The sequence below is a fragment of the Streptomyces sp. NPDC042100 genome (assembly GCF_055582325.1).
In genome coordinates, this window is the sequence record NZ_JBVJDK010000012.1 from 114,470 (window position 1) to 172,140 (window position 57,671).

General features: G+C 73.6%; 45 protein-coding genes (2 of these 45 running past the window's edge). 25 read left to right on the forward strand and 20 right to left on the reverse strand.

Going from position 1 to position 57,671, the window contains the following annotated elements:
- The 4 genes from ACZ6J5_RS26135 to ACZ6J5_RS26150 form a co-directional block, all read left to right on the forward strand.
- Positions 1 to 1,154 carry the 3' portion of an MFS transporter gene (locus tag ACZ6J5_RS26135; RefSeq protein ID WP_469395420.1) on the forward strand. The gene continues 163 nt to the left of window position 1, outside the view, so 1,154 of the gene's 1,317 nt are visible here — the last part of the coding sequence; its start codon lies off the left edge, out of view; it ends in the stop codon at positions 1,152 to 1,154.
- A 9-nt stretch (positions 1,155 to 1,163) separates the two neighbouring features.
- Positions 1,164 to 1,673 carry a MarR family winged helix-turn-helix transcriptional regulator gene (locus ACZ6J5_RS26140; RefSeq protein WP_469395423.1) on the forward strand — a complete coding sequence of 170 codons (510 nt, stop codon included), beginning with the start codon at positions 1,164 to 1,166 and terminating at the stop codon, positions 1,671 to 1,673.
- 76 nt (positions 1,674 to 1,749) lie between these two features.
- Positions 1,750 to 2,079, forward strand: coding sequence for a DUF3817 domain-containing protein (locus ACZ6J5_RS26145; protein WP_469395425.1), 330 nt, complete (start codon positions 1,750 to 1,752; stop codon positions 2,077 to 2,079).
- 81 nt (positions 2,080 to 2,160) lie between these two features.
- Entirely contained in the window at positions 2,161 to 3,861 is a 1,701-nt protein-coding gene (locus ACZ6J5_RS26150) for an acyl-CoA mutase large subunit family protein (RefSeq protein ID WP_469395426.1), read from the forward strand.
- 80 nt (positions 3,862 to 3,941) lie between these two features.
- Here ACZ6J5_RS26150 and ACZ6J5_RS26155 read toward each other — a convergent pair whose 3' ends face one another.
- Positions 3,942 to 4,568, reverse strand: coding sequence for a TetR/AcrR family transcriptional regulator (locus ACZ6J5_RS26155; protein ID WP_469395428.1), 627 nt, complete (start codon positions 4,566 to 4,568; stop codon positions 3,942 to 3,944).
- A gap of 263 nt (positions 4,569 to 4,831) precedes the next feature.
- Here ACZ6J5_RS26155 and ACZ6J5_RS26160 point away from each other — a divergent pair, with 263 nt between their 5' ends.
- The 4 genes from ACZ6J5_RS26160 (at position 4,832) to ACZ6J5_RS26175 (ending at position 9,043) form a co-directional block, all read left to right on the forward strand.
- Complete coding sequence (locus ACZ6J5_RS26160) at positions 4,832 to 5,797, forward strand: tetratricopeptide repeat protein (protein WP_469395430.1); 966 nt, start codon at positions 4,832 to 4,834, stop codon at positions 5,795 to 5,797.
- Between the two features lie 578 nt (positions 5,798 to 6,375).
- Positions 6,376 to 7,029 (forward strand): DUF6230 family protein, encoded by a 654-nt coding sequence (locus ACZ6J5_RS26165; protein ID WP_469395432.1) that lies wholly within the window; start codon positions 6,376 to 6,378, stop codon positions 7,027 to 7,029.
- Between the two features lie 132 nt (positions 7,030 to 7,161).
- Positions 7,162 to 7,746 carry a DUF6114 domain-containing protein gene (locus ACZ6J5_RS26170; protein ID WP_469395434.1) on the forward strand — a complete coding sequence of 195 codons (585 nt, stop codon included), beginning with the start codon at positions 7,162 to 7,164 and terminating at the stop codon, positions 7,744 to 7,746.
- Positions 7,736 to 9,043 (forward strand): hypothetical protein, encoded by a 1,308-nt coding sequence (locus ACZ6J5_RS26175; RefSeq protein WP_469395705.1) that lies wholly within the window; start codon positions 7,736 to 7,738, stop codon positions 9,041 to 9,043. Before ACZ6J5_RS26170 ends, ACZ6J5_RS26175 begins: the two co-directional genes overlap by 11 nt.
- Before the next feature lie 63 nt (positions 9,044 to 9,106).
- Here ACZ6J5_RS26175 and pyk read toward each other — a convergent pair whose 3' ends face one another.
- From pyk to pta, 3 genes are all read right to left on the reverse strand, one after another.
- On the reverse strand, positions 9,107 to 10,537 hold the full coding sequence (pyk, locus tag ACZ6J5_RS26180; protein ID WP_469395436.1) for a pyruvate kinase: 1,431 nt from the start codon (positions 10,535 to 10,537) through the stop codon (positions 9,107 to 9,109).
- Positions 10,538 to 10,611: 74 nt separating this feature from the next.
- The gene (locus tag ACZ6J5_RS26185; protein ID WP_469395438.1) at positions 10,612 to 11,859 is read right to left on the reverse strand and encodes an acetate kinase; all 1,248 of its coding nucleotides are present in this window, start codon (positions 11,857 to 11,859) and stop codon (positions 10,612 to 10,614) included.
- Positions 11,856 to 13,949: a phosphate acetyltransferase gene (gene pta, locus ACZ6J5_RS26190; RefSeq protein ID WP_469395440.1), complete on the reverse strand. Its 2,094-nt coding sequence runs from the start codon at positions 13,947 to 13,949 to the stop codon at positions 11,856 to 11,858. The genes ACZ6J5_RS26185 and pta overlap by 4 nt, the downstream gene beginning before the upstream one ends.
- Before the next feature lie 335 nt (positions 13,950 to 14,284).
- On the opposite strand from pta, the gene ACZ6J5_RS26195 reads away from it, so the two are divergent.
- Together ACZ6J5_RS26195 and ACZ6J5_RS26200 are read left to right on the forward strand one after the other, a co-directional pair.
- Complete coding sequence (locus ACZ6J5_RS26195) at positions 14,285 to 15,310, forward strand: ATP-dependent 6-phosphofructokinase (protein ID WP_469395441.1); 1,026 nt, start codon at positions 14,285 to 14,287, stop codon at positions 15,308 to 15,310.
- Positions 15,311 to 15,519: 209 nt separating this feature from the next.
- Complete coding sequence (locus ACZ6J5_RS26200) at positions 15,520 to 16,710, forward strand: helix-turn-helix domain-containing protein (protein WP_469395443.1); 1,191 nt, start codon at positions 15,520 to 15,522, stop codon at positions 16,708 to 16,710.
- Positions 16,711 to 16,808: 98 nt separating this feature from the next.
- Here ACZ6J5_RS26200 and ACZ6J5_RS26205 read toward each other — a convergent pair whose 3' ends face one another.
- The 4 genes from ACZ6J5_RS26205 to ACZ6J5_RS26220 form a co-directional block, all read right to left on the reverse strand.
- Positions 16,809 to 17,561 carry a tyrosine-protein phosphatase gene (locus ACZ6J5_RS26205; RefSeq protein ID WP_469395445.1) on the reverse strand — a complete coding sequence of 251 codons (753 nt, stop codon included), beginning with the start codon at positions 17,559 to 17,561 and terminating at the stop codon, positions 16,809 to 16,811.
- A 44-nt stretch (positions 17,562 to 17,605) separates the two neighbouring features.
- Positions 17,606 to 18,301, reverse strand: coding sequence for a helix-turn-helix domain-containing protein (locus ACZ6J5_RS26210; protein ID WP_469395707.1), 696 nt, complete (start codon positions 18,299 to 18,301; stop codon positions 17,606 to 17,608).
- Between the two features lie 195 nt (positions 18,302 to 18,496).
- Complete coding sequence (locus ACZ6J5_RS26215) at positions 18,497 to 19,207, reverse strand: response regulator (RefSeq protein ID WP_469395447.1); 711 nt, start codon at positions 19,205 to 19,207, stop codon at positions 18,497 to 18,499.
- Positions 19,204 to 20,820: a sensor histidine kinase gene (locus tag ACZ6J5_RS26220; protein ID WP_469395449.1), complete on the reverse strand. Its 1,617-nt coding sequence runs from the start codon at positions 20,818 to 20,820 to the stop codon at positions 19,204 to 19,206. The genes ACZ6J5_RS26215 and ACZ6J5_RS26220 overlap by 4 nt, the downstream gene beginning before the upstream one ends.
- 184 nt (positions 20,821 to 21,004) lie before the next feature.
- On the opposite strand from ACZ6J5_RS26220, the gene ACZ6J5_RS26225 reads away from it, so the two are divergent.
- On the forward strand, positions 21,005 to 22,366 hold the full coding sequence (locus tag ACZ6J5_RS26225) for a cation:dicarboxylate symporter family transporter (protein ID WP_469395451.1): 1,362 nt from the start codon (positions 21,005 to 21,007) through the stop codon (positions 22,364 to 22,366).
- 157 nt (positions 22,367 to 22,523) lie between these two features.
- Here the strand turns inward: ACZ6J5_RS26225 and ACZ6J5_RS26230 are convergent, their stop codons facing one another.
- The 3 genes from ACZ6J5_RS26230 to ACZ6J5_RS26240 form a co-directional block, all read right to left on the reverse strand.
- The gene (locus tag ACZ6J5_RS26230; protein WP_469395453.1) at positions 22,524 to 23,996 is read right to left on the reverse strand and encodes a glycoside hydrolase family 16 protein; all 1,473 of its coding nucleotides are present in this window, start codon (positions 23,994 to 23,996) and stop codon (positions 22,524 to 22,526) included.
- Positions 23,997 to 24,108: 112 nt separating this feature from the next.
- Positions 24,109 to 24,990 carry an aldo/keto reductase gene (locus tag ACZ6J5_RS26235; RefSeq protein ID WP_469395455.1) on the reverse strand — a complete coding sequence of 294 codons (882 nt, stop codon included), beginning with the start codon at positions 24,988 to 24,990 and terminating at the stop codon, positions 24,109 to 24,111.
- Entirely contained in the window at positions 24,987 to 25,961 is a 975-nt protein-coding gene (locus ACZ6J5_RS26240) for an NAD-dependent epimerase/dehydratase family protein (RefSeq protein ID WP_469395462.1), read from the reverse strand. The genes ACZ6J5_RS26235 and ACZ6J5_RS26240 overlap by 4 nt, the downstream gene beginning before the upstream one ends.
- A gap of 44 nt (positions 25,962 to 26,005) precedes the next feature.
- On the opposite strand from ACZ6J5_RS26240, the gene ACZ6J5_RS26245 reads away from it, so the two are divergent.
- The 4 genes from ACZ6J5_RS26245 (at position 26,006) to ACZ6J5_RS26260 (ending at position 29,742) form a co-directional block, all read left to right on the forward strand.
- A complete protein-coding gene (locus ACZ6J5_RS26245; protein WP_469395464.1) occupies positions 26,006 to 26,527 on the forward strand; it encodes an Lrp/AsnC family transcriptional regulator in 522 nt (173 codons plus the stop codon).
- 47 nt (positions 26,528 to 26,574) lie between these two features.
- Complete coding sequence (locus ACZ6J5_RS26250; RefSeq protein WP_469395466.1) at positions 26,575 to 26,976, forward strand: MerR family transcriptional regulator; 402 nt, start codon at positions 26,575 to 26,577, stop codon at positions 26,974 to 26,976.
- Positions 26,973 to 27,320 carry a thioredoxin family protein gene (locus tag ACZ6J5_RS26255; protein ID WP_469395468.1) on the forward strand — a complete coding sequence of 116 codons (348 nt, stop codon included), beginning with the start codon at positions 26,973 to 26,975 and terminating at the stop codon, positions 27,318 to 27,320. The genes ACZ6J5_RS26250 and ACZ6J5_RS26255 overlap by 4 nt, the downstream gene beginning before the upstream one ends.
- 172 nt (positions 27,321 to 27,492) lie before the next feature.
- Positions 27,493 to 29,742: a HelD family protein gene (locus ACZ6J5_RS26260; protein ID WP_469395470.1), complete on the forward strand. Its 2,250-nt coding sequence runs from the start codon at positions 27,493 to 27,495 to the stop codon at positions 29,740 to 29,742.
- Here ACZ6J5_RS26260 and glgB read toward each other — a convergent pair.
- From glgB to ACZ6J5_RS26280, 4 genes are all read right to left on the reverse strand, one after another.
- Positions 29,729 to 32,002 carry a 1,4-alpha-glucan branching enzyme gene (gene glgB / locus ACZ6J5_RS26265; protein WP_469395472.1) on the reverse strand — a complete coding sequence of 758 codons (2,274 nt, stop codon included), beginning with the start codon at positions 32,000 to 32,002 and terminating at the stop codon, positions 29,729 to 29,731. The two genes, ACZ6J5_RS26260 and glgB, sit on opposite strands and share 14 nt — an antisense overlap.
- 136 nt (positions 32,003 to 32,138) lie before the next feature.
- Complete coding sequence (locus ACZ6J5_RS26270; protein ID WP_469395474.1) at positions 32,139 to 33,491, reverse strand: maltokinase N-terminal cap-like domain-containing protein; 1,353 nt, start codon at positions 33,489 to 33,491, stop codon at positions 32,139 to 32,141.
- A gap of 233 nt (positions 33,492 to 33,724) precedes the next feature.
- The gene (treS, locus tag ACZ6J5_RS26275; RefSeq protein WP_469395476.1) at positions 33,725 to 35,437 is read right to left on the reverse strand and encodes a maltose alpha-D-glucosyltransferase; all 1,713 of its coding nucleotides are present in this window, start codon (positions 35,435 to 35,437) and stop codon (positions 33,725 to 33,727) included.
- A complete protein-coding gene (locus tag ACZ6J5_RS26280) occupies positions 35,434 to 37,428 on the reverse strand; it encodes an alpha-1,4-glucan--maltose-1-phosphate maltosyltransferase (RefSeq protein ID WP_469395478.1) in 1,995 nt (664 codons plus the stop codon). Before ACZ6J5_RS26280 ends, treS begins: the two co-directional genes overlap by 4 nt.
- 380 nt (positions 37,429 to 37,808) lie before the next feature.
- Between ACZ6J5_RS26280 and glgP the strand changes: the two genes are divergently transcribed.
- Positions 37,809 to 40,352, forward strand: coding sequence for an alpha-glucan family phosphorylase (glgP, locus tag ACZ6J5_RS26285; protein ID WP_469395480.1), 2,544 nt, complete (start codon positions 37,809 to 37,811; stop codon positions 40,350 to 40,352).
- Positions 40,353 to 40,426: 74 nt separating this feature from the next.
- Here glgP and ACZ6J5_RS26290 read toward each other — a convergent pair whose 3' ends face one another.
- From ACZ6J5_RS26290 to ACZ6J5_RS26305, 4 genes are all read right to left on the reverse strand, one after another.
- Entirely contained in the window at positions 40,427 to 41,980 is a 1,554-nt protein-coding gene (locus ACZ6J5_RS26290) for a sensor histidine kinase (RefSeq protein WP_469395482.1), read from the reverse strand.
- Positions 41,973 to 42,629 (reverse strand): response regulator, encoded by a 657-nt coding sequence (locus ACZ6J5_RS26295; RefSeq protein ID WP_469395484.1) that lies wholly within the window; start codon positions 42,627 to 42,629, stop codon positions 41,973 to 41,975. Before ACZ6J5_RS26295 ends, ACZ6J5_RS26290 begins: the two co-directional genes overlap by 8 nt.
- A gap of 105 nt (positions 42,630 to 42,734) precedes the next feature.
- Entirely contained in the window at positions 42,735 to 44,756 is a 2,022-nt protein-coding gene (locus ACZ6J5_RS26300; protein ID WP_469395485.1) for a M4 family metallopeptidase, read from the reverse strand.
- Positions 44,757 to 44,961: 205 nt separating this feature from the next.
- Complete coding sequence (locus tag ACZ6J5_RS26305; protein ID WP_469395487.1) at positions 44,962 to 45,870, reverse strand: TetR/AcrR family transcriptional regulator C-terminal domain-containing protein; 909 nt, start codon at positions 45,868 to 45,870, stop codon at positions 44,962 to 44,964.
- A gap of 126 nt (positions 45,871 to 45,996) precedes the next feature.
- Here ACZ6J5_RS26305 and ACZ6J5_RS26310 point away from each other — a divergent pair, with 126 nt between their 5' ends.
- The 9 genes from ACZ6J5_RS26310 to ACZ6J5_RS26350 all read left to right on the forward strand — a co-directional run bounded on the left by ACZ6J5_RS26310 (position 45,997) and on the right by ACZ6J5_RS26350 (position 56,263).
- Complete coding sequence (locus tag ACZ6J5_RS26310; protein ID WP_469395489.1) at positions 45,997 to 47,547, forward strand: MFS transporter; 1,551 nt, start codon at positions 45,997 to 45,999, stop codon at positions 47,545 to 47,547.
- Positions 47,548 to 47,619: 72 nt separating this feature from the next.
- Positions 47,620 to 48,297: a response regulator transcription factor gene (locus tag ACZ6J5_RS26315; protein ID WP_469395491.1), complete on the forward strand. Its 678-nt coding sequence runs from the start codon at positions 47,620 to 47,622 to the stop codon at positions 48,295 to 48,297.
- Entirely contained in the window at positions 48,290 to 49,711 is a 1,422-nt protein-coding gene (locus ACZ6J5_RS26320; RefSeq protein WP_469395493.1) for a sensor histidine kinase, read from the forward strand. Before ACZ6J5_RS26315 ends, ACZ6J5_RS26320 begins: the two co-directional genes overlap by 8 nt.
- Positions 49,712 to 49,768: 57 nt before the next feature.
- Entirely contained in the window at positions 49,769 to 51,082 is a 1,314-nt protein-coding gene (locus ACZ6J5_RS26325) for an LCP family protein (protein WP_469395495.1), read from the forward strand.
- Complete coding sequence (locus tag ACZ6J5_RS26330; protein ID WP_469395498.1) at positions 51,070 to 52,482, forward strand: FtsW/RodA/SpoVE family cell cycle protein; 1,413 nt, start codon at positions 51,070 to 51,072, stop codon at positions 52,480 to 52,482. Before ACZ6J5_RS26325 ends, ACZ6J5_RS26330 begins: the two co-directional genes overlap by 13 nt.
- A 194-nt stretch (positions 52,483 to 52,676) precedes the next feature.
- On the forward strand, positions 52,677 to 53,579 hold the full coding sequence (locus ACZ6J5_RS26335) for an ABC transporter ATP-binding protein (RefSeq protein ID WP_469395500.1): 903 nt from the start codon (positions 52,677 to 52,679) through the stop codon (positions 53,577 to 53,579).
- A complete protein-coding gene (locus ACZ6J5_RS26340) occupies positions 53,576 to 54,322 on the forward strand; it encodes an ABC transporter permease (RefSeq protein WP_469395501.1) in 747 nt (248 codons plus the stop codon). The genes ACZ6J5_RS26335 and ACZ6J5_RS26340 overlap by 4 nt, the downstream gene beginning before the upstream one ends.
- On the forward strand, positions 54,319 to 55,635 hold the full coding sequence (locus ACZ6J5_RS26345; protein ID WP_469395504.1) for a sensor histidine kinase: 1,317 nt from the start codon (positions 54,319 to 54,321) through the stop codon (positions 55,633 to 55,635). The genes ACZ6J5_RS26340 and ACZ6J5_RS26345 overlap by 4 nt, the downstream gene beginning before the upstream one ends.
- Positions 55,628 to 56,263, forward strand: coding sequence for a response regulator (locus ACZ6J5_RS26350; protein WP_469395506.1), 636 nt, complete (start codon positions 55,628 to 55,630; stop codon positions 56,261 to 56,263). Before ACZ6J5_RS26345 ends, ACZ6J5_RS26350 begins: the two co-directional genes overlap by 8 nt.
- Before the next feature lie 61 nt (positions 56,264 to 56,324).
- On the opposite strand, the gene glgX is transcribed toward ACZ6J5_RS26350, so the two are convergent.
- On the reverse strand, positions 56,325 to 57,671 hold the 3' portion of the coding sequence (gene glgX, locus ACZ6J5_RS26355) for a glycogen debranching protein GlgX (RefSeq protein WP_469395507.1). 861 nt of this gene lie beyond the right edge of the window; only the last 1,347 of its 2,208 coding nucleotides appear in the window; its start codon lies beyond the right edge, outside the window; it ends in the stop codon at positions 56,325 to 56,327.

The following is a 57,671-nucleotide window of genomic DNA, read 5'->3' on the forward strand; positions in this document are numbered from 1 at the left end:
CCCACCTCTTCTCCCTCCTCGGCGTCGTCGTCAGCGAGCTCGCCCTCACCGTCCTCGTCTACGACCTCACCCGCTCCCCGCTCCTCTCCTCCCTCACCTTCGCCCTCGGCTTCCTGCCCTACCTCCTCGGCGGCACCCTCCTCGCGGGCGTCGCCGACCGCTTTCCGCCCCGCCGCGTCCTCGTCGTCTGCGACCTCGTCTGCGCCGGCTGCGTCGCCCTGATGGTGCTGCCCACCACCCCCGTCGCCGCCCTGCTCGCCCTGCGCTGCGCCGTCGCCGCCGTCGCCCCCGTCTTCAACGGCACCCGGATCGCCACCCTCGCCGACATCCTCGGCGAGGGCGACCTCTTCGTCCTCGGCCGCTCGCTGCTGCGGATCGTCTCCCAGAGCGCCCTCCTCGCCGGCTTCGGCGTCGGCGGACTGCTGCTCACCGTGCTCACCCCGCGCGGCGCCATCGCCGTCACCGCCGCCACCTTCCTCGCCTCCGCGCTGCTGCTCCGCGTCGGCACCGCCCGCCGTCCCGCCCGCGCCCCCGGACGCCGCGAGGGCATCGGCGCCACCTGGGGCATCCTCCGCGACCGCCGGATCCGCGCCCTCATGCTGCTCTTCTGGGTCCCGCCGGTCTTCTTCGTCGTGCCCGAGGCCCTCGCCGCCCCGTACGTCGACGAGATCGGCGTCTCCACCGCCGGACTCGGCCTCCTCATGTGCGCCGTCCCCGCCGGGACCATCGCGGGCGAGCTCCTCGCCGGCTCCGCGCTCAGCGCCGCCGCCCGCGCCCGGATCGTCCACCCGCTGCTGCTCACCGGCTTCCTCCCGTTCCTCGTGTACGCGCTGCGCCCGGGGCTCGCCCTCGCCGTCGCCGCGCTCTTCGTGGCCGGGGCGGCGGGCGCGTACAGCCTCGGTCTGGACGCCTGGTTCGTGGCCGCCGTGCCGGAGGAGCTGCGGGGCCGGGCGATGACCCTGATGACCGCCGGGATGATGACGGTCCAGGGGCTGGGCATGGCGGGCGCCGGGCTCGCCGCCGAGTTCGTCCCGGTGCACACGGTGGTCGCGGGCACCGGCGTGCTGGCGACGCTGTGCGTGCTCGGACTGGTCCTGGAGGTGAAGGCGACCGAAGGGCGAGACGCGGCTGAGCCCCATGTGACGGGTGGGTAAGGTCGTCGCGTGCCGAAGCCGCTCAGTCTCCCCTTCGACCCCATCGCCCGCGCCGACGAACTCTGGCAGCGCCGCTGGGGGCCGGTCCCCTCGATGGCCGCGATCACCTCGATCATGCGCGCCCACCAGATCCTGCTGGGCGAGGTGGACGCGGTGGTCAAGCCGTACGGGCTGACCTTCGCCCGCTACGAGGCGCTGGTGCTGCTGACCTTCTCCAAGGCGGGCGAGCTGCCGATGTCGAAGATCGGCGAGCGGCTGATGGTGCACCCCACCTCGGTCACCAACACGGTGGACCGCCTGGTGAAGTCCGGCCTGGTGGCCAAGCGCCCCAACCCGAACGACGGCCGAGGCACCCTGGCCACCATCACCGACAAGGGCCGCGAGGTGGTCGAGGCGGCCACCCGGGACCTGATGGAGATGGAGTTCGGCCTGGGCGCGTACGACGCGGAGGAGTGCGCCGAGATCTTCGCGATGCTGCGCCCGCTGCGGGTCGCGGCGGAGGACTTCGACGAGGGCTGAGCGGCGGGGGGCCCGGACGGGAGCGGGCGGGGACCCGGCGCAAGATCGCCCGGAACGTGCCGATACGCTCGGGGCCATGAAAGAGAATGTGCTGACCCGCTACCGGGTGATGGCCTACGCCACCGCGGTCTGGCTCCTCGTCTTCACGGGCGCGATCATCGCCAAGTACGTGTTCAAGGTCGGCGACACCATGCTGATCTCGCAGATCCACGGCGTGCTCTTCATCATCTACGTCCTCTTCGCCTTCGACCTGGGCTCCAAGGCGAAGTGGCCGATCGGCAAGCTGGTGTGGGTGCTGGCCGCCGGCTGCATCCCCTTCGCCTCCTTCTTCGTCGAGCCGAAGGTCACCCGCGAGGCGCGCGCGCGGATGGCCGACGCGGCGGGCGCCCCGGCCGTCAAGGTCTGATCCGGGCCCGCTTCCACCCCCGCACGGATGTGCGGGGGTTTCCCATCGACATTTACTAGGACGTCCTAGTAAATTTGAAGCATGGACGCTGACGCCATCGAGGAAGGCCGCCGTCGCTGGCAGGCCCGTTACGACAAGGCCCGCAAGCGCGACGCCGACTTCACCACGCTCTCCGGCGACACCGTGGAGCCGGTCTACGGCCCGCGCCCCGGGGACAGCTACGAGGGGTTCGAGCGCATCGGCTGGCCCGGTGAGTACCCCTTCACCCGGGGACTGCACCCCACCGGCTACCGGGGCCGGACCTGGACCATCCGCCAGTTCGCCGGCTTCGGCAACGCCGAGCAGACCAACGAGCGCTACAAGATGATCCTGGCCGCCGGCGGCGGCGGGCTCTCGGTCGCCTTCGACATGCCGACCCTGATGGGCCGCGACTCCGACGACCCGCGCTCGCTGGGCGAGGTCGGCCACTGCGGCGTGGCCATCGACTCCGCCGCCGACATGGAGGTCCTCTTCAAGGACATCCCGCTCGGCGACGTCACCACCTCCATGACGATCTCGGGCCCCGCCGTCCCGGTCTTCTGCATGTACCTGGTCGCCGCCGAGCGCCAGGGCATCGACCCGGCCGTGCTCAACGGCACGCTCCAGACCGACATCTTCAAGGAGTACATCGCGCAGAAGGAGTGGCTCTTCCAGCCCGAGCCGCACCTGCGCCTGATCGGCGACCTCATGGAGCACTGCGCGGCCGGCATCCCCGCGTACAAGCCGCTCTCGGTCTCCGGCTACCACATCCGCGAGGCCGGGGCCACGGCCGCGCAGGAGCTCGCGTACACCCTCGCCGACGGCTTCGGCTACGTGGAGCTCGGCCTCTCCCGCGGTCTCGACGTGGACGTCTTCGCGCCCGGCCTGTCCTTCTTCTTCGACGCGCACCTCGACTTCTTCGAGGAGATCGCCAAGTTCCGCGCCGCCCGCCGGATCTGGGCCCGCTGGATGAAGGAGGTGTACGGGGCGAAGACCGACAAGGCGCAGTGGCTCCGCTTCCACACCCAGACCGCCGGCGTCTCGCTCACCGCCCAGCAGCCGTACAACAACGTGGTGCGCACCGCCGTCGAGGCGCTGTCCGCCGTGCTCGGCGGCACCAACTCGCTGCACACCAACGCCCTCGACGAGACCCTCGCCCTCCCCAGCGAGCAGGCCGCCGAGATCGCCCTGCGCACCCAGCAGGTGCTCATGGAGGAGACCGGCGTGGCCAACGTGGCCGACCCGCTGGGCGGTTCCTGGTACGTCGAGCAGCTCACCGACCGGATCGAGGCCGACGCCGAGAAGATCTTCGACCAGATCAAGGAGCGCGGGCTGCGCGCCCACCCCGACGGCAGGCACCCGATCGGCCCGATCACCTCCGGCATCCTGCGGGGCATCGAGGACGGCTGGTTCACCGGCGAGATCGCCGAGTCCGCCTTCCGCTACCAGCAGTCCCTGGAGAAGGGCGAGAAGCGGGTCGTCGGCGTCAACGTGCACCACGGCTCGGTCACCGGCGACCTGGAGATCCTGCGGGTCAGCCACGAGGTCGAGTGGGAGCAGGTCCGGGTGCTCGGCGAGCGCAAGGGCCGCCGCGACGACGCGAAGGTCACCGCCTGCCTGGACGCGATGCTGGCCGCCGCCCGGGACGGCTCCAACATGATCGTCCCGATGCTGGACGCGGTACGGGCCGAGGCCACGCTCGGCGAGATCTGCGGCGTGCTGCGCGAGGAGTGGGGCGTCTACACGGAGCCGGCCGGCTTCTAGGGCCTGTCGTCACACTCCCGTCCGGCTCGCGCCGGAGCGCCCCCGCACCACGGTGTGCGGGGGCGCTCCGGCGCGTCCGGCTACCGTTCCGCCGCCGCCGTGAGGCCGCCGAGCAGCAGGGCGGTCAGGCGGCTGACCCAGGGCTCGTCCACCGGCTCCGCGCTGACCAGCGCCCGGTGCACCACCGCCCCCGCGACCACGTCGAAGATCAGGTCGTCGATCGCCTCCACCGCCAGCGGGTCGCGCTCGCCGGGGAGTTCGCCCCGCTCCTGCGCGCGCTGGCGGCCCTCCAGGACCAGCCGCTTCTGCCGGTCCACGATCGAGGCGCGGATGCGCTCGCGCAGCGGCTCGTCGCGGGTGGACTCGGCGACCACCGCCATCAGGGCCGTCTGGGTCTCGGGGCGCTCCAGGAGCGCCGCGAACTGGAGCACCACATGGGCGATGTCGGCCTGGAGGGAACCCAGGTCGGGGAGTTCGAGTTCGTCGAAGAGGACGGCGACGGCGTCCACGACGAGTTCGTTCTTGTTGGCCCAGCGCCGGTAGAGGGTGGTCTTGGCCACCCCGGCCCGGGTCGCGACGTCGCCCATCGTCAGCTTGGACCAGCCCAGCTCCACCAGGGCCGCCCGGGTCGCCTCCAGGATGGCCGTGTCGGCCTCGGCGGAACGGGGGCGTCCGGATCGAGCGCGGGAGTGGGGGCGGCTGCACATGGGGCCCGACCATACCCGCCGGTAGGTATTGCGCCAGGGGCCCGCGATGTGAGGCAGTTCACCCCCCGCCCCTCCCCGTGCCCAGGGCCCTGGGATTACGCTACGACCCGTAGCGAAAGGCTTTTCAGGGGCCGGCTCGCGACAACCACGGCGCCGGGTGGGGACCCGGCGTGAACGGACAGCGATCCGTGCCGCCCCGCCCAGGACGGCACGGATCAGCCACGGCTTACCGGTTACGCGCGCGGAGGGGGGAGGATGTACTCATGCAGCCCCGAAACATGTCCATGAGCGGCGTCGTCGACCTCGCCGCGGTGAAGGCGGCCGGAGAGGCCAAGGCGAAGGCGGAGCAGGCGCGCGCCGAGGCCGCCCGGCAGGGCGGGACGCCCGCCGTGGCGCCCTCCGCCCTGGTGATCGACGTCGACGAGGCGGGCTTCGAGCGCGATGTGCTCCAGCGCTCCGCCGAGGTCCCGGTCGTCATCGACTTCTGGGCCGAGTGGTGCGAGCCCTGCAAGCAGCTCGGCCCCCTCCTGGAGCGTCTGGCCGTCGAGTACAACGGGCGCTTCCTGCTCGCCAAGGTCGACGTCGACGCCAACCAGATGCTGATGCAGCAGTTCGGCATCCAGGGAATTCCGGCCGTTTTCGCGGTGGTCGCCGGTCAGGCGCTGCCGCTCTTCCAGGGCACCGCCCCCGAGGCCCAGATCCGCGAGACCCTCGACCAGCTCGTCCTGGTCGCCGAGGAGCGCTTCGGTCTGACGGGCATCCCGGTGGACCCGGCCGCCGAGGGCGCCGAGCCCGCCGCCGCGCCGGTCGGCCCGTACGACGCCCTGCTCGAAGCCGCCATGTCCGCGCTGGACGCGGGGGACATGGCCGGTGCCGTCCAGGCGTACAAGAACGTGCTGGCGGACGACCCCGAGCACCCGGAGGCGCGCCTCGGCCTCGCGCAGGCCGAACTGCTCGCCCGGGTGCAGTCGATGGACCCGCAGGCGGTGCGCAAGGCCGCGGCGGACGCCCCCGGCGACGTCGCCGCGCAGATCGCCGCCGCCGACCTGGACCTGGTGGGCGGTCACGTCGAGGACGCCTTCGGCCGGCTGGTCGACGCGGTGCGCCGGACGGCGGGCGAGGACCGGACCGCGGCGCGGCTGCGGCTCCTTGAGCTCTTCGAGGTCATCGGCGCCGACGACCCGCGGGTGACGGCGGCCCGGCAGGCCCTGGCGAGGGCCCTGTACTAACCCAGGACTCCAAGTCGCCCCGTGCGGAAGGGGACGATTTGGCGACACGGTGACAATCGGCGGCCGCGTTTTACCAAATCTTGGTAATCGCGGCCGCTGTTACTTGCAGTAAATCGAACCCGGATTTCTGTCCGGGTTTCTTCCTTCTCCTCCCCTTTCGTCTCGTCACATGACCGCACCCTGCGTGCCGGTCCGGCGGCTGCCCGTCGTGCTCCGGTTATCTGGCCGTTACTAGCGAGTAACGAACCCCCTTGTGCGGGCGCCCCGAATGGACCACGATCGGCCACGCTCGGTCCGATGCCGCACCAGTGGCAGCGGGTCCCCACCGGGTGGGCCGGCGGCGGTGCCGTCGGCCGTGGACAGGGGGGTTCCTGCTCTGACCGGCAGGGCCTGTCCAATCCGGCCGCGCGCACGGCGTGGCCAGTGGTTGTCGCTCGGGGGTGACCGCCGGTGATTCGGACGCGCGTCGTGCCGCCTGAGCCCTCGGCGCTCCCCTTCCCGAGGACGTAACGCTTCTCCCATCCCAGGACGGGCCCGGGGCCCATCCGGAGATGTACGTCCGAGAAGGAGGAATTCTCATGAAGTCCCAGGTTCGTGGCGGGACCAGATGGAAGCGGTTCGCCGTCGTCATGGTGCCGAGCGTGGCCGCGACGGCCGCGATCGGTGTCGGCCTGGCCCAGGGCGCGCTCGCCGCGTCCTTCAGCATCTCCGGCCAGGAGTTCAAGGTGAAGGCCGACACCCTCGTCGGCAAGGACTTCGTCCAGTACGGCAGCGTGGACGCCGGCAAGGACCTCGAGGGCAAGGACTTCGCGGCCCCGGTCGCCGTGTCCGGCTTCTCCGAGGCCTGGATCAGCAACATGTGCCAGTCCGTCGTGACGCCGAACGTCCCGTTCGTCGGTGACGTGACGCTGGTGCTGAAGGCCGGCACCGAGGACAAGAAGCCGGTCTACGCGAAGGACATCTACCTCGATGTCTCGGAGCTGAAGGCCGACGCCGAGTTCGGCAACATCGACATCGGCGTCGCCGCCGGCAAGCTCGCCAAGGCGGACGGCAAGCCGGGCATCCAGCCGGGCACCAAGGCCAACCCGTACGGCTTCGGCCAGCGCGCGGAGGACGCCAAGCTCAGCGACGTCCACCAGAAGGCGTGGGCCACCACGGCCGCCACCTTCAAGCTGCCGAACCTCGACCTTTCCCTCAAGCGGGGCAAGGGCGCCGGGGTCGAGTGCTACTGATGCCGACGTCCGTCCAGGACTGACGTGTCGAGGGTGCGGGGCCGTCCCGTACGGCCACGGCCCCCACCCGCTTGGCAGCGCGCCCCCTTCACCACCTTCTTTCAGCACCACCGCTTCCAGGGAGCTGTTTCCATGAGCGCCGAGTCCACTGCTTCCAGCGGAGTCCCCCACGACAACCGGTTCAAGGTCTGGCGACAGACCCGGCCCTTCTGGGCGGGCCTGTTCACCATGATCGGCGGCGTACCGATCGCCTACCTCCCGTACGGGGACATGCGGCTCGGCAACGTCACGCTCGCGATGAAGACGACAGCCGGCGCCGGCGCCCTGATCATCGGCGTCCTGCTCATCACGCTCGGCCTGACCATGTGGTTCCAGCCCCTCGTCCGGGTCTTCGCCGGTGTCGCGGCGATCGTGCTCGCCCTGGTCTCCATCCCGGTGTCGAACTTCGGCGGACTCGTCATCGGCTTCTTCTTCGCCCTCGTCGGCGGCGGGATGTCGGTGGCCTGGGCCCCCGCGCCCCCGCCCCGGGAACCCGAGGCGGACGCCGCACAGCAGGAGCCCGCGGACCGGTACGAGGCCGCCACGCCGGCCCCGGCCCCGTACACGCACACGCACACGCACGACGGCACGACGCCCGTGATCCCGCAGCAGGGTCCCGGGGCGCCCGCGGCCGAGACGACGATCGAAGCCGATGGCGGGAGGAACAGTGCGGGGTGACGAGACACAGTCGGCGGCACCGGCGCCGGGAGGACCGCGCCACGCGGCCCCGCGCAAGTCGCTGCTGAACAAGATCCATGTCCCCGCGGGCAAGGCGATGGCCCTCGCGGCCATGCCCACCGCGGTGCTCGTCGGCATGGGCCTCACGCCCCGGCTGGCCCTCGCCGACGACAAGGACATCCCCTTCGCGCCCGGCCCGTGCGTGACCCGCTCGGACGAGCCGACCACGGAGCCGAGCGCCACGCCGGACGCGAGCGAGAGCCCCGACCCGACGGCGAGCGCGAGCGCCGACGGCACGGCGAAGCCCGGCCCCGACGCCACCACCCCGGCGCCGACCGCCACCGGCGGCACCGGCGGCACCGGGGCGCCGAAGCCGGACCCCACCCGGACGCCCGCCGCCAGGACGACGACGGCCCCGCCGCCCGCTCCCACGCCCACCGCGACCAAGTCGGTCAACCCGCTCGACCCGCTGGGCCTCGGCGACGCGCTCAAGGACCTGTTCGGCGGCGCGGGCAAGACCACCGCGCCCGCCCCCGGCCCCGCCGCCACCACGGCACCGGCCGCGCCCGCGCCGACGGCGACCGCCACGGACGCCCCGAAGCAGACGCCCCCGCCCAAGACCGGGACCGGGACCGGCGGGAGCGGGTCCGGCACCGGCGGCACGGCGGCCGACAAGGCGGCCGACAAGACCAAGGCCGCCATCAAGTCCGCCGCCGAGAAGGCCGGCGCGAAGACCGAGGAGCTGCCCGAGTCCGCCAAGGGCCTCGACGCCAAGAAGGACGAGGACATACCCGAGGGCGCCAAGCCGCGCTTCCCGTGCCCCGAGCCGGACCCGCAGGCCCTCGCCGACGCGCGTCTGGAGCCGGGCATCCCGCTGCTCCCGGACGACCCGTGGCTCCTGGAGACCTCGCTGCTCACGCTGCGCGGCCTGGACTACAAGGGCATCGTCGAGGTGCGGACGGGAAGCGGGAAGACCAAGAAGGTCCTCAAGTTCACCGCGGACGCGGTCGACATCAAGGACCTGCACCAGCTCACCGTGCACTCCGACGGCTACACCGGTCACGTCCGCTCCGACAAGGGCTCGACCTCGACCATCCGCAACGGCACCGTGACCATGTACACCGAGCAGCTGAAGGGCAACCTCTTCGGCATCATCCCGGTCACCTTCAGCCCCGAGACCCCGCCCCCGCTCAACGTCCCCTTCGCCTTCTTCTCCCACGCCAAGGTGACCCAGGCGGGCCAGTTCGGCGGCACCCTCAAGGTGCCGGGCCTGCGCAACACCATCGAGCGCGGCTGAACACGAGAACACGACGGAGCCCCCGTCCCTCCGGAGAGGAGGGACGGGGGCTCCGTCGTGACGTCAGTCGCGCTGGCCGCCACCGAGGTGGTGCACCCGGACCATGTTGGTGCTGCCGGGGACGCCGGGGGGCGAACCGGCGGTGATGATCATCGTGTCGCCGGCGTTGAAGCGCTGGAGCTTCAGCAGCTCGGCGTCGACCAGTTCGACCATGGCGTCGGTGGTCTCCACGAGCGGCGTCAGGTGCGCCTCCACGCCCCAGCTCAGGGTGAGCTGGTTGCGGGTCGACTCGTCCGTCGTGAACGCGAGGATCGGCTGGGCCGCGCGGTAGCGGGACAGCCGGCGGGCGGTGTCGCCGGACTGGGTGAACGCGATCAGCGCCCGGCCGTTCAGGAAGTCCGCGATCTCACAGGCCGCGCGGGCGACCGAACCGCCCTGCGTGCGCGGCTTCTTGCCCGGGACCAGCGGCTGCAGGCCCTTGGACAGCAGCTCCTCCTCGGCCGCGGTGACGATCTTCGACATCGTCTTCACGGTCTCGATCGGGTAGGCGCCGACCGAGGACTCGGCCGACAGCATGACCGCGTCCGCGCCGTCCAGGATCGCGTTGGCGACGTCGCTCGCCTCGGCGCGGGTCGGACGGGAGTTGGTGATCATCGACTCCATCATCTGGGTCGCGACGATGACCGGCTTCGCGTTGCGGCGGCACATCTCCACGAGGCGCTTCTGCACCATCGGGACCTTCTCCAGCGGGTACTCCACCGCGAGGTCGCCGCGCGCGACCATGACCGCGTCGAAGGCGTCGACGACGGCGGCCATGTTCTGGACCGCCTGCGGCTTCTCCACCTTGGCGATGACGGGGACCCGGCGGCCCTCCTCGTCCATCACCTTGTGGACGTCCTTGACGTCGTTGGCGTCGCGGACGAAGGAGAGCGCGACCATGTCGCAGCCCATCCGCAGCGCGAAGCGCAGGTCCTCGACGTCCTTCTCGGACAGGGCCGGGACGTTCACCGCCGCGCCGGGCAGGTTGATGCCCTTGTGGTCGGAGATGACACCGCCCTCGATGACGACGGTCTTGACCCGCGGGCCCACGACCTCGACGACGCGGAGCTCGACGTTGCCGTCGTTGATGAGGACCTGGTCGCCCTTGGACACGTCGCCGGGCAGGCCCTTGTACGTGGTGCCGCAGATGGACTTGTCGCCCGGGACGTCCTCGGTGGTGATGGTGAACTCGTCACCGCGCACCAGCTCGACGGGGCCCTCGGCGAAGGTCTCCAGACGGATCTTGGGGCCCTGGAGGTCGGCGAGCACGCCGACCGGGCGGCCGGTGTCCGCCGCGGCACGGCGGAGGCGGTCGTACCGCTCCTGGTGCTCTGCCTGGGACCCGTGGCTCATGTTGAAACGGGCCACGTTCATGCCGGCCTCGATGAGAGCCTTCAGCTGCTCATAGGAGTCGACGGCGGGGCCCAGCGTGCAGACGATTTTGGAACGGCGCATGGAGCTGATCCTATCGGTTTGTTTCACGGCGGAATATTCCGTCTGGTGGAAAGTACAAATGGGCGGGGGGTCGCTCAGGCGTTCACTTCGCCGAGCGAGGTCCCGCGCACGAGCGCGTAGCTCTGCTGGGCGATCTCCAGCTCCTCGTCGGTGGGCACCACGGCGACCGCCACCCGGGCGTAGACCGGCGAGATGATCCGGGGTTCGTCGGAACGTACGGCGTTGAGCTCGGCGTCCACCGCCAGGCCCAGCTCCTCCAGGCCGGCGATCGCGGCCTCGCGCACCGGGGCCGCGTTCTCGCCGACCCCGGCCGTGAACACGACCGCGTCGACCCGGCCGAGCACCGCGTAGTACGCCCCGATGTACTTCTTCAGCCGGTGCACGTAGATGTCGAAGGCGAGCGCGGCCCGCTCGTCGCCCTCGTCGACCCGGCGCCGGATCTCGCGCATGTCGTTGTCGCCGCAGAGCCCCACGAGCCCGGACTTCTTGTTGAGCAGGACGTCGATCTCGTCCGCCGACATGCCCGCCACCCGCTTGAGGTGGAAGGTGACCGCCGGGTCGATGTCGCCCGAGCGGGTGCCCATGACCAGGCCCTCCAGCGGGGTCAGCCCCATGGAGGTGTCCACGCAGCGCCCGCCGGCCACCGCCGAGGCGGAGGCCCCGTTGCCGAGGTGCAGGACGATCACGTTCACCTCCTCGGGCGCCTTGCCGAGGAGCTTCGCCGTCTCGCGCGAGACGTACGCGTGGGAGGTGCCGTGGAAGCCGTAGCGGCGGATGCGGTGCGCGTCCGCGGTCTCGACGTCGATCGCGTAGCGGGCCGCCGACTCCGGCATCGTGGTGTGGAAGGCCGTGTCGAAGACCGCCACCTGCGGCAGGTCCGGGCGCAGCGCCTGGGCCGTGCGGATGCCGGTCAGGTTGGCCGGGTTGTGCAGCGGGGCCACCGGCACCAGCCGCTCGATCTCGTCGAGCACCTCGTCGTCGACGATCGTCGGCTCGGTGAAGCGGAGCCCGCCGTGCACCACCCGGTGGCCGATCGCGGCCAGTTCGGGAGAGTCCAGGCCGAGGCCGTCCGCCGCCAGCTCCTCGGCCACCGCCTTGAGCGCCGCCGCGTGGTCGGCGATCGGGCCGTTCTTCTCGCGCTTGGCGCCGCCGCCCAGCAGCGGCGTGTGCGCGAGCCGCGAGGTCTCCTCGCCGATCCGCTCGACCAGGCCGACGGCCAGCCGGCCGCCGTCCTTCATGTCGAGCAGCTGGTACTTCACCGACGAGGAGCCGGAGTTGAGGACGAGGACCCGGGTCGGGGCCGGGCTGGGGGTGGTGGTCATGCGGGGTGCTCCTGACCCTGGGCGGGGTTCTGGGACTGGATCGCCGTGATGGCGACGGTGTTGACGATGTCGCTGACGAGGGCGCCGCGCGAGAGGTCGTTGACCGGCTTGCGCAGGCCCTGGAGGACCGGTCCGACGGCGACGGCGCCGGCCGAACGCTGGACGGCCTTGTAGGTGTTGTTGCCGGTGTTGAGGTCCGGGAAGATCAGCACGCTGGCCTGGCCGGCCACCGTGGAGCCGGGAAGCTTGGTCGCGGCCACGGAGGGCTCGACGGCGGCGTCGTACTGGATCGGGCCCTCGATCCGCAGCTCCGGGTGGCTCTCGCGGACCAGCTTGGTGGCCTCGCGGACCTTGTCGACGTCGGCGCCGGAGCCGGAGGTGCCGGTGGAGTACGAGAGCATCGCGATCCGCGGGTCGACGCCGAAGCGGGCGGCGGTGGCCGCGGACTGCACGGCGATGTCGGCGAGCTGCTCGGCGTCGGGGTCCGGGTTGACGGCGCAGTCGCCGTAGACGAGGACCTTGTCGGCCAGGCACATGAAGAAGACCGAGGAGACGATCGAGGCGTCCGGCTTGGTCTTGATGATCTCGAAGGCGGGCCGGATGGTGGCGGCGGTGGAGTGCACCGAGCCGGAGACCATGCCGTCGGCGAGGCCCTCCTGGACCATCAGGGTGCCGAAGTAGTTCACGTCCGACACCACGTCGTACGCCAGCTCCACCGTGACGCCCTTGTGGGCGCGCAGCGCCGCGTACTTCTCGGCGAAGGTGTCGCGCAGCTCGGAGGTCTGCGGGTCGATCAGCTGGGTGTCGCCGAGGTCCACGCTGAGGTCGGCGGCCTTCTTGCGGATCGTCTCGACGTCGCCCAGCAGGGTGAGGTCGCAGACGTCGCGGCGCAGCAGCACGTCTGCGGCGCGCAGCACGCGCTCCTCGGTGCCCTCGGGCAGCACCACCCGGCGCCGGTCGGCGCGGGCCTGTTCGAGCAGCTCGTGCTCGAACATCATCGGGGTGACCCGGCCGCTGCGGGCGACGGAGATCCGGCGCAGCAGGTCGGCGGTGTCGACGTGGCGCTCGAACAGGCCCAGCGCGGTCTCCGCCTTGCGGGGCGTGGTCGCGTTCAACTTGCCTTCGAGGGCGAAGAGTTCGGCGGCGGTGGGGAAGCTGTTGCCCGGTACGGAGATGACCGGGGTGCCGGGCGCGAGGCGGGCGGCGAGGGTGAGGATCTCGTCGCTGGGGCGCTCGTCGAGGGTGAGCAGCACGCCGGCGATCGGCGGGGTGCCGGCCGAGTGCGCGGCGAGCGCGCCGACGACCAGGTCGGCGCGGTCGCCGGGGGTGACGACCAGACAGCCGGGGGTCAGCGCGTTGAGGAAGTTCGGCAGCATGGCGCCGCCGAAGACGAAGTCGAGGGCGTCGCGGGCGAGTCCGGCGTCGTCGCCGAGGACCACGGAGGCGCCGAGCGCGTGGGTGATCTGGGCGACGGTGGGCGCGGCGAGGGCCGGCTCGTCGGGCAGCACGTAGCAGGGCACCGGCAGGCGGGCGGCGAGCCGTTCGGCGATGACCGCGCGGTCGTCGCCGGCCACCCGGTTGACGATCATCGCGAGGACGTCGCAGCCGAGCCCGTCGTAGGCGCGGAAGGCGTTGCGGGTCTCGGCCCGTACGGACTCGGCCGTCTGGCCCTGGCCGCCGACGACCGGGATCACCGAGGCGCCGAACTCGTTGGCGAGCCGGGCGTTGAGCGCCAGTTCGTCGGGGAGCTGGGTGCCGGCGAAGTCGGTGCCGAGGACCAGCACGACCTCGTAGTCGCGGGCGACGGCGTGGAAGCGGTCGACGAGCCGGGAGACCAGCTCGTCGGTGCCCCGCTCGGCCTGGAGGTCGCTGGCCTCGTGGTAGTCCATGCCGTAGACGCTGGAGGGGTCCTGGCTGAGCCGGTAGCGGCTCCGCAGCAGGTCGAAGAGGCGGTCGGGTCCGTCGTGCACCAGCGGACGGAACACCCCCACCCGGTCCACCTGGCGGGTGAGGAGCTCCATGACTCCCAGCTCGACGACCTGACGGCCGTCCCCGCGGTCGATCCCGGTCACGTACACGCTGCGCGTCACGCCGTCGTCTCCTGATGTCGGTCGAGGTCCGGTGGGGGCCACCGAGGTTCCGTCGAGTGTCGATCGAGTGCCACTTACGCGAGTGCCCTCGCGGCCATCGAGTCAATCGAGTGTGTTCAAAAAGCACCGTTAGGGTGGCATTGCCCCCTTGACAATACCTCTGTGGCTGGATAGGCCGCCCGCCGGACAGAGGGCCCGAAGGGGAGGGACCAAAGGCCCCGGAAGGCCCGCCGACACCGGGCGCGCGGAGTAGCAGCGAGCGCGCCGGCGAGCCCCGTCGTGTGAGAATCGACAAGGCTCACACGTACCACTCACCGAGCAGGAGACACAGCACGATGCGCATCGGAGTTCTCACCGCAGGCGGCGACTGTCCCGGCCTGAACGCAGTGATCCGGTCGGTCGTGCACCGCGCGCTGACCGGGCACGACGACGAGGTCATCGGCTTCGAGGACGGCTTCAAGGGCCTCCTCGACGGTCACTACCGCCCCCTCGACCTCAACGCGGTCAGCGGCATCCTCGCCCGTGGCGGCACCATTCTCGGCTCGGCCCGGCTGGAGCGGAACCGGCTCCGCGAAGCCGCCGAGTCCGCCCCCGAGCTGGCCAGGAAGTACGGCATCGACGTCCTCATCCCGATCGGCGGCGAGGGCACCCTGACCGCCGCCCGGATGCTCTCGGACGCCGGGATGCCCGTCGTCGGCGTCCCGAAGACGATCGACAACGACATCTCCTCCACCGACCGCACCTTCGGCTTCGACACCGCCGTCGGCGTGGCCACCGAGGCCATGGACCGCCTCAAGACCACCGCCGAGTCCCACCAGCGGGTGATGGTCGTCGAGGTGATGGGCCGGCACGCCGGCTGGATCGCCCTGGAGTCCGGCATGGCCGGCGGCGCCCACGGCATCTGCCTGCCCGAGCGCCCCTTCCAGGTCGACGACCTGGTCAAGATGGTCGAGGAGCGCTTCGCGCGCGGCAAGAAGTTCGCCGTCATCTGCGTCGCCGAGGGCGCCCACCCGGCCCAGGGCTCCATGGAGTACGGCAAGGGCGAGATCGACCAGTTCGGCCACGAGCGCTTCCAGGGCATCGGCAACCAGCTCGCCGTCGAGCTGGAGCGCCGCCTGGGCAAGGAGGCCCGCCCGGTCATCCTCGGCCACGTCCAGCGCGGCGGCACCCCGACCGCGTACGACCGGGTGCTCGCCACCCGCTTCGGCTGGCACGCGGTGGAGGCCGCCCACCGGGGCGACCTCGGCCGGATGACCGCCCTGCGCGGCACGAACATCGAGATGGTCCCGCTCGCCGAGGCCGTCACCCAGCTCAAGACGGTCCCCGAGGACCGGATCCGCGAGGCCGAGTCCGTCTTCTGACGGCCCCCGGCGCGGGCCCTCGGGCCCCGGCCTTCCGCCCCCCTCGGACGGGACCAAGGTCCCGAGTTGTCCCGGACGTCCCCGGCCCCGATCATCCCCCCGTGGAAGATCGGGGCCGAATCCATGCTTGAGCCCTGTGGCGCGATCAACAAGGCTTGAGCCTGTCCGGGACATGTCCCGTCACGGACCGACGAGGGGAGAGCCGCGCCATGACGACGGGGGAGAGGGCGCCGGACCCTCGCGGGGCGCGGAATCCGGCCGAGTTCATCGCCCGGCTCCAGGAGCTCAAGGACCGCTCCGGCCTCACCTACCGCGAGCTCTCGGCCCGCGCGGAGGCCAACGGCGACGTGCTGCCCCGCTCGACCGTCGCCAACATGCTGAGCCGCGGCACCGTCCCCCGCGCCGAACTCCTCGCCGCCTTCACCCGCGCCTGCGGGCTGAGCCCCGCCGGGTCGGAGCGATGGGAGGCGGTACGGGCGGAGCTCGCCCTGCGGGCCAGATCCGGCGGCCCCTCGGCCACCTGGCCCGAGGGGCCCGACGGGGAGCCGGACGGGTCCGGACCGGACCCGGAGGACCGCGTGGACCGGGCGGACCGCGTGGACCGGGCGGATCCCACAGGCCCGGCGGATCCCTTGGGCCCGGCGGACCCCGTGGACCGCACGGCCCCCGGGGGCCTCATGGACCGCGCGGGACCCGCGGACCCCGCGGACCCCGCCGATCCCGCAGGTCCCCTGGACCCCGCCGACGACGGGGAGCCGCCCCGCTGGCCCGTCGTAGAGGAGGCGCCTCCGGAGCCCGCCGAGCCGCCGGACGGGGGGCCGGCCCGGCTGCGGCAGGCCGTCGTCGTGGGCGTGGCCGTCGCCGGACTCGTGCTCGCCACCATCAGCGTCGTCGCCTTCGTGCGGGACGAGCCCCGCGCCCGCCCGCACCGCCCGGCGCTCACCGCCCCCGCCGAGGGCCCCGTGCACATCCGGGTGATCGGCTCCGGACTCTGCCTCAACGAGCGGCGCGGCAGCCGCGACGGCCAGATCTACCAGCGCCCCTGCGCCGGCGCGGACGTCCCCCGCTACGAGCTGAAGCGGCTCGACGGCGGCCACTGGCGGATCGTGTCGGTCCACCCCGACTTCCCCGTCGGCTGCGCCGGCATCCCGTCCGGCGGCCGGATACCGTACGCCGCCTTGGAGGACTCCGAGTGCGGCGACCCCACCCGTGTCGAGCGCTTCGCCCTGGAGCCGTACGGCACCCCCGTCACCGGCTACCGCGTCGTCCCGGCCGGCTCCGCGACCCCCGGCAGCTGCGTCACCGTCGCCGGCGACCGCACGGCCGCCTGGTCCCGGCTCACCCAGGCGCCCTGCGCGGCGGACGCCGGCGGCCAGCTCTTCAGCTTCGACCGCCGCTAGGGCTGTCGTCAAAGTCCCGTCTGCCTCGCGACGCCTGGCACGCGCTCCGGGCGACGACGGGACTTTGACGAGACCTCCTAAGGCCTCCGAGGACCGGCTCAGCCCGTCGGCGCCGGTTCCACCAACCGGGTGCGCAGGGCCGCCGGGACGGCCGGATCCAGGCCCAGGTGCCCGGTCGCGTACGCCTCCACCGAGCCGTACCGGGTCCGCAGGTCCGCGAGGACCAGCCGCATGACCTCCTCGGGCGCCCGCCCGTACGCCGGCCAGCGCGGCTCCCGCCCCGGGTGCGTCGCCCGCCAGTCCCCGATCAGCCGCTCGGTGGCCAGCTCGGTCAGCGCGAAGTCCGCCAGGATCTGGGCGTCGTCCACGTCGAGCAGCGCCAGGACGAGCGCCGCGAGCAGCCCCGTACGGTCCTTCCCGGACGCGCAGTGGAAGACCAGCGGCCCCGGTGCCCCCGCGATCAGCTCCAGCGCCTCCCGCAGCTCGGCCGCCCCGTCCTCGGCGACCTCGGCGAACCGGTCGGCGAGATAGCGCCAGGGGTCGAGCGCCGGGTCGATCGCCTCCTGGTCGTACGGCCGGTGCTCGATGCTCAGGTTGTGCCACGCCTGCGGCTCGCCCTCGGGGTGGCGCCCCTTGGCCGCGATCTCCCACGGGTAGCGCAGGTCGATCACGGTGGCCACGCCCAGCGCGCGGAAGCGCTCCAGGTCGGCCTCCGCGCCGGGGCCCGCCAGCTTGGCGAGCGAGTCGGAGCGGTAGAGGGCCCGCCACCGCACGGTCCCGCCGTCGGCGGTCCGATAGCCGCCCAGGTCACGGAAGTTGTGCAGCCGGTCGAAGATCACGTGTCGTCTCACGGCGCCAATCTACGGGCCGGGCCCGGCCGGACACCGCCCGAGGTCTACGGTCCGACGAAGGCCCAGAAGTGCTCGGCGATCCCGTCCAGGTACGCGCGCCCCTCCTGGCCCGTCGAACCCGACGCGCCCCAGCTGCTGCTGGCCGTCATCCGGGCGTGGTAGTCGCCGTGCAGCCGCTGGAGCGCGCCCTCGACGTCCTTCTTGGCCAGCGGCACCAGCTTCACCACCGGCTTGACGTACGCCTGCCAGCGGGTGGTCGCCGCGTCCCGCAGCAGCCCCGCCAGCTTCTCGTCGGCGCCCGTCGCGGTGATCAGCGCGCGGGGGCCCAGGCCGAGTTGGAGGGCGAGCGCGGCGGTCTGGCGGTCGTTGCCCCGCCACTGCCCCGACTCCTCCATGCGCAGATACGCGGCCGGGTCCAGGCCCACCCGCCGGGCCAGGTCCTCCGGGGCGAGGCCGCGGGCCATCCGGTGCTCGCGCAAGGTGCCCGCGGCGGCGAGCAGTTCGGCCGGGGAGCACCACAGGACGCCCGCGAGCGCGGTCAGCTCCTGCGGGCTCGGGGTGCTCCGGCCCCGCTCCCAGGCGACGACGGTGTCCGGGGCGACGACGAGGCCGTACTGGGCCCGCAGGCCGTAGGAGACATGTCCGGGGGCCATGCCGAGGCCTTCGCGCAGACGGCGCGCGGCGAGGGCGTTGAAGGGCGGGGAGGGGGGCTGGTGCACGCAGCCACGGTAGAAGCGCAGGGTGAGCGCTGGCTACGGTGTGTTCGCCCAAATCCTCACGATCGTAGGAACATGGGAACCGATCGGTAATCGGTGACCCACCCACCGATATACCGATATCCGGACACCGGCACCCCGGGGCCGCGCGCGCCCGCTCACCGCCCCCGCCCGGCTCACCGCTCGCGCCCGGTCACCGCGCCCGGTCACGCGTCCGGCTCACCGCCCCCGCCCGGCGCCGCCCGAGCCGCCCGGCCCGCTCAGCCAGCGGTACTGCAGCTCCGGCCGTCCGATCTGACCGTACTGCGGAGCACGGGCCGCCCGCCCCTCGGTCACCAGATGTTCCAGGTAACGGCGGGCGGTGATCCGCGAGATGCCCACCGCCGCGCCCGCCTCCGCCGCCGTCAGCCCCGCCTCGGCCCCGCGCAGGCTCCGCGTCACCGCCTCCAGCGTCGGCGCGCTCAGCCCCTTCGGCAGGGTGGCCGGCTGCGGGGCGCGCAGGGTCGCCAGCGCCCGGTCCACCTCGTCCTGCCCCGACGCCTCCCCGGCCGTCGCCCGGAACTCGGCGTACCGGGTCAGCCGGTCCCGCAGGGTCGCGAAGGCGAAGGGCTTCAGGACGTACTGGACCACCCCGAGCGACACCCCCTCCCGGACGACCGCCAGGTCCCGCGCCGAGGTCACGGCGATCACGTCCGCCCCGTGCCCGGCCGCGCGCAGCGCCCGCAGCAGTTGCAGCCCGTGCCCGTCGGGCAGATAGAGGTCGAGCAGGATCAGGTCCACCGGCGTCCGTTCCAGCAGCCGGACCGCCGCCGCCCGCGAATGGGCCACGCCCACCACCGTGAAGCCCGCCACCCGCCCCGCGTACAGCGCGTGCGCGTCCGCGGCGACCGGGTCGTCCTCGACCACCAGCACCCTGATCGGCTTCGTCACGAGCCCGCCTCCGCCATGCTCCGCGCCGAGGCCCGGCGCAGCGGCAGCCGGGCCGTGAACTCCGCGCCGCCCAGCGGCGATCCGTCCAGCGTCAGGCTCCCGGCGGCCCGGGTCACCGCCTGGTGCACCAGCGCGAGGCCGAGCCCCCGGCCCGGCCCCCGGGTCGACCAGCCGCGGTCCAGCACCGCCGCCCGGTCCTCGGGGCGCACCCCGGGCCCCGAGTCGGCGACCTGGAGCAGGAGTTCGCCGTCCTCGGCGAGCGCCGTCACCGTCACCCGCGCGGCCGGGGCGCCGCCCGCCGCCTCCACCGCGTTGTCGATCAGATTGCCCAGGATCGTCACCAGGTCCCGGGCGGCCAGCGACTCCGGCAGCACCCCGTCGTCGATCCGGCTGTCCTCGGTCAGCACCAGCTCCACCCCCCGCTCGTTGGCCTGCGCGGCCTTGCCCAGCAGCAGCGCCGCCAGCACCGGCTCGCCGACCGCGCTCACCACCCGGTCGGTCAGCGCCTGGGCCAGCTCCAGCTCCGCCGTCGCGAAGCCGACCGCCTCCTCGATCCGGCCCAGCTCGATCAGCGAGACCACCGCGTGCAGCCGGTTCGCCGCCTCGTGGGCCTGCGAGCGCAGCGCCTCCGTGAAGCCCCGCTCCGAGTCCAGCTCGCCGGAGAGCGCCTGGAGTTCGGTGCGGTCCCGCAGGGTGACCACGGTGCCCCGGTGCTCCCCGCCCACCACCGGGCGGGTGTTGACGACGAGCACCCGCTCGTCCGTCAGGTGCGGCTCGTCCACCCGGGGCTCCGAGGAGAGCAGCGCCCCGGTGAGCGGCGCCGGCAGGCCGAGCTCGGCCGCCGAGCGCCCGACCGCGTCCGCGCCGAGGCCCAGCAGCTCCCGCGCCCCGTCGTTGATCAGCGCGATCCGCCGCCGCCCGTCCAGCATCACCAGGCCCTCGCGCACCGCGTGCAGCGCGGCCTCGTGGTAGTCGTGCAGCCGGCTCAGCTGGGCCGCGTTCAGGCCCTTGGTGTGCCGCCGCAGCCGGGCGTTGATCACGTACGTGCCGGCGCCGCCGAGCGCGAGGGCCGCGCCCGCCATCCCGAGCAGCGCGGCGACCTGCTCGTGCACCTGCTCGCTGATCTTCTCGATGGTGATCCCGGCGCTGACCAGGGCCACCACCCGGCCCCCGGCGTAGACCGGGGCGACCGTGCGCACCGAGGGGCCGAGCACCCCCAGGTGGGTCTCGGAGAAGGTCTCCCCGCGCAGTGCCCGCTCGGTGTGACCGAGGTAGGTGCGCCCGATCTGGGCGGGCTCGGGGTGCGTCCAGCGGGTGCCGTCCGGGGCCATGATCGTCACGAAGTTGACGCCCGCGTGCCGTCGCAGCGCCTCGGCGTAGGGCTGGAGCAGCGCGCTCGGGTCGGCGGAGCGGGCCGCCGCCGCCACCGAGGGCGAGTCGGCCACGGCCGTCGCGGTCGCCCGCGACTGGCGGCGCGCGGTCTCCTCGGCCTGGCTCCGGTCGGTGAGGTAGGCGAAGACGGCGCACCCCGCGACGATGACCGCCATCACGACGACCTGCATCGCGAAGAGCTGGCCGGCGAGGCTGCGCGGCCGGGGCAGGGGGAGACGCATAGGGGCCAGTGTGCCTGGCCGGATCGCGCCCCCGGCCCGCCGGTGTCCGAATCGTGCCGGGACCGAGACGTGCGCCCGCGCCGCGTGAACGAAAGGCACGCAAGCGTGACCCCGGTCACAGCGCTGGTGGATAGTCGCGGGGTCCACCGGGACGTGGACCACCCCTGCGTACGAGGAGGAGCCCGTGGCCGCACGACGGGACCGCACCCACTATCTGTATCTGGCCGTCATCGGCGCCGTCGTGCTCGGCGTCGCCGTCGGCTTCCTGGCGCCCGGCTTCGCCGTCGAGCTGAAGCCGCTCGGCACCGGCTTCGTCAGCCTGATCAAGATGATGATCTCGCCGATCATCTTCTGCACGATCGTGCTCGGCGTCGGTTCGGTCCGCAAGGCCGCCAAGGTCGGCGCCGTCGGCGGGCTCGCCCTCGGCTACTTCCTGGTGATGTCGACGGTGGCCCTCGCCATCGGCCTCGTCGTCGGCAACTTCCTGGAGCCCGGCTCCGGTCTGCACCTCACCAAGGACCTCGCCGAGGCGGGCGCCAAGCAGGCGGCCGGGGCGAGCGAGGGCACCGCCGACTTCCTGCTCGGGATCATCCCGACCACCCTGGTCTCCGCCTTCACCGGGGGCGAGGTGCTCCAGACCCTGCTGGTCGCCCTGCTCGCGGGCTTCGCGCTGCAGGCGATGGGCCCGGCGGGCGAGCCGGTGCTGCGCGGCATCGGGCACATCCAGCGGCTGGTCTTCCGGATCCTCGCCATGATCATGTGGGTCGCCCCGGTCGGCGCCTTCGGCGCGATCGCCGCGGTGGTCGGCGCGACCGGCATGGACGCCCTGAAGTCGCTCGCCGTCATCATGATCGGCTTCTACGTCACCTGCGCGCTCTTCGTCTTCGTGGTGCTCGGCGCGCTGCTGCGGCTGGTGGCCGGGGTGAGCGTCTTCGCCCTGCTCAGGTACCTGGGCCGGGAGTTCCTGCTGATCCTCTCCACCTCCTCCTCGGAGTCGGCGCTGCCTCGGCTGATCGCGAAGATGGAGCACCTGGGCGTGAGCAAGCCGGTCGTCGGCATCACCGTCCCGACCGGCTACTCCTTCAACCTCGACGGCACCGCGATCTATCTGACGATGTCCTCGCTCTTCGTCGCGGAGGCGATGGGCAACCCGCTCTCGGTGGGCGAACAGATCTCCCTCCTCGTCTTCATGATCATCGCCTCGAAGGGCGCGGCGGGCGTCACCGGCGCCGGACTCGCCACCCTGGCCGGCGGCCTCCAGTCGCACCGCCCCGACCTGGTCGACGGCGTCGGCCTGATCGTCGGCATCGACCGCTTCATGAGCGAGGCGCGCGCCCTCACCAACTTCGCGGGCAACGCGGTCGCCACCGTCCTCGTCGGCACCTGGACCAAGGAGATCGACAAGGCGCGGGTGACCGAGGTGCTGGCCGGGAACATCCCCTTCGACGAGACCACCCTGGTCGACGACGGCCACGGCGCGCCCGCCGTGCCGGACCCGCGCGACCGCGCCGACGACGGCGAGGAGCGCGCCCGCGCGGGCGTCTGACTCCGGTTCCCGGGCCTTGAGCCGGATCCGGGCCCCGGAGGACCGCCCCCGGCCGTTCCCCCGGCCGGGGGCCAGTCCCCCTGTCTCCGGCCGGCGGGGCGGGGCCGGGTGCCGCGAGGCCGCCCTCCGGGTGACGGCGGGAGTGTGACGACAGGTCCTAGACGAACGGGACGCGGACCACCGAGCGGTTCCCGGTGCCCAGGCTGCTGGGCCCGTTCCCGATCGCGTTCCACACCTCGATCTTCACGCGTCCGTTCACCAGGTTCCCGAGGGTGCCGGTGGCCGACCGGAGCCCGGCCGCCTCCGTGTAGTGCTCGTCGCCGGGTACGGGGTCGGTGGCGAAGTAGCGCCAGGTCTCCACCCGGTCCCAGCTCCCGTCGCCGGTGAGGTCGTAACTCACCCGCACCTGCTGCCCGTTGGCCACGACCGGGCCCGCGTCCACGAAGAGGTCGAAGCGGGTCGCTCCGCCGTCGTACGTCCGGGTCAGCGGGCCCGAGGTGAAGACCCGGGCGGCCGTGGGTGTCCCGTCGTGGTTGGCGCCGCCGGCCGAGGTGAGGGCGACCGTGCCGCCCGGCGCCTGCGCGTCCCCGGCTCCGCCGTCACCGCGCAGGTAGAGCGCGGGGGAACCGCTCGGCGGGGGCGTGGTGGGCGGCGGGGTCGTCGGAGGCGTGGTGGTGGAGCCGCCGCCCTTGGCCCACACGGCCACGTAGTCGACCAGCATCGGCTTCCCCGGCACCGTCGCGGCCGTCGGCGTCCGCCCCGCCAGCGCGTCCGGGAAGGCTCCGCCGACCGCCAGGTTCAGCAGCAGGAAGTAGCCCGCGTGGCCGGTCAGGCCGGCCCAGGCGGAGGCGCCGACCCGGGCCTCGTCCACGCGGTGGAAGAGCTGCCCGTCCACGTACCAGCGCAGCTCGTTCGGCGAGAGCGAGCGGTCCCACTCGAAGCGGTACGTGTGGAAGCCGGACTGGCAGGTCGAACCGGGGCAGGCGCGGCTCGCGCCGATGCCCGTGGTCTCGCCGCAGGGGCCGCCCGGGTTCACCCCGCAGTGCAGCACGCCCCACACGGAGTCGAGGCCGTTGACGTTCTCCATGATGTCGAACTCGCCGATGGCCGGCCAGTTCCAGTAGTCGCCCCGGTACGGCGAGCCGAGCGCCCAGAAGGCCGGCCAGTAGCCGAGGGCGGCGTCACCGGTCACGTTCGGCATCTGAACGCGGCCCTCGATGCGCAGGGTGCCGCCGGCCGGGGCCTTGAAGTCGGCCCGCCTGGTCTCGATCCGGCCCGAGGTCCAGTTCCCCGCCGCGTCCCTGAGCGGGGTGATGCGCAGGTTGCCGGTGCCGTCGAGCCGGACGTTGTCCGGGTTCGCGGTGTACTCCTGGATCTCGCCCGTGCCCCAGTTCGCGGGGCCGCCGGGATAGGCGTGTCCCGTGTCGATCTGCCAGCGGCCCGCGTCGGGCAGCGCGCGGTCGGGCCCGTCGAAGTCGTCGCTCCACTGGAGCGTCCAGCCCGGGGCGGGCGGTACGGCGCCGCTGGCGGTCCCGGCGCCGCCGACGCCGAGCAGGGCGCCGCCGGCGAGGGCGGCGGCGAGGAGGGAGGCGAGCAGGGGAGTGCGTCTGGCGCGGCTGAAGCGGCTCAAGGGGAGCACCTCCGGTGGGGGGCGTGGGGGCCTGCGGGGTGTGAGAGCGCTCTCAGAATGCTTTTGTAGGTGAAGGCACCGGCGCCGTCAATGGGTCCGGCGCCTTCACCTCTCACCGGCCGAGCTCCGCCAACTCCGCTTCCGTCAGCACTAGTTCCGCCGCCAGCGCCGAGTCGCGGGCCGACTCCGGGCGGCTCGCGCCCGGGATCGGGAGGACCTGGCCCGGGTGGGCCAGCAGCCAGGCGAGGGCGACGCGCTGGGGGCTGACCCCGCGCGCCCGCGCCACCCGGTGGAAGGCGCCGAGGCGGGGGTCCTCGTCCCGGGCCGAGGGGCCGTCCAGGGAGCTGCGGGAGATGCCGCCCAGCGGGCTCCACGGCAGGAAGGCCAGGCCCAGCTCCGCGCAGAGCCGCAGCTCGGGCCCGGCGTCCCGGACACCCGGCGCGTAGCGGTTCTGCACCGACACCAGCCGCTCGCCCAGGATCTCCCGGGCCAGCCGGATCTGCCCCGCGTCCACGTTGGACACCCCGGCCAGCCGGACCGTCCCCGCGTCCAGCAACTCCCGCAGCGCGCCCAGGGATTCGGCGTACGGCACGGCCGGGTCCGGCTTGTGCAGCTGGTACAGCCCGAGCGGGGTGGCGCCCAGCCGGCGGGCCGAGGCCTCCGCCGCCCGCCGCAGGTGCTCCGGGCGTCCGTCGACGGTCCAGCCGCCGTCGGCCCTCCGGCCCCGGCCGCCCTTGGTGGCCACCAGCACCGCGTCCCGCCCGCCCCCGTACGCGGCCAGCGCGCGGGCCACCAGCCGCTCGTTCGCGCCGGGCTCCCCGCCCGGCGGGTGGTAGGAGTCGGCCGTGTCGAGCAGGGTCACCCCCGCGTCCAGCGCCGCGTGGACGGTCGCCACCGCGCGGGCCTCTTCGGGGTGCCCCTCGATCGACAGCGGCATCGCCCCGAGCCCCACCGCGCCGACCGTGACGTCGCCGAGCGTGCGGGTCCGCCTCACGCGCCCGCCTCGACGCCGCTGTCCGCGTCCGCGTCCGTGTCCGTGGCCGGGCCCGCCTCCGCCGCCGCGTCCGTGTCCGCGTCCGTCTCCACGGTCTCGGCGATCGCCCGTGCGAGCCATTCCGAGGAATTCCGGAACCGGTAGCCGAGCCCTTCCGCGCGGGAATTGTCCATCGCGTAACCGCGGGTGAAAGAGAAGGGCGAGAGCGTCCCCACCTCGACCTCCTCGAAAACGGTCCGCCCACCCACCCGGGATTCGACCGCCGCGCAGATGTCGGCGGTCGTCAGGGGCCCGTGGGAGTGCGCGTTCACCGGGCCGGTGAATTCCGCCCCGACGGCCCAGACGAGGAAATCCGCGATCTCCTCCACGTACACATAGGTCGCCGGCCGGTTCACCGGCGGCACCGCGATCGGCTCGCCCGCCCGGATCCGGCGCGCGTAGTGCGCCACCCGCCCGGTGAAGTCGTCGGCGCCGCCCAGCACGTGGGCCACCCGCACCGAGGCCCACGGGAACGCCGTGCCGCCCGCGAACACCGCCTCCGCCTGCCGCTTCCCCTCCCCGTAGTGCGCGTCCAGGAACTCCGGGTCCTCCCACGGCAGTCCGGTGTCCACCGCCACCGACGCCAGGTCGAGGACGTCCTCGGCGACCGGCACGGCCGAGTCCTCGTACCCGTACACCTCCACCGTGGAGGTCATCAGATAGCGCCGGGTCCGCCCCGCGAACACCCGCCGGGCGATCTCCGCCTGGCGCGGGGTGTAGCAGACCTGGTCCACCACGACGTCGAATCCCCGGCCCGCCAGGGCCCTTTCCAGCGCCGTCTCGTCGTTCCGGTCGGCGATCAGCGGAAGGGTTCCGGGGGCCGGCGCGGAAGAGCCGCGATTCAGCACCGTGATCCGGTGGCCGGCGTCCAGCAGGCGGGCTGTCAGCCGCTTTCCGATATAGCGGTTCCCGCCGATGATCAGAATGTCCATGGCTCAAGTGTTACGTTGTGCGCTCGCCATCTGAAGGGGGATTCATGGGAGTTCAGGGCGTCGCGCCGAAGGAACCTCGGCCGTCGCGCGCCGCCGCCGTCGAAACGACGGCGGGCGCCTTCGACCCCATCGACCGGCAGCTCCTGGACCTGCTCCAGAGCGACGGCCGGATCAAGCTCAGCGAGCTCGGCCGCCGGGTCCGGCTCAGCCCCGCCGCCGTCGCCGAGCGGGTCCGCCGCCTGGAGTCCTGCGGCGCGGTCACCGGCTACGGCGCCCAGGTCTCCGCCGCCCGCCTCGGCTACGGCATCCAGGCCTTCATCCGGGTGAACCCGCACGGCGGCTACACCCTCAGGCACCCCCGCACCCTGGAGCTGCTGGCCCGCCCCGAACTGCGCGAGGCGCACCACGTGGTGGGCGAGGACTGCTGGATCCTCAAGGTCGCCGTCACCGACACCGTCCACCTGGAGGAGGTCCTGGAGCAGGTCTCCGCGCTCGGCCGCACCACCACCTCGATCGTGCTGACCTCGCCGGTCGAGCGGAAGCCGCTGCTGCCGCCGGACGCCTGAGCGTCCCGCTTGCCTTGACGTCGGCGTCAAGGCGTACGTTCGGGGACATGCGAATCGGCGAGCTCGCCGAGCGGGCCGGGACGACCACGCGGACTCTGCGCTACTACGAGTCCCGGGGCCTCCTGCCCGCCCGGCGCACGGACAACGGCTACCGCTCCTACGACGAGGACGACCTGCGGCTGCTCCGGCAGATCCGGACCCTCCAGGACTTCGGCTTCGACCTGGAGGAGACCCGGCCCTTCGTGGACTGCCTGCGGGCCGGGCACCCGGCGGGCGACGCCTGCCCGGCGTCGCTGGCCGTCTACCGGCGCAAGCTGGCGGAGCTGGACGGGCTCATCGAGCAGCTGACGGCGGTGCGCGCCCAGGTCGGGGCGCAGCTGCTGCGGGCCGAGGCGGAGTTGCCCGGCGGCCCGGAACCGAGATGCGAACTGGGAGGAGAGACGTCATGACGTACGCGACGGGCGTGGCCGAGGTCACGGACGCGGACTTCGCCGCCGTGGTCCTGGGGGCCGGGGTGCCGGTCCTGGTGAAGTTCACGGCGACCTGGTGCGGGCCGTGCCGGCAGCTGAAGCCGGTGCTGGCCGCGATCGCGGCGGAGGAGGGGGAGCGGCTGCGGGTCGTCGAGATCGACGTGGACCGCAATCCGGAGACCACCGTGCGGTACGGGGTGCTGGCCACCCCGACCCTGATGGTCTTCGTGGGGGGCGAGCCGGTGAAGTCGATCGTGGGCGCCCGGCCGAAGCGGCGCCTCCTGGAGGAGCTGGCCGACGTCCTGGCGCCCGCCGGGGCCTGACCGGCGAGAACGCGCCCGGACACGGACACCCCCGGACACCCCCGGACACGGAAAACCCCGGCTGGAATGGGCAGCCGGGGCGATGCGTCGCGTATATTGATAGATTCCGCGTCTGGGCACAACAAAGACGCGGAGAAGTCACTAAACGCACTGTATCGCGCCGGGAGTCGAATTGTCAAGCGAGGAATTTCGGACCGAGGAATTTCGGAAAGAGCAGCGATTCATCACCGAGCTCTACGCACGACTCGACGACCTGAGGGAACAGGCCGAGGCCGGGGTCGCGCGGGCGCTCGCCACCTCCGGGGAGGGCAGCGCCCAGGCCCGCCTGGAGCGGGACGTGCTGGTCGCCGAGCAGTCCGGGCTGCTCGGCGCCCTCGACGCGGGCGAGACCGGCCTCTGCTTCGGCCGGCTCGTCTTCCGGGACGGGCGCGACCACCACATCGGCCGCATCGGCATCCGCGAGGACGGCCCGGACCGCACCCCGCTCGTCGTCGACTGGCGCGCCGAGATCGCCCGGCCCTTCTACCTCGCCACCGGCTACGAGCCCATGGGCCTCAGCCGCCGCAGGCACCTCACCACCCGGGGCCGCGAGGTCGTCTCGCTCCACGACGAGGTGCTCGACCTCGCCGACACCACCCGCACCGGACACGAGAGCCGCGACGCCGACGAAGTGCTGCTCGCCGCGCTCGACGCCGCCCGCACCGGGCGGATGCACGACATCGTGCAGACCATCCAGGCGGAACAGGACGGCATCATCCGCTCCCCGCACCGCGGGGTCCTCGTCGTCGAGGGCGGTCCCGGCACCGGCAAGACCGCCGTCGCCCTGCACCGCGCGGCCTATCTCCTCTACGCCCACCGCGAGCAGCTCGCCAGGAGGGCCGTGCTCATCGTCGGCCCCAACCCCGCCTTCCTCGGCTACATCGGCAACGTGCTGCCCTCCCTCGGCGAGACCGGCGTCCTGCTCGCCACCCCCGGCGAGCTCTTCCCCGGTGTCCGCGCCACCGGCACGGACACCCCCGAGGCCGCCGCCGTCAAGGGCTCCGCCGCCATGGCCGGGGCCCTCGCCGCCGCCGTCCGCGACCGCCAGCGGGTCCCCGCGCGCGAGGAGCCGCTGACCGTCCCGCACGAGGACGGCGACCTGGTCATCGACTGGGACATGGCCCTCGAAGCCCGCCACAAGGCCCGCGAGACCTTCCTCCCGCACAACCTGGCCCGCCCCTACTTCGTCTTCCACGTCCTCGACGCCCTGGCCGAGCAGCTCGCCGACCGGATCGGCGCCGACCCCTACGGCGGCCCCAACTTCCTCGGCCCCGACGACCGCGCCCTGCTCGCCAAGGGCATCGCCGCCAACCCCGAGGTGCACAGCGCCCTCGACACCCTCTGGCCCGAGCTCACCCCGCAGGCGTTCCTCGCCGACTACCTCGCCGACCCCACCCGCCTCGACGAGGCCGGGCTCGACGCGATCCGCCGCGACGGCGGCCCCTGGACCCCCGCCGACGTCCCCCTGCTCGACGAGGCCGCCGAGCTCCTCGGCGAGGACGACTCCGCCGCCCGCGCCGCCGAGGAGGCCGAGCGGCAGAAGCGGATCCAGTACGCGCAGGGCGTCCTCGACGTCTCCTTCGCCTCCCGCACCTACGAGTTCGAGGACAAGGAGGAGCTCGACAAGGACGCCTCCGAGGTGCTCTCCGCGCACGACGTCATCGACGCCGAGCGCTTCGCCGACCGGCACGAGGAGGCCGACCACCGCAGCGCCGCCGAGCGCGCCGCCGCCGACCGCACCTGGGCCTTCGGGCACATCATCGTCGACGAGGCCCAGGAGCTCTCCGCGATGGCCTGGCGGCTCCTGATGCGGCGCAGCCCCACCCGCTCCATGACCCTCGTCGGCGACCCCGCGCAGACCGGCGACCCGGCCGGCGTCGGCTCCTGGACGGAGATCCTCGCCCCGTACGTCGAGGACCGCTGGGAGCTCGTCCGGCTCGGCGTCAACTACCGCACCCCGGCCGAGATCATGGCCGTCGCCGCCGAGGCCCGGCGGGCCGCCGACCCGGACTTCGAGCCGCCCCGCTCGGTCCGCTCCACCGGCGTCGAGCCCTGGGACCGGACCGTCGCGGACCCGGTGCGGGAGACCGCCGCCGCGGTCGCCGCCGAGCGCGGCACGGCGGGGCGGCTCGCGGTCATCGCCCCGCCCGCCCGCCACCCGGCGCTGCTCGCGGCGCTCCCGGACGCCTCGTACGGGCCGAAGCCCGACCTCACCCGGCCGGTCGTGCTGCTGGACCCGCGCCAGGCCAAGGGCCTGGAGTTCGACACCGTCCTCGTCGTCGACCCCGACGGCATCCGGGACGGCGCCACGCACGGGGCCAACGACCTGTACGTGGCGCTCACCCGGGCCACCCAGCGGCTGGGCGTGATCAGGCCGGCCTGAGCCAGACCGTCGCCAGCGGCGGCAGCGTCATCCGCAGGCTGGCGGACCGCCCGTGCCACGGCACCGACTCGGTCTTCACCGGGTCGGTGCCCACCACGTCCCCGCCGCCGTACCGGGCCGCGTCCGTGTTCAGCACCTCCGTCCAGGCGGCGAAGGAGTCCGGCACGCCGAGCCGGTAGTCGTGCCGCACCACCGGGGAGAAGTTGCACACCGCGAGCAGCGGGGAGCCGATCGCGTCGAAGCGGAGGAAGGCGAAGACGTTGTCCTCGGCGGCGTCGCCCACCACCCACTGGAAGCCCTCGGGCGAGGTGTCCCGCTCCCACAGCGCAGGGGTCGCCGCGTACACCGTGTTGAGGTCCCGCACCAGGTCCCGCACCCCCCGGTGGTCGGCCTCCGCCCCGTACGAGGGGTCGAGCAGCCACCAGTCCGGACCGTGGTCCGCCGACCACTCCGCCCCCTGCGCGAACTCCTGCCCCATGAAGAGCAGTTGCTTGCCGGGGTGGGCCCACATGAAGCCGAGATAGGCGCGGTGGTCGGCGCGCTGCCGCCACCAGTCGCCCGGCATCTTCGACACCAGCGACCGCTTGCCGTGCACCACCTCGTCGTGGGAGATCGGCAGGATGTAGTTCTCGCTGTACGCGTACACCATCGAGAAGGTCATCTCGTGGTGGTGGTACTTGCGGTGCACCGGCTCCCTGCCGACGTAGCCGAGGGAGTCGTGCATCCAGCCCATGTTCCACTTCAGGCCGAAGCCGAGCCCGCCGAAGCCGCCCGGGCCCACCTGGTCGGTCGGCCGGGTCACCCCGTCCCAGGCGGTGGACTCCTCCGCGAAGGTGACGACCCCGGGGCAGCGCTTGTACACGGTGGCGTTCATCTCCTGGAGGAAGGCCACCGCGTCCAGGTTCTCCCGCCCGCCGAACTCGTTCGGCAGCCACTCGCCGTGCTCCCGCGAGTAGTCCAGGTAGAGCATCGAGGCGACCGCGTCGACCCGCAGCCCGTCCAGGTGGTAGCGCTCGCACCAGTACACGGCGTTGGCCACCAGGAAGTTGCGCACCTCCTTGCGCCCGTAGTCGAACTCCAGCGTCCCCCAGTCGGGATGGGCCGAGCGGCGCGGGTCCTCGTGCTCGTACAGCGGGCGCCCGTCGAACTCGGCGAGCGCCCAGTCGTCGCGCGGGAAGTGCGCCGGCACCCAGTCCATCAGCACCCCGATGCCCGCCTGGTGCAGCGCGTCCACCAGGAAGCGGAAGTCGTCGGGGGTGCCGAGCCGGGCGGTCGGCGCGTAGAAGCCGGTGACCTGGTAGCCCCAGGAGCCGTGGAAGGGGTGCTCGGCGACCGCCATGAACTCCACGTGGGTGAAGCCGAGGTCGCGCACGTACGCCGGGAGCTGCTCGGCGAGCTGCCGGTAGGAGAGCCCCGGCCGCCAGGACGGCAGGTGCAGCTCGTACACCGACAGCGGCGCCTCGTGGTGCGGCCGGGCCCCGCGCCGCGCCATCCACTCGGCGTCGCCCCACACGTGGTGGTCGTCGGTCACCACCGAGGCGGTGTTCGGCGGGCACTCGGTGCGCCGGGCCATCGGGTCGGCCCGGACCGTGCGCGAGCCGTCCGGGCGGGCGATGTCGAACTTGTACAGGGCGCCCTCGCCGACCCCCGGCACGAACAGCTCCCAGACGCCCGTGGAGCCGAGCGAGCGCATCGGCAGCGCACCGCCGTCCCAGTACGTCCAGTCGCCGGTGACCCGCACCCCGCGGGCGTTCGGCGCCCACACGGTGAAGCGGGTGCCGGCGGTGCCCTGGTGGGTCATCACCCGGGCGCCGAGCGCCGTCCACAGCTCCTCGTGCCGGCCCTCGCCGATCAGGTGCAGATCGAGCTCGCCGAGGGCGGGCAGGAAGCGGTACGGGTCCTCCAGGAGCAGCTCGTCCGTGCCGTCCGTGCCGTCCGTGTCGTCCGTGCCTCCGGGGTCGCCGTACCGCACCAGCAGCCGGTACTCCGGCACCTTGCGCAGCAGCGGGACGAGCCCGGAGAACAGCCCGTCGCCCTCGTCGTGGAGCGGGACCCGCCGGTCCTTCGGCAGCAGCAGGGTCACCGCCTTCGCCCACGGGCGGAGCACCCGCACCGCGATCCCGCCCTTGACCGGGTGGGCGCCGAGCACCCCGTGCGGGTCGTGGTGCTCTCCGGCGAGCAGCCTGGCCCGGTCGCCGGGGTCCAGCGGTGGCGCCTGCCGCGTGCTGCCTGCCGTCTTGCCTGCGGGTCGGGGGGTCACCGGGGTGCCTCCTGGAGGGCGAGGGGAAGGGGGGTACGCGTACGCAACGGCCCGGCGCGGCCGGGGGAAACTCCGCTGAACGGGGCAAGTCGGACATCTCGCAGGTCCAGGGTCCGGCCGGCTCGGCCGAACGGGGTCACGCGCGGCGCGCCAGGCGCTCGATGGCGGCCATCGGCACCGGCAGCCAGTCGGGGCGGTGCCGGGCCTCGTACACCACCTCGTAGACCGCCTTGTCCGTCTCGTAGGCGCGCAGCAGCGCCGGGTCGTCGCGGGGGTCGGCACCCGCGGCCTCCGCGTAGCCGGCGCAGTACGCGGCCCGGCAGCGGGCCGCCCACTCCGCGTTCCACGGGCGGTGGGTGCGGGCCGCGTAGTCGAAGGAGCGGAGCATTCCGGCGATGTCGCGCACGGTGGGCTGCGGGCTGCGCCGCTCGTCCAGCGGCTTCGCCGGCTCCCCCTCGAAGTCGATCACGGCCCAGGCCCCGTCGGCGCCCCGCAGGGTCTGGCCCAGGTGCAGATCGCCGTGGATCCGCTGGAGCCGGCCCGCCCCCAGCGCGTCCGCCGCCGCCCCGAAGACCGCGCGCAGCCCCGGCACATGGGGGAGCAGCGCCGGGACGGCCTGCGCGGCGGCGTGCAGCCGCGCGTCCATGGCGGCCGCGAGCCGGCGGGACCTGGCCGGGTGCGGCCGCTCGGTGGGCAGCGCGGCGGCGAGCGCCAGGTGCACCTCGGCGGTGGCCCGGCCGAGCGCGGCGGCCTCGTCGGTGAACTCCCGCCCGTCGGCCAGCGCGTCGAGCGCGAGCCGCCAGCCGTCCCGGGAGTCCCGCAGATAGGGCTGGAGCACCCCGAGGGTCGCCGCGCCCGTCTCGAACCAGGCGACCGGCGCGGGCACCCGGGCGCAGCCCGCCCCGGCCAGCGCCAGCGGCAGCTCCAGGTCCGGGTTGGCGCCGGGGCTGACCCGCCGGAAGATCTTCAGGATGAACGAATCTCCATAGACGAGAGACGAGTTGGACTGCTCGGCGTCGAGCATCCGGGGGGCAAGGGCGGGCGGCAGTGGCGCGGTGGCGCGGAAGTTCAGCGGGCCGATCCGGCCCGGGGCGCGCAGCCGCTCCCAGAGCAGTCCGGCGAGCCGCGGGTCGCGCAGCCCCTCGTAGACGGCCCGGCCGGCGAGCGGGCCCTGCCGGATCCGCCCGATCAGGGCGGGGGCGAGGCGCGGCGGCAGCTGGGGCCGCACGCCGAGGAGCAACTGGTAGCAGTCGGCGGGTGTTCCGGCCGGGCGGCCGGGCTGTTCGACCCGTACGAGCAGATGGAGCAGTCCGGGGCCGGTGCCGTCCAGCGGCAGCAGCTCCGTGGCCGCGTCCAGGGTGAATCCGGTGACCCGGCGGCCCTTGCCCGCGAACCACCGCTGCCGGGGCAGCCAGCCGTGGAGCAGGGGGGTGAGTGACGGGAGGAGGGCGTCCGGTGCCCGGAAGGTGGATGCGGCGGTCTCCGGCATGGCATCGCGTCCTTTCCCCGGGGTGCGCAAGCGGCTTTCGTATGCGTTCAAATGCGCAGAGTGTCCCGGATGGCGGCTTCGGCTGTCCGGCTGTGCGGGACGTGTCGGAAGGGGAAGATCCGTATGGGCCCGGCAAGAAGGCCCGTATGGACCTGAATCGTGTGTGGGACACAGTTCCCTGTGCGGGACGGGGGAAACCGTCCCGCACGGGACAGAACTGAATCGACGGTACTTCAGGACCGCTTGAGGCGGAACCAGTAGAACCCGTGCCCGGCGAGGGTGAGCAGATACGGGAGCTGGCCGATGGCCGGGAACTCCACCCCGCCGATCAGCTCCACCGGCCGCACCCCGTCGAATCGGCGCAGGTCCAGCTCGGTCGGCTGGGCGTGCCGGGCGAAGTTGTTCACGCACAGCACGAGGTCGGCGTCGAGTCCCTCCTCGGGGGTGGTCTCGCGGAGGAAGGCCAGCACCGCCGGGTTGGTCGAGGGCAGCTCCGTGTACGTCCCGGTCCCGAAGGCACGGTTCTGCTTACGGATCTCGATCATCCGCTTCGTCCAGTGCAGCAGCGAGGACGGCGAGGCCATCCCCGCCTCCACGTTGGTCACCTGGTAGCCGTGGACCGGGTCCATGATGGCCGGGAGGTAGAGCCGCCCCGGGTCGCAGGAGGAGAAGCCCGCGTTGCGGTCGGGCGTCCACTGCATCGGGGTGCGCACCCCGTCCCGGTCGCCCAGCCAGATGTTGTCGCCCATGCCGATCTCGTCGCCGTAGTACAGCACCGGGGAGCCCGGCAGCGAGAAGAGCAGCGCGGTGAACAGCTCCATCTGCTTGCGGTCGTTGTCGAGGAGCGGGGCGAGGCGGCGCCGGATGCCGATGTTGGCCCGCATCCGCGGGTCCTTGGCGTACTCGGCGTACATGTAGTCGCGCTCCTCGTCGGTGACCATCTCCAGGGTCAGCTCGTCGTGGTTGCGCAGGAAGATGCCCCACTGGCAGCCGGAGGGGATCTGCGGGGTCTTCGCCAGGATCTCGGAGACCGGGTGGCGGGACTCGCGCCGGACCGCCATGAAGATGCGCGGCATGACCGGGAAGTGGAAGGCCATGTGGCACTCGTCGCCGCCGGAACGGAAGTCGCCGAAGTAGTCGACGACGTCCTCGGGCCACTGGTTCGCCTCGGCGAGCAGCACCGTGTCGGGGTAGTGCTCGTCGATCTCCTTGCGGACCCGCTTGAGGAAGGTGTGGGTCGCGGGCAGGTTCTCGCAGTTGGTGCCCTCCTGCTGGTACAGGTACGGCACCGCGTCCAGCCGGAAGCCGTCGATCCCCAGGTCCAGCCAGAAGCGCAGCGCGGACATGATCTCCTCCTGCACCTTCGGGTTCTCGTAGTTGAGATCCGGCTGGTGGGAGAAGAAGCGGTGCCAGTAGTACTGCTTGCGGACCGGGTCGAAGGTCCAGTTGGAGCTCTCCGTGTCGACGAAGATGATCCGGGCGTCCGCGTACTGCTTGTCGTCGTCGGCCCAGACGTAGTAGTCCCCGTAGGGTCCGTCCGGGTCGCTGCGGGACTCTTGGAACCACGGGTGCTGGTCGCTGGTGTGGTTCATGACGAAGTCGATGATCACGCGCATCCCGCGGGCGTGCGCGGCGTCCACGAACTCCACGAAGTCGGCGAGGTCGCCGAACTCGGGCAGCACGGAGGTGTAGTCGGCGACGTCGTAGCCGCCGTCCCGCAGCGGGGACCTGAAGAACGGCGGCAGCCAGAGGCAGTCGACGCCCAGCCACTGGAGGTAGTCCAGGCGGGACGTGATGCCCTTCAGATCGCCTACTCCGTCTCCGTTGCTGTCCTGGAAGGAGCGGACCAGGACCTCGTAGAAGACCGCCCGCTTGAACCAGTCGGGATCGCGGTCCTTGGCGGGGGTGTCCTCGAAGGTGTCGGGGACGGGTTCGTTGACAGTCATGATGTGGGTGACCCTCCGGTCTGCGGGGACGGTCGCAGGACGAGTACGTGCGCGGGCGTGACGCCCGGCTCTAGGCGCACGTAGGCGTGCCTGCCCCAGTGATAGGTCTCGCCGGTGAGCTCGTCGCGCACCGGCACGGTCTCGTGCCAGTCCAGGCCGAGTTCCGGCATGTCCAACGAGACCGTGGCCTCCTGGGTGTGGTGGGGGTCGAGGTTGGCGACCACCAGAACGATGTTCGAACCGCTGCGCTTGGAGTACGCGATCACGGCCTCGTTGCCGGTCGTGTGGAAGGTCAGGTTCCGCAGCCGGCGCAGCGCCGGGTGGCGCCGCCTGATCCGGTTCAGGGAGGTGATCAGCGGGGCGATCGAGGCCCCCGAGCGCTCCGCCGACTCCCAGTCACGGGGCTTGAGTTGGTACTTCTCCGAGTCCAGGTACTCCTCGCTGCCGTCCCGCAGCGGGGTGCCCTCGCACAGCTCGTACCCGGCGTACATGCCCCAGGTGGGCGAGAGGGTGGCGGCGAGCACCGCCCGCACCTCGAAGGCCGGCCGGCCGCCGGTCTGGAGGTAGGCGTGCAGGATGTCCGGGGTGTTCACGAAGAAGTTCGGCCGCATGTGCGCGGCGGCCTCCCCGGAGAGTTCGGTCAGGTACTCCGTGAGCTCCTCCTTGGTGTTGCGCCAGGTGAAGTAGGTGTACGACTGCTGGAAGCCGACCGTGCCCAGGGTCCGCATCAGCGCCGGCCGGGTGAAGGCCTCCGCGAGGAAGATGACGTCCGGGTCCGTCCGGTTCACCTCGCCCAGCACCCGCTCCCAGAACACCACCGGCTTGGTGTGCGGGTTGTCCACCCGGAAGATCCGCACCCCGTGGTCCATCCAGTGCCGGAGCACCCGGACCGTCTCCGCGACGATCCCGTCCATGCCGTCGCCGGCCCCGTCGAAGTCGATCGGATAGATGTCCTGGTACTTCTTCGGCGGGTTCTCCGCGTACGCGATCGAGCCGTCCGGGCGGTGGCTGAACCACTCCGGGTGCTTCTCCACCCACGGGTGGTCCGGCGAGCACTGGAGCGCGAAGTCCAGCGCGACCTCCAGCCGCAGCTCCCGCGCCCGCGCCACGAAGGCGTCGAAGTCCTCGATGGTGCCCAGCTCCGGGTGGACCGCGTCGTGCCCGCCCTCCGGCGAGCCGATCGCCCACGGCACGCCCACGTCCTCCGGGCTCGCCGACAGCGAGTTGTTCGGGCCCTTGCGGTGGGTGACGCCGATCGGATGGATCGGCGGCAGGTAGACCACGTCGAAGCCCATCGCCGCGATCGCCGGCAGCCGCTCGGCCGCCGTGCGGAAGTTCCCCGGCACCGTCCGGCCGCGCACCGTGCGCACCCCCTCGGAGCGCGGGAAGAACTCGTACCAGGAGCCGAACAGCGCCCGCTCCCGCTCGACCCGCACCGGCAGCGCCGGCGAGGCCGACAGCAGCTCCCGCAGCGGATGCCGCTCCAGCGTCTCCAGCACGCGCGGGGCGAGCGCCGCCGCCAGCCGCACCGCGGCCGGCCGGGACTCGTCGCGCAGCGTGTCCGCGACCGCCAGCACCGCCTCCCGGCCGCCGCCCTTCTTCGGCACGCCCTTCGCGGCCCGCTCGTGCAGCAGCGCGCCCTCCGCGAGGACCAGCTCCGAGTCGATCCCCGCCGGGATCTTGATCCGCGCGGTGTGCCGCCAGGTGGCCAGCGGATCGCTCCAGGCCTCGACCGTGTACGACCAGTCGCCCTCGGCGTCCGGGGTGACCTCGGCGCCCCACCGGTCGGTGCCGGGGGCCAGTTCGCGCATCGGGGTCCAGGGGCCCGGCCGGCCGGCCGGGCCGCGCAGCACCACGTTGGCGGCGACGGCGTCGTGCCCTTCGCGGAAGACGGTGGCCGTGACCTCGAAGGTCTCGCCCACCACCGCCTTGGCGGGGCGGCGGCCACAGTCGACCGAGGGGCGGACGTCCAGTACGGGAATGCGTCCCATGAGCGGATTCACGGCATCACCTGACGGTTTGCGGGGGTGCGGGTGGTGGTGCGCTCTTTCTAGCTCCGTCGACGGCCGGCGGGTTGCGGGCATGACCGCTCCTGTGCGCGTTCACTCGGATGGCGGGTCTGGAAGGAGTAAGAAGGGGTACGGAGAGGAGCCTTCCCACGGTTTTCGGTTGGGCAATCCGGCGCTTTGTTAACTACTAGGGCGTAGCCGGACCGGCAAGAACATGTCCCGGACAAGAAATCCGCCCGCTCCTTGTCGGGCGGGGCCGGTTTCCCCCGCCCCCGCGCGGGCCCTAGCCTCACCGACGGAACCGCGGGCGCACAGCGTGGTGCTTCCGCTCCGCTCCGTCACCTCCTGCGAAGGTGGAACACGTGAAGGCAATCCGTCGATTCACCGTGCGCCCCGTCCTCCCCGACACCCTTCGACCCCTCGCCGACCTGGCGCGCAACCTGCGCTGGTCCTGGCACGAACCCACCCGCGAACTCTTCGACTCCCTCGACCCGCTCGGCCACGCCGAGGGCGACCCCGTCCGCGTGCTCGGCGCCATCGACGCCGGACGGCTCCAAGCGCTCGCCGCCGACCAGGACTTCCAGGCCCGGCTGCGGGCCGCCGCCGAGGAGCTCGACCGCTACCTCCACGAGCCCCGCTGGTACCAGCGCCAGAGCGGCGAACCGCCCGCCTCGATCGCGTACTTCTCGCCCGAGTTCGGCGTCACCGCCGCCCTGCCCCAGTACTCCGGCGGCCTCGGCATCCTCGCCGGCGACCACCTCAAGGCCGCCAGCGACCTCGGCGTCCCGCTCATCGGCGTCGGACTCCTCTACCGCCATGGCTACTTCCGCCAGTCCCTCTCCCGCGACGGCTGGCAGCAGGAGCACTACCCGGTCCTCGACCCCGGCGAGCTCCCCGTCACGCTGCTCCGCGAGCCCGACGGCACCCCCGCCCGGATCACCCTCGCCCTGCCCGGCGGACGCAGCCTCCACGCCCACCTGTGGGTCGCGCAGGTCGGCCGGGTCCCGCTGCTCATGCTCGACTCCGACGTCGAGGAGAACGCCCCCGGCGAACGCGAGGTCACCGACCGGCTCTACGGCGGCGGCAGCGAGCACCGGCTGCTCCAGGAGATGCTCCTCGGCATCGGCGGCGTCCGCGCCGTCCGCACCTGGTGCCGGCTCACCGGCACCCCCGCGCCCGAGGTCTTCCACACCAACGAGGGCCACGCCGGCCTCCTCGGACTCGAACGCATCCGCGAACTCGCCGGGCGGGGGCTCGACTTCGACACCGCCCTGGAGACCGTCCGGGCCGGCACCGTCTTCACCACCCACACCCCCGTCCCCGCCGGCATCGACCGCTTCGACCGCGCCCTGGTCGCCCGCCACCTCGGCGAGGACGGCGAACTCCCCGGCCTCGACACCGGCCGGATCCTCGCCCTCGGCGACGAGACCGCCCTCGGCGGCGAACCCGGCGTCTTCAACATGGCCGCCATGGGCCTGCGGCTCGCCCAGCGCGCCAACGGCGTCTCCACCCTCCACGGCTCCGTCAGCCGCGCCATGTTCGCCGGCCTCTGGCCCGGCTTCGACGGCGAGGAGATCCCCCTCACCTCCATCACCAACGGCGTCCACGCCCCCACCTGGACCGCACCCGAGGTCGCCCGGCTCGCCCCCGACGCCGACGACCGCGCCCTCTGGGAGCTCCGCCGCACCCTGCGCGAACGGCTCGTCACCGACGTCCGCCGCCGGGTCCGGGCCTCCTGGCGGCAGCGCGGCGCCGCCGCCGCCGAACTCGGCTGGACCGACACCGTCCTCGACCCCGAGGTCCTCACCATCGGCTTCGCCCGCCGGGTCCCCTCGTACAAGCGGCTCACCCTGATGCTGCGCGACAAGGACCGGCTGCGCGCCCTGCTGCTCCACCCCGAGCGGCCCGTGCAGCTCGTCGTCGCCGGCAAGGCCCACCCCGCCGACGACGGCGGCAAGCGGCTCGTCCAGGAACTCGTCCGCTTCGCCGACGACCCCCGGGTGCGTCACCGGATCGTCTTCCTGCCCGACTACGGCATGGGCATGGCCCGCGGCCTCTACCCCGGCTGCGACGTCTGGCTCAACAACCCGCTGCGCCCCCTGGAGGCCTGCGGCACCAGCGGCATGAAGGCCGCGCTCAACGGCTGCCTCAACCTCTCCGTCCTGGACGGCTGGTGGGACGAGTGGTTCGAGCCCGACTTCGGCTGGGCCATCCCCACCGCCGACGGCGCCGCGGCCCTCGACGAGGACCGCCGCGACGACCTGGAGGCCGCCGCGCTCTACGAGCTGATCGAGCGCCGGGTCGCCCCCCGCTTCTACGACCGGGGCCCCGACGGGGTGCCCTCCGGCTGGACCACCATGGTCCGGCGCACCCTGCGCGACCTCGGCCCCAAGGTGCTCGCCGACCGGATGGTCAAGGAGTACGTGACCCGGCTCTACGCGCCCGCCGCCGAGGCCCACCGGGCGCTCGGCCCCGCCGGGGCCCGCGCGCTCGCCGACTGGAAGGCCCGGGTGCGCGGCGGCTGGCCGAAGGTGTCCGTCGACCACGTCGAGATCGGCGACGGCCTGGAGGACGCCGAACTCGGCGCCACCCCCGCCGTCCGGGTCCGGGTCGCGCTCGGCGAGCTCACCCCCGAGGACGTCGAGGTGCAGGCCGTCACCGGCCGGGTGGACCCCGACGACCGCCTCCTCGACCCCCGCGCCACCGTCCTCAAGCCCACCGGAGGCCCCGACCTGGAGGGGCGCGTCCCCTACGGCGGCACCCTCTCCCTGGACCGCACCGGCCCCTTCGGCTGCACCGTCCGGGTGCTGCCCGCCCACCCCCTGCTCGCCCACCCGGCCGAGCCGGGCCTGGTCGCCCTCCCGACGGAGACCGGCGGCGACAACGGCGGAGTGCTCCTGCGCTAGGACGCCCCGGCCCGAGCCCGGCCCCCAGCCCCCCAGCCCCCCGGCCCCACGGCGCTACGGGGCGGGGGCCGGCCTCACGGGACCTCCGCCCGGTCCGCCAGGTGACCGGCCCGGAAGCAGAGCCGGTACACCGGGATCGCGGCGAACATCGTCGCCCGGTAGTAGAGGCACTCGTCCATCCCCGGCGGCTCCGCCGGGGCCCGGGCCGGCCGCCCGTCCAGCGGCCGGTCGGGCAGCCGCTCGCCCACCTCCGCGCGGGTCTGCCCCAACCGGATCCCCGCGTAGTCCTCCGGCTCCAGATACGACTGGTGCTGGGTGTACAGGGCGACGCCCGCCATCAGCAGCCCCAGCGCCGCCAGCAGCGCCAGCGGGATCCAGATCGCCCGCGCCAGCCCCCGCCGCACCTCGCGCCGCGCCCGGTCCAGCTCCCGCGCCGAGCGGGGCGCGGCGGGGCGCGGCGCGGGCGGGTGCGGCGGCAGCGCGGCGGACAGCTCGAAGCCGCCGCCGGGGGTGACCCGCTGGGTGAGCGTGCCGCCCGCCAGCCGCACCCGCTCGTCGAGCCCGACGAGCCCCGTGCCGCCCGAGGCGAGACCGGACGCCCCGGTCCCGGCGGGCCCGCTCACCACCCGCACCCGGACGGTCCCGGTGGGCCGCCCGGCGTGCTCCGGACGCTCCAGGCGGACCTCCACCGGCGCCCCCGGCGCGTGTTTGGCCGCGTTGGTCAGGCCCTCCCGCACCACCCGGTACACGGCCCGCGCGGTCATCTCGGGCAGCGGCGCGGCCCCGGCTCCGTCCGCCGGGATCTCCCGCAGCCCGACCGGCATCCCGGAGGCGCGGGCGCGGGCCACCAGTTCGGCGACGGTCTCGTCCGCCGGGGCGACCGGCGCGTCGGCCGCCTCCTCGTCGCCCTCGCGCAGCACTCCGATGATGTCCCGCAGCCGCCCCGTCGCGTCGGCCGCCGCCCGGCGCAGCTCGCCCGCCGCCCGCTGCTGGTCCGGGCCGAGCGCCGGGTCCACCTCCAGGGCGCCGGCGCGGATCGCGATCAGCGCCAGGTCGTGGCCGAGCGAGTCGTGCATGTCGCCGGCGATCCGGGACCGCTCGCGCAGCCGCTCCCGGTCGGCGACGGCCTCCTGTTCGCGCTCCATCCGGTCGGCCAGCTCCCAGCCGCTGCGCACCAGCCGGTCGTACTGGCGGGCGTAGCGCCCGATGAGCCAGGGCGCGACGACGGCCAGGGCCAGCGACAGGAGCAGCGCGAACCACACCCCGAGCGGCCGGCCGGTGAGCCGGACGAGGACGAGGCCCGCCACGGGCACCGCCCCGAACAGCCACAGCGCCGGGCGGGCGGCCGCCTCCCGGCGTCCGGCGAGATAGCCGAAGGCGACCAGGGCCAGGGTGTACGAGGGGGTGAAGAGCTCGGGGCTGGTGGCCAGCGAGGCGGCCACCACGAGCGCGAGCGGGACGGTGGGCCACCGCCGTCCGAGCGCCACGCAGACGGCGAGCACGGCCGCGCCGGCGGCGACCCGGGGCCAGGAACCCCCGTCGTCCGGGTCCGGCTTCAGCAGCACGGGGACGCAGAGCAGCAGCCACAGCGCGAGGTCGAAGGCCCGCTCCCGGGCGCGCTCAGGCACCGGGCACCAGCCCCGCCTCGTACGCGAGGATCGCGAGCTGCACCCGGTTGCGCAGCCCGACCCGCCCGAGGACGGCGCTGACGTGGGCCTTGACCGTGCCCTCGACGACGTGGAGGCGCCCGGCGATCTCCTGGTTGGACAGCCCCGCCCCGACGAGCGCGACCACCTCGCGTTCGCGTCCGGTCAGCGGCTCCAGGCGCGCGCGGGCCTCGGCGGCGCGGGAGAAGCGCCCGCCACCGAGGGTGTCGAGGACCCGGCGGGCGACGGCGGGGGAGAGGTAGGCGGCGCCCTCGGCGACCGCCCGTACGCCCGCGAGCAGTTCGCGCGGGTCGCCGGACTTGAGCAGGAAGCCGCTGACGCCGCTGCCGAGGGCCCGGGCGATGTAGGTGTCCTCGGAGAAGGTGGTGAGCATGACGACGGCCGTGCCGGGCGCCGCCGTCCGCAGCTCCTCGGCGGCGCCGAGCCCGTCGAGCCGGGGCATCCGGATGTCGAGCAGGACGACGTCGGGGCGGTGCAGCCGGGCCAGTTCCACGGCCTCGTGGCCGTCGCCCGCCTCGGCGACCACCTCGATGCCCGGGTCGGCGGCGAGGATGGCCCGGACCCCTGCCCTGATCATCGTCTCGTCGTCGGCCAGCAGCACCCTGATCATCCGGCCACCCTACGCAGACGCGCGGACGCCCGGAGGGAACGGTCCCTCCGGGCGTCCTGCCACTGTCCGATCACTCGCGCCGGCCGGGGCCGGCGCCCTCCCGGCTTACGGGAAGGTGAGCTTGAACTGGTTGATGTAGCCGGTGTCGATCGCGGCCTTGTCCTGGACGCGGAGCTTCCAGACGCCGTTGGCGACCTCGGAGGAGGCGTTCACGGTGTAGGTCTGGCTGATGTTGTCGGCGCTGCCGCCGGCGCGGTTGTGCAGGTTGTAGACCGAGCCGTCGGGGGCGATGAGGTCCACGATGAGGTCGCCGATGTAGGTGTGGACGATGTCCACGCCGACGGCGAGGGTGGCCGGGGCGTTGCCCGTGACGCCGGAGACGGTCACGGAGGAGGTCACCGCGGCGCCGTTGTCCGGGATGGACACGTCGGTGTCGTTGGTGAAGACCGTGCCGCCGGGGTTGCCGCCGCCGGGACGGGTGCCGACGTTGATGCCGGCCCAGGCGTTCTGCACGGCCAGGACCTCGGGGCTGTTCGCGCCGTAGAGGTCGGTGGCCGCCGCGACGGTGCCGGTGCGGGCCGCCGCGTAGTTGGTGTTGGAGCTGAACTTGGTGGTGAGCGCCTTGAACCAGATCAGCGCCGCCTTCTCACGGCCGATGCCGGTGACCGGCAGGCCGTCGGAGGTGGGCGAGTCGTAGTTCACGCCGTTGATGGTCTTCGCGCCGCTGCCCTCGGACAGCAGGTAGAAGAAGTGGTTGGCGGGACCCGACGAGTAGTGCACGTCGATGCCGCCGAGGCCCGAGTACCAGGCGTCCTTGGACGCGCCGTCCTTGCTCGGCTTGTCCATGTAGCGCAGCGGGGTGCCGTTGCCGTTGATGTTGATCTTCTCGCCGACGAGGTAGTCACCCGGGTCGGACGCGTTGTTGGCGTAGAACTCGACGGCCGCCGCCATGATGTCCGAGGTGGCCTCGTTGAGGCCGCCGGACTCGCCGCTGTAGACCAGGCCGGCCGTGTTGGAGGTGACGCCGTGCGTCATCTCGTGCGCGGCCACGTCGATGGAGGTCAGGGGCTTGGTGTTGCCCTGTCCGTCGCCGTAGGTCATGCAGAAGCAGGAGTCGTCCCAGAACGCGTTGACGTACGCGTTGCCGTAGTGGACGCGGGAGTACGCGCCGACGCCGTCGCCGCGGATGCCGCTGCGGCCGTAGACGTTCTTGTAGTAGTCCCAGGTGAGCGCCGCACCGTAGTGGGCGTCCGCGCCGGCCGTCTCCTTGTTGGAGGCGGTGCCGTTGCCCCAGGTGTCGGTCGTGTTCGAGAACAGCGTGCCGGTGCCCGACGAACCACCGTTGAGGTTGTACGTCTTGTGGTTGCCGCGCGCGGTGTCCGTCAGCGTGTACGACGGGGCGGTGCCCAGGGTGACCTGGCCGCTGTACATCGTGTTGCCGACACCGTTCTCGATGCCCTGCCACTCGAACAGCTTGGCGCCGGTCTTGGCGTCCGTGATCACGTGCAGCTGGTTCGGCGTGCCGTCGTGCTGGAGGCCGCCGATGACGGTCTCGTACGCGAGGACGGGGGTGCCGTTGGCGGCCCAGACGACCTTGCGCGGGGCACGGTCGGCCTTGGTGCTCTTGGAGCCCTCGGCGCTCGCGCGGCCCAGCGCCTGGCGCTCGGCGGCGGCCGGGGCGAGGGTGGCGGCCGTGTCGACCTTGGTGATGTCGGCGCGGGTGGCCTTGGTGACGGACGTGGTTGCGCCCGCCTTGGTCTCCTCGACGATGAGGTCGCCACCGAGGACCGGGAGGCCCGCGAAGGTGCGCTCGTACCGCGTGTGGGTGGAGCCGTCGCGGTCCTGGATGACGTCGCGGACGACCAGCTTCTCCTGGGCGCCGAGGCCGAGGCGCTTGGCCTCCGCGGCGGTGTCCGCCTGGGCGGCGCGGATCAGCGCGGCGCGCTGGGCCGGGGAGAGGTCGGCCGGCAGCTTGCCGGGGTTCGCCTGCGAGGCGACCTGCGCCTTGGGGGCGGCGCCGAACTGGTCGGCGGTGGCGGAACCGGTCTGGACGCCGACGGTGAGCATGGCGGCGGCAGCGATCAGGGCGCCGGTCGCGGTGGCGCGACGGCTGGGCGTGGATCTCACGCAGACTCCTTTTGCGAGGGGGGTACCGGGAGCACTGGGTGGCGCCGCCCGGGCTGAGCAAGCAGAGCTGTGGAGCACGTTCGGGTGATGCGCTGGACATTGGTGCGAAGAGCCGGGGGAGAGATTGGCAGCCGTGACCGCCATCTGTCAGGAGCGCGTCAACAAGTTGGCCGGAAACGCTCCGCAGTTCGAAGGTCACTGTTCGTTAAGCGGACGTTTCGTCGATCATGGTCGCGATGCCGTCCAGCGTTCTCCCGAGGCCGAATTCAAAGAGAGACTCCAGGCTCAGTGGGAACGCCAGTTCCCCTGCGAGGGCGTGCAGGGAGGGGTACGTTCCGGCGGACTGGATCGCATCGAACCGTGGCTCATTCTGATCCATCCACTCGTCCCCGGAGAGCCCCGAGTCCTGCCGCGCCCGCGCCTCCAGATCGCCCGCCATTCCCATCCCTTGGACAAAGGCGAGGAGCGTCAGATGGGTGGACAGCTTCCGCTCCGCCGTCAGCGGCGTGGACCGCAGCGCCCCCAGCACCCACTCCGCGTACGCCATCGCGTGCGGCGCCGCCACCGGCCGCACGAAGCCCGCCATCGCGTGCGCCATCCACCCGTGCCGCGCGTACACCCCGTACAGCCAGCGCGCCGCCCGTTCGAGGCCCGGCCGCCACTGGGCCGGCACCGGACCCAGCGGCACCTCCGCGCACACCGCGTCCGCCATCAGCCGCACCAGCTCGTCCCGCCCCGGCACGTGCCGGTACAGGGCCGTCGTCGACACCGACAGCGCCGTCGCCAGCCGCCGCATCGTCAGCGCGCCGAGCCCCTCCGCGTCCGCCAGCGCCACCGCCGCCGCCACGATCCGCTCCCGCGACAGCCCGCCCGCCGGGCCCGCCCCCGGATACGCCGCCGGGTCCACCACCACCGTGCCGACCCCCGGCTCCGGCCGCACCAGGCCCTCCCGGCGCAGCGCCGCGAGCGCCTTCGACGCCGTCGCCATCGCCACGCCCCACTCGCGGGTGATCGCCCGCGTCGACGGCACCCGCTCCCCGGGCGCCAGCTCCCCGGACCGGATCCGGCGGCCGATCTCGGCGGCGATGGACAGATACGGCGGACGGCTGCTCATGGGCGCGGAGTGTACTAGTGCACCAAGAAGGGTGTACACCCATCTGACCTGCGGCTTCTCCCTCCGGAACGGCGGTGCGCTAGGGCGAGGATGGCGGCCCGTCCGGTGCGCTGCTTCCGTGCCCCCATGACGCTCGCCACCCCGCCCCGCGCCGCCGGCGACCCGCTCGCCGGCCGCCGCGAATGGACCGCCCTCGCCGTCCTGATGCTGCCCCTGCTCCTCGTCTCCATGGACGTCTCCGTCCTCTACTTCGCCCTCCCCGCCATCGCGGCCGAACTCCGCCCCGGCGCCACCGCCCAGCTGTGGATCCTCGACGTGTACGGCTTCGTCCTCGCCGGACTCCTCGTCACCATGGGCGCCCTCGCCGACCGGATCGGCCACCGCCGGCTCCTCCTCGGCGGCGCCGCCCTCTTCGGCCTCGCCTCCTGCGCCGCCGCCCTCGCCGACGGCGCCGGCGCGCTCATCGCCGCCCGTGCCCTCCTCGGCGTCGGCGGCGCCTGCCTGATGCCCGCCACCCTCGCGATGATCCGCACCCTCTTCCGCGACGAGACCCAGCGCGCCAAGGCCGTCACCGCCTGGACCGCCGTCCTGGCCGGCGGCGTCTCCCTCGGGCCCGTCCTCAGCGGCGCGCTCCTCGCACACTTCTGGTGGGGCTCGGTCTTCCTCGTCAACCTCCCCGCCATGGCCCTGCTGCTGGTCCTCGGCCCCCTCCTGCTGCCCGCCGGACGCGGCGCCGGGACCGGGCGGTCCGGGTCCCGCGGCGCCGGGTCCCACGGCGGCGCGCCCGGCCGCCTCGACGGCTGGAGCGCGCTGCTCTCCCTCGGCGCGGTGCTGCCCGCCGTCTACGGCGTCAAGGAGTTCGCCAGGGACGGCTGGTCGCCCGGCGCCGCCCTCGCCGTCCTCGCCGGGCTGGCCGCCGGCGCCGTCTTCCTGCGCCGCCAGAACCGGATCGCCCGGCCCATGGTCGACCTCGCCCTGCTGCGCCGGCCCGCCTACGGCGGCTCCGTCCTCGTCAACCTGCTCGCCATGGCGGCGATCGTCGGCTTCGCCGTCTTCACCACCCAGTACCTCCAGTCCATCCTCGGCCAGAGCCCCTTCGAGGCCGCCCTGTGGAGCCTGCTGCCCACCCTCGGCGTCCTGGGCGCCGCACCCCTCGCCGCGGCGCTCGCCCGGAGCGTCGACCGGGCGTACGTCATGACCGGCGGCCTGCTCCTCGCCGCCGGCTGCTTCGCGCTGCTCGCCCGCACCGACCTCGGCACCCCGCTGTGGGCCGTGCTCGCCGCGAGCGCCGGATACGCGGGCGGGCTGGTCTCCGCCATGAACCTCGGCAACGAGCTCGCCCTCGGCGCCGCGCCCGTCGAGCGCGCCGGGGCCGCCGCCGCGGTCCTCGAATCGGGGCAGGAGCTCGGCGGCGCCCTCGGCATGGCGCTCCTCGGCGCCCTCGGCGGCGCCGTCTACACCTCGGCCATGCCCGCCGGGGCGCCCGCCGCCGCCCGCGAGACCCTCGGCGGGGCCCTCGGCGCCCCCGGGCCCGTCCTGTCCGCCGCCCGCGCGGCCTTCACCGAGTCCCTCGCCGCCGCGGCGGGCGGGGCGGCGCTGCTGATGCTGGTCGCGGCGGCGCTCGCGTACGGGCTGCTGCGAGGGAAGGGCCGGCACCTCGGCGTCCAGGCGAGGTGAGGGCGAATGATCCCCTTCCCTGTGTTTCCCACCGTTTGACGCGTCCCCGTCCGCTTATGTGAAGCTGGACGGATGCGCATCCTGGTGGTGGAGGACGACGAGAGCCTGGCCGACTCGCTGCGGCGCGGCCTGTCCGCCGAGGGGCACTGGGTCGACCTCGCCCACGACGGGCACCGCGGCCTGGAGCTCGCCCTCGGCGGGGGCTACGACGCGGTGGTCCTCGACCTGATGCTGCCCGGGCTCAACGGCTACCAGGTCTGCGCCCGGCTGCGCCGCCTCGGCGAACGCACGCCCGTGCTCATGCTCACCGCCAAGGACGGCGAGTACGACGAGGCCGAGGGCCTGGACACCGGGGCCGACGACTACCTCACCAAGCCCTTCTCCTTCGTCGTCCTCCTCGCCCGCCTGCGCGCGCTCGGCCGCCGGGGCGGCGCCCGCGAGGACCGCACCCTGCAGGCCGGGGACCTCACCCTCGACGTCGTCGGCCGCCGCTGCCGCCGGGGCGGCACGGAGATCGAGCTCACCGCCCGCGAGATGGGCGTCCTCGCCTGTCTGCTCGCCCACGCCGGACGCGCCGTCGCCAAGCAGGACATCCTCGACGAGGTCTGGGACACCCCCACCACCGTCGACCCCAACATCGTCGAGGTGTACGTCTCCTCGCTGCGCAAGAAGATCGACGCCCCGTTCGGGCGGCGCTCCCTGCTCACCGTCCACGGCACCGGCTACCGCATGGCCCCCGACGGTGGCTGACGACCGGCCCACGGCACCGCCCCGCCGCCCGCGCACGGGCCGCCCGCGCCTCGCCCGCCCGCGCTTCGTCGGGCCGCCCCGGACCGTGCGGGGCCGCAGCGCGGCGGCGGCCGCCCTCGCCATGGCCCTGCTCCTCTCCGTCGGCGGCGCCTGGCTCCACACCGTGCTGCGCGCCAACCTCCTGGAGAACGCCAACGGCCGCACCGAACTCGCCGCCCGCAAGGTCGCCGCCCAGGCCGACACCGGCCACCTGCCCGCCCGGCTGCCCGCGCCCGAGGGCGGCGTCGACCTGGTCGTCGTCCTCGACACCAGGGGCCAGGTGGTCGCCGCCACCCGCGACACCACGCCCACCCCCGAGCTGGCCGGCTTCCGCCCGCCGCCCGGCGAGGACGGCGCCACCCGCATCCTGCCCGGCGGCGAACGCCGCGACCTCGTCGTCATCCGCGCCACCACCCCGGACGGCGAGGCCCGCTACGTCTACGGCATGACCGTCCTCAGCGACGTCGACGCCGCCACCGGGGCCATCGGCTGGGTCCTGCTCGCCACCGCCCCGCTGCTCATCGCGCTCGCCGCCGCCCTCGCCTGGGCCGTCACCGGGGCCGCCATGCGCCCGGTCGCCGCGATCCGCGCCGAACTCGACGCCGTCACCGCCCGCGAACTGGACCGGCGGGTCCCCGAACCGCCCGGCGGCGACGAGATCGCCCTGCTCGCCCGTACCGTCAACACCACCCTGGACCGCCTGGAGCAGTCCGTCGGCCAGCAGCGCCGCTTCGTCGCCGACGCCTCCCACGAGCTGCGCGGCCCCATCGCCGCCGTCCGCTCCCGCCTGGAGGTCGCTCTCGCCGACCCCGACGAGGCCGCCGTCCGCGCCGCCCTCGCCGACACCGAGCGCCTCCAGCAGGTCGCCGCCGACCTGCTGCTCCTCGCCCGGCTCGACGCCCGGCCCGCCGTGCGCGACGAGCCCGTCGACCTCGCCCTGCTCGCCGCCGAGGACGCGGCCCGGCGCGGCGCCGCGCGCGTCCGGCTCGTGGTCGACGCGGACACGCCCGTACCGGTGCGCGGCGACCCCGCCCAGCTGGAGCGGCTCCTCGCCAACCTGGTCGACAACGCGCTGCGGCACGCCACCGCCGAGGTGCGGGTGCGGGCCGCCCTGGAGGACGCCACCCCGGTCCTGGAGGTCACGGACGACGGCCCCGGCATCCCGCCCGACGCCCGCGCGTACGTCTTCGAGCGCTTCGCCCGCCTCGACGCCGCCCGCACCCGGGGCAGCGGCGGCACCGGTCTGGGCCTCGCCATCGCCCGCGACATCGCCCGGGCCCACGGCGGGGACCTGGTCGTCGCCGACAGCCCGCGCGGCGCGCGGCTGGTGGCGACGCTGCCGGGCGGCGGCGACCGGATGCCGCGGCGTTCCTGAGCGGGACTTCAGGACCTTCAGGAATCCTTCAGGGCCGCGCTCCCAGGATCGTGCGGTATGAAACACCGCCGGGCGAAGCACACCGAGAAGGCCGACCGGAACGCGCACCGGAAGACCGCCGCCGGGGCTGGGTCCGCCGCCGGGGCCGGGCCGGCCGGCGCGAGGAGCCGTGCGCGCGGGCGGCCCCGGTCGAGAAGGTTCCGGATCGTCCGGGCGCTGCTGTGCACGGGCCTGACCGCCGCCTTCCTCGCCGCCGCCGGGGGCTGGTACGTGTACCGGGACCTCACGCGCAGCATCGGCAGCTCCAAGGCCCTGGCCGACGGCGCGCCCCGCTCGAAGGCCGGCGACACCAACATCCTGCTGATGGGCCTGGACAGCCGCAAGGACAACAACGGCGAGGAGCTGCCCGAGGAGGTCCTCGACAAGCTCCACGCCGGCAGCTCCGAGATCGGCGGCTACAACACCAACACCCTGATCCTGCTGCACGTGCCCGGCGACGGCTCCCGGGCCACCGCCTTCTCCGTCCCGCGCGACGACCTCGTCGAGCTCACCGGAGTGCCCGGACACGGCAAGGACAAGATCAAGAAGGCGTACGGCCTCGCCAAGTACGCGACCGAACAGCGGCTCGCCGCGCAGGGCGTCACCGACAAGCGCAAGCTGGAGCACGAGGGCCGCGAGGCGGGCCGCAAGGCCGAGATCCGCACCGTACGCGACTTCCTCGGCGTGCCGATCGACCACTTCGCCGAGGTCAACCTGGCCGGCTTCTTCCACATCGCCGACGCCCTCGGCGGCGTCCCCGTCTGCCTCAACAAGGCGGTCAAGGACCGCTACTCCGGCGCCGACTTCCCCGCCGGACACCAGACCCTCGACGGGCAGCAGGCGCTCGCCTTCGTCCGCCAGCGCCACGGGCTGCCGCGCGGCGACCTCGACCGCACCCGCCGCCAGCAGGCCTTCCTCGCCTCCGCCGCGCACCAGCTGAACTCCGTGGGCACCTTCACCGACCCCGTCAAGCTCGTCAAGCTCCTCGACACCGCCAAGAAGGACCTCGTCACCGACGAGGGCTGGGACCTGCTGTCGTTCATCGAGCAGGCCAAGAACCTCTCCGGCGGGAACGTCGAGTTCGCCACCCTGCCCATCGCCGCCTTCGGCAAGCACAACGGTGAGGACGTCAACATCGTCGACGTGGCACGGGTGCAGGAAGTGGTGCGCAGCAAGCTGGCGAAGGCCAGGTCCGCCCCACCGGCCCCGTCGGCCACGCCGGGCGCGGAAGGGGCCGGGCGGTCCAAGGAGCCCGCCCCGAAGCCCACGGGCGGCGGGGACGACGACGGCGTGCGCACCCTGGACGGCGGGGGCATCCCGTGCGTGGACTGACCACCGCGCTCGCCGCGCGCCGCCGCGCCGAGGCCGTCCTGCTGCTGTTCGCCGTCGGCATCCCGGTCTACGGGTACGTGTGCGTCGGCGCCGCGATGACCGAGTCGCCCGCCGACGGACTCCCCGGGTTCGCCGCCGCCATGCTGCTCCTCGCGCTCACCGCCCACCTGGCCGTACGCCGCTGGGCGCCGCGCGCCGACCCGCTGATCCTGCCCATCGCGGTGCTGCTGACCGGCATCGGCCTCGTCCTGCTGCACCGCCTGGACATCACGTACGAGAAGCGGTTCGGCTCGGACCCGACCGCGCCCGGGCAGCTCCTGTGGTCGGTCGTCGGGGTCGCGGTGTGCGTGGCCGTGCTGGTCCTCGTGCGCGACCACCGCCACCTGCGCCGCTATCTGTACCTGACGATGGCGGTGGCGCTGGTGCTGCTGCTCGCGCCCGCGTTCTTCCCCGGCGACACCTACGGCGCCAAGCGGTGGATCTACCTGGGGCCGCTGTCCTTCCAGCCCGGCGAGTACGTCAAGATCATGATCGCGGTGTTCTTCGCCGGACACCTGGTCCTCCACCGCGACGCGCTCGCCCTCACCGGCCGCAAGGTCCTCGGCGTCCGGCTGCCGCCCGGACGGCAGTTCGGGCCGATCGTCACCGTCTGGCTGATCAGCCTGCTGGTGCTGATCTTCGAACGCGACCTGGGCACCTCGCTGATCTTCTTCGGCATGTTCGTGGTGATGCTCTACGTCGCCACCGAGCGCACCAGCTGGATCGTGTGCGGCCTGCTGATGGCGGCCGTCGGCGCGTTCGCCGTCGGGGTCACCGAACCGCACGTCAAGGGCCGTGTGATGGCCTGGCTGCACCCCATGGACATCTACCTCCCGGTCGAAGAGCGACCCGCGGGCCTGATCTCCGACCAGGCCGCCCAGGCGCTCTTCGGCTTCGGCAGCGGCGGCGTCACCGGCACCGGCCTGGGCCTCGGCCACCCCGAACTCATCGGCTTCGCGGGCCGCAGCGACTTCATCCTCACCACCGTCGGCGAGGAACTGGGCCTGGCCGGCACCATGGCGATCCTGGTGCTGTACGGACTGCTGGTGCAGCGCGGCCTGAAGACGGCCCTCGTGGTGACCGACCCCTTCGGCAAGCTGCTGGCCGTCGGCCTGTCCGCCGCGCTCGTCCTCCAGGTGTTCGTCGTCGCGGGCGGCGTGCTCGGACTGATCCCGATGACCGGCAAGGCGCTGCCCTTCCTCGCCAAGGGCGGCTCGTCCCTGGTCGCCGGCTGGGTGCTGATCGCGCTGCTGCTACGGGTGAGCGACCGGGCCCCCGAGCCCCTGCCGGCGACGCCACCGCCCCCGGAGCCGGGGACCGGCCACGGGCCCGCCACGGCACCGGTCCGGGCCCGCGGCTGACCCCCCCCGGCCTCCGCCACGGCACCGGTCCGGGGCCCGCGGCCGACGCCCGGCCTCTGCCACGGCGCCGGTCCGGGCCCGTGGCTGACCCCCGGCCTCCGCCATGTGGTGCCCGGCCATCAGCCGATCGGCTGACCGGAGGCCGAGCGGGACGGCCGATACCGGCGGGAGCGCGTTCTCGCGAGTCTTGGGTCATGCCCATGATCGAGGTACAGGACCTGCACAAGGCCTACGGCGCCCGCAAGGCCGTCGACGGCGTGAGCTTCGCCGTCGAGGAGGGGGAGATCTTCGGGATCCTCGGCCCCAACGGCGCCGGGAAGACCACCACGGTGGAGTGCGTCGCCGGACTGCGGGCCCCGGACGGCGGCACCGTGCGCGTCGCCGGGCTCGACCCCGTCGCCCGGCACGCCGACGTCACCCGCCTGCTCGGCATCCAGCTCCAGCAGAGCGAGCTCCAGGCCAAGCTCACCGTCCGCGAGGCGCTCGAACTGTACGCCTCCTTCTACGAGCGCCCCGCCGACTGGCGGTCCCTGGCCGAACGGCTCGGCCTCGAAGGACAGCTCGGCGCCCGCTACGCCAAGCTCTCCGGCGGGCAGCGCCAGCGGCTCTTCATCGCCCTCGCCCTCGTCGGCGCCCCCCGCGCGGTCGTCCTCGACGAGCTCACCACCGGACTCGACCCGCGCGGCCGCCGGGACACCTGGGCCCTCGTCGAGGACATCCGGCGCTCCGGGGTCACCGTGCTGCTCGTCACCCACTTCATGGAGGAGGCCCAGCGCCTCTGCGACCGCGTCGCCGTCATCGACCAGGGCCGGGTCACCGCCCTCGACACCCCCGCCGGGCTCATCCGCCGGGCCGGCGCCGCCCGCACCGTCTCCTTCGCCGCCGACACCCCGCTGGACCCCGCCGAACTGCTCGCCCTGCCCGGCGCCGTGAGCGTCGAGACCGCCGCCGGGCGGACCGTCCTCACCGGCGACGACGCCACCGTCGACGCCTTCGTCCCGCTGCTCGCCCGCCGCGGCGTCACCGCCCGGGGACTGCGGGTCTCCGACACCACCCTCGACGACGCCTACCTCGACCTGACCGGAGCCGACCAGTGACCACCGCCGCCGCCCGCACCGTCCTGCGTACCGAGATCCGGCTCTTCGGCCGCGAACCCGCCGCCCTGTTCTGGGTGATGGCCTCGCCGACCGTGCTGCTCGCCGTCCTCGGCTCGATCCCCTCCTTCCGCGAACCCGTCGCCGAACTCGGCGGCCGCCGGGTGATCGACGTGTACGTGCCCGTCTCCGTGCTCTTCGCGCTCATCATGGCCGGGCTCCAGGCCATGCCCCCGGTCCTCGCCGGCTACCGCGAACGCGGCATCCTGCGCCGGATGTCCACCACCCCGGTCCGGCCCGCGACCCTGCTCACCGCCCAGCTCGTGCTGCACGGCGGGGCCGCCCTGCTCTCCGCGCTGCTCGCCATCGGGATCGGGCGGCTCGCCTTCGGCGTCGCCCTGCCCGCCGCCCCGGCCGGCTACCTCCTCGCGCTGCTGCTCGCCACCGGCTGCGCCCTCGCCATCGGCGCCGCCGTCTGCGCGGTCTCCCGCACCCAGAAGATCGCCACCGCCGTCGGCTCCGCCGTCTTCTTCCCCTCGATGTTCACCGCCGGAGTCTGGCTGCCCGTCCAGTCCATGCCGGATACGCTGCGCGAGATCGTCGGCTTCAGCCCGTACGGCGCCGCCTCCACGGCCCTGGACGCGGCGGCGGGCGGCGGCTGGCCCGGCTGGGGACCGCTCGGCGTGATGGCCGTGTGGACGGCGGCGCTCACGGCGGCGGCGGTCCGGAAGTTCCGCTGGGAATGAGGGACGAGGGGGACCGGGTGACCGCGCAGACGACGGTCGAGGAACGCTGGCAGCAGTTCTTCCGCTGGGGACCGTACGGGCTGCTCGCCGTGGCCGGGATGCTCGCCGCGGCCTCCGCCGGGGACCTGATGACCGCCCCCCGCGCCGTCGTCGCCGGCACCCTCTCCGGCGCCGTCCTCGCCCTCCAGTTCTGGTGGCACGCCCACCAGCGGGCGGCCGGGGACGAGCCCGCCGACCCGCTGCCCGTCCTCCACGTCCCCGGCGCCCCCGGGCCCGCCTCCGTCGTCTACTTCACGCTGCGCACCGCCCTCGGCTTCGCGCTCACCTGGACCAACCCCTTCTTCGCCGTCTTCGCCTGCGTCGGCTACTTCGACGCCGCCCACCTCCTGCCGCCCCGGCCCGCAGCCGTCCGCGCCGGACTCCTCGCCGTCGCCCTCACCCTCGCCGGCTCCCAGTCCGGCGGCCTGCCGCCCCGGAGCCTCACGCAGGCGGTCGCCTTCGCGGGCCTCTTCGTCCTCAACGGCTGCCTCGCCGTCGGCCTGTCCCACCTCGGCGTCAAGGACGCCGAGAAGGCCCGCGAACGCGCCGCCACCATCGAGGAACTGGCCCGCGCCAACGCCCGGCTCGAAGAGGCCCTGGAGGAGAACGCCGCCCTCCAGGCCCAGCTCCTCGTCCAGGCCCGCGAGGCCGGCGTCGCCGACGAACGGCGCCGGCTCGCCGCCGAGATCCACGACACCATCGCCCAGGGCCTGGCCGGCGTCATCGCCCAGCTCCAGGCGGTCGGCGCCACCACCGACCCCGTCCAGGCCGAGACCAGGCTGCGGCGCGCCGCCGACCTCGCCCGGCACAGCCTCGGCGAGGCCCGCCGCTCGGTGCAGAACCTCAGCCCCGTCGCCCTCGCCCACGCCACCCTCCCCGACGCGCTGCGCGGCACCGTCGCCGACTGGGCCGAACGCACCGGCGTCGACGCCCGGTTCACCGTCACCGGCACCGAGCACCCGCTGCACGAGGAGATCGCCGCCACCCTGCTGCGGATCGCCCAGGAGGCCCTCGCCAACGCCGAGAAGCACTCCGGCGCCACCCGCGCCGGTGTCACCCTCTCCTACATGGGCGACGAGATCACCCTGGACGTACGCGACGACGGCCGGGGCTTCGACCCGGCCGCCCTCCCCGCCCGCGACCGCACCGGCGGCTTCGGCCTCGCCGGGATGCGGGCCCGCGCCGAACGCCTCGCGGGCGCCCTCACCCTGGAGGCCGAGCCCGGCCGGGGCACGGCGGTCAGCGCTCGCGTACCGTTGGCGCCCCATGACTGAGATCACCCTCCTGCTCGTCGACGACCACCCCGTCGTCCGCGACGGCCTGCGCGGCATGTTCGAGAGCGACCCCGGCTTCCGCGTCCTCGGCGAGGCGGCCGACGGCGTCGCGGGCGTCGCGCTCGCCCTGCGCCTCGACCCCGACGTCGTCCTCATGGACCTGCGGATGCCCGGCGGGGGCGGCGTCGAGGCGATCGGCGCCCTCGTCCGGCACGGCGCCCGCGCCCGGGTCCTCGTCCTCACCACGTACGACACCGACACCGACACCCTGCCCGCGATCGAGGCGGGCGCCACCGGCTACCTCCTCAAGGACGCGCCCCGCGAGGAGCTGTTCGCCGCCGTCCGGGCCGCCGCCGAGGGCCGCACCGTGCTCTCCCCGGCCGTCGCCGGCCGGCTCGTCACCCGCGTCCGCACCCCCGCCGCCCCCGCCGACGAGAGCCTGTCCGCCCGCGAGAGGGAGGTCCTCGAACTCGTCGCCCGGGGCACCTCCAACCGCGAGATCGCCGCCGAGCTCTTCATCAGCGAGGCCACCGTCAAGACCCACCTGACCCATATCTACGCCAAGCTCGGCGCCAAGGACCGCGCGGCGGCCGTCGCCGTCGGCTACCAGCGGGGCATCCTCGGCTGACCGCCGCACCGAACGCCGGCGAACCCCGCACGCGAGGCAGCCGGGAGTCCGACGACCGGCCCTAGCCCCCCACCCGCAGCAGCACCACCGACCGCCCCGCGACGGTGATCGTCCCGCCGCCCCGGTGCACCGTGCCCGGGGCGTGGGACTGGTCCTCCGGTGCGGTGTCCACGAGCCGTTCGTACGACTGGGCCCACGGCGGGCCCGGCAGGCGGAAGTCGAGCGGGCGGGGGCCCGCGTGGAGGACGGCGAGGAAGCTGTCGTCGGTGACCCGCTCGCCGCGCGCGTCCCGGCCCGGTATGTCGCGGCCCGACAGGTAGAGGGCGAGCGTGGCGGCGGGGGCGTACCAGTCGGCCTCCGTCATCTCGGTGCCCTCGGCGGTGAACCAGGCCAGGTCCCGCAGCCCGTCGGCGGCCGGGCGGCCGGAGAAGAAGGCGCGGCGGCGCAGCACCGGGTGGCGGTGGCGCAGGTCGAGGAGGCGCCGGGTGAGGGCGAGGAGCTGGGCGTGCCCGGGGTCGTCGGTCAGGCTCCAGTCCAGCCAGCCGATCTCGTTGTCCTGGCAGTAGGCGTTGTTGTTGCCGCCCTGGGTGCGGCCCATCTCGTCGCCGGCGACCAGCATCGGCACCCCGGTGGACAGCAGCAGCGTGGTGACCAGGTTGCGGAGCTGGCGGCGGCGCAGGGCGTTGACGGCGGGGTCCTCGGTCTCGCCCTCGGCGCCGCAGTTCCAGGAGCGGTTGTCGTGGGTGCCGTCCCGGTTGCCCTCGCCGTTGGCCTCGTTGTGCTTGCGCTCGTAGCTGACCAGGTCGCGCAGGGTGAAGCCGTCGTGGGCGGTGACGAAGTTGACGGAGGCGTACGGGCGGCGCCCGCCCCAGGCGTACAGGTCGCTGGAGCCGGAGAGCCGGTAGCCGAGGTCCCGGACGTCGGGCAGCGCGCCGCGCCAGAAGTCCCGTACGGCGTCCCGGTAGCGGTCGTTCCACTCGGTCCACAGCGGCGGGAAGGCGCCCACCTGGTAGCCGCCGTTGCCGACGTCCCAGGGCTCGGCGATCAGCTTGACCCGGCGCAGCACCGGGTCCTGGGCGATGACCGCGAGGAAGGGGGAGAGCATGTCGACGTCGTGCATCGAGCGGGCGAGGGCCGCCGCCAGGTCGAAGCGGAAGCCGTCCACGCCCATCTCGGTGACCCAGTAGCGCAGGCTGTCGGTGATCAGCCGGAGCACCTGCGGCTGCACCACGTGCAGGGTGTTGCCGCAGCCGGTGTAGTCGGTGTAGCGGCGGGCGTCGGACGGCAGCCGGTAGTAGCCGCGGTTGTCGATGCCCTTCAGGGACAGGGTGGGGCCGAGCTCGCCGGCCTCGGCGGTGTGGTTGTAGACGACGTCGAGGATGACCTCGATCCCGGCGGCGTGCAGCGC

What these genes read in the sequence shown, in the direction of transcription:
- ACZ6J5_RS26335 (WP_469395500.1), top strand. Translation starts at nt 52,677, where the DNA reads ATGCCCATGATCGAGGTACAGGACCTGCACAAGGCCTACGGCGCCCGC.
- ACZ6J5_RS26155 (WP_469395428.1), bottom strand. Translation starts at nt 4,568, where the DNA reads ATGTGCAGCCGCCCCCACTCCCGCGCTCGATCCGGACGCCCCCGTTCC.
- treS (WP_469395476.1), bottom strand. Translation starts at nt 35,437, where the DNA reads ATGACTGTCAACGAACCCGTCCCCGACACCTTCGAGGACACCCCCGCC.
- pyk (WP_469395436.1), bottom strand. Translation starts at nt 10,537, where the DNA reads ATGCGCCGTTCCAAAATCGTCTGCACGCTGGGCCCCGCCGTCGACTCC.
- ACZ6J5_RS26245 (WP_469395464.1), top strand. Translation starts at nt 26,006, where the DNA reads ATGGGAGTTCAGGGCGTCGCGCCGAAGGAACCTCGGCCGTCGCGCGCC.
- ACZ6J5_RS26160 (WP_469395430.1), top strand. Translation starts at nt 4,832, where the DNA reads ATGCAGCCCCGAAACATGTCCATGAGCGGCGTCGTCGACCTCGCCGCG.
- ACZ6J5_RS26315 (WP_469395491.1), top strand. Translation starts at nt 47,620, where the DNA reads ATGCGCATCCTGGTGGTGGAGGACGACGAGAGCCTGGCCGACTCGCTG.
- ACZ6J5_RS26305 (WP_469395487.1), bottom strand. Translation starts at nt 45,870, where the DNA reads ATGAGCAGCCGTCCGCCGTATCTGTCCATCGCCGCCGAGATCGGCCGC.
- ACZ6J5_RS26350 (WP_469395506.1), top strand. Translation starts at nt 55,628, where the DNA reads ATGACTGAGATCACCCTCCTGCTCGTCGACGACCACCCCGTCGTCCGC.
- ACZ6J5_RS26145 (WP_469395425.1), top strand. Translation starts at nt 1,750, where the DNA reads ATGAAAGAGAATGTGCTGACCCGCTACCGGGTGATGGCCTACGCCACC.
- ACZ6J5_RS26165 (WP_469395432.1), top strand. Translation starts at nt 6,376, where the DNA reads ATGAAGTCCCAGGTTCGTGGCGGGACCAGATGGAAGCGGTTCGCCGTC.
- ACZ6J5_RS26325 (WP_469395495.1), top strand. Translation starts at nt 49,769, where the DNA reads ATGAAACACCGCCGGGCGAAGCACACCGAGAAGGCCGACCGGAACGCG.
- ACZ6J5_RS26220 (WP_469395449.1), bottom strand. Translation starts at nt 20,820, where the DNA reads ATGCGTCTCCCCCTGCCCCGGCCGCGCAGCCTCGCCGGCCAGCTCTTC.
- ACZ6J5_RS26150 (WP_469395426.1), top strand. Translation starts at nt 2,161, where the DNA reads ATGGACGCTGACGCCATCGAGGAAGGCCGCCGTCGCTGGCAGGCCCGT.
- ACZ6J5_RS26295 (WP_469395484.1), bottom strand. Translation starts at nt 42,629, where the DNA reads ATGATCAGGGTGCTGCTGGCCGACGACGAGACGATGATCAGGGCAGGG.
- ACZ6J5_RS26200 (WP_469395443.1), top strand. Translation starts at nt 15,520, where the DNA reads ATGACGACGGGGGAGAGGGCGCCGGACCCTCGCGGGGCGCGGAATCCG.
- ACZ6J5_RS26270 (WP_469395474.1), bottom strand. Translation starts at nt 33,491, where the DNA reads ATGCCGGAGACCGCCGCATCCACCTTCCGGGCACCGGACGCCCTCCTC.
- ACZ6J5_RS26195 (WP_469395441.1), top strand. Translation starts at nt 14,285, where the DNA reads ATGCGCATCGGAGTTCTCACCGCAGGCGGCGACTGTCCCGGCCTGAAC.
- ACZ6J5_RS26185 (WP_469395438.1), bottom strand. Translation starts at nt 11,859, where the DNA reads ATGACCACCACCCCCAGCCCGGCCCCGACCCGGGTCCTCGTCCTCAAC.
- ACZ6J5_RS26280 (WP_469395478.1), bottom strand. Translation starts at nt 37,428, where the DNA reads ATGGGACGCATTCCCGTACTGGACGTCCGCCCCTCGGTCGACTGTGGC.
- ACZ6J5_RS26250 (WP_469395466.1), top strand. Translation starts at nt 26,575, where the DNA reads ATGCGAATCGGCGAGCTCGCCGAGCGGGCCGGGACGACCACGCGGACT.
- ACZ6J5_RS26240 (WP_469395462.1), bottom strand. Translation starts at nt 25,961, where the DNA reads ATGGACATTCTGATCATCGGCGGGAACCGCTATATCGGAAAGCGGCTG.
- ACZ6J5_RS26255 (WP_469395468.1), top strand. Translation starts at nt 26,973, where the DNA reads ATGACGTACGCGACGGGCGTGGCCGAGGTCACGGACGCGGACTTCGCC.
- ACZ6J5_RS26310 (WP_469395489.1), top strand. Translation starts at nt 45,997, where the DNA reads ATGACGCTCGCCACCCCGCCCCGCGCCGCCGGCGACCCGCTCGCCGGC.
- ACZ6J5_RS26170 (WP_469395434.1), top strand. Translation starts at nt 7,162, where the DNA reads ATGAGCGCCGAGTCCACTGCTTCCAGCGGAGTCCCCCACGACAACCGG.
- ACZ6J5_RS26345 (WP_469395504.1), top strand. Translation starts at nt 54,319, where the DNA reads ATGAGGGACGAGGGGGACCGGGTGACCGCGCAGACGACGGTCGAGGAA.